Source organism: uncultured Treponema sp. (genome assembly GCF_934725225.1).
In the GTDB taxonomy this organism is placed as follows: domain Bacteria; phylum Spirochaetota; class Spirochaetia; order Treponematales; family Treponemataceae; genus Treponema_D.
Genome location: NZ_CAKVAM010000004.1, coordinates 284,386 through 326,207, shown reverse-complemented (window position 1 = coordinate 326,207; position 41,822 = coordinate 284,386). Strand labels below are relative to the sequence as shown.

Sequence of the window (41,822 nt, the reverse complement as noted above, 5' to 3'; positions counted from 1 at the left end):
CAAAAGAATCAGCCGGGAGCTCCACGACAGCGTCGCGCAGAATTTGCGGTATGTTTCTCTTCTTGCGGAAAATATTTCTGACAGAGGCACGGCGGCTAAGATTATTGAAACGCAAAACCAGAACATTGAGGAAATCAGAAGTCTCTGCTACAACCTGACTCCGCCGAGCATTACAAAAGACAATCTGCTTTCTTTGGTGAATGTCTTTGCAAAGAAGATTTTCGGAGACGCTTTCCAGTTCCGTCTGATTGCGGAAAACGGTGTTGACTTTTCCTGCTTGAATGGCGACGGGCTCTTGAATGTTTACCGGATTGTGCAGGAAGCTCTGCAGAATATAAAAAATCACGCGGGCGCGAACGAAGTCACTGTGTTTTTTAAGAGAAGCGCACCGGCCGCCGGGCCTGCCGAAAACGCCGGACAAAAAGCGGCATTGAAAAAGGCATTTCCGGCGTGGGCGATGGCCGCAAAAAATCCAGGGAGCCATTTTAAAATCATAATTTCCGACGACGGCTGCGGAATGGACGGGGAGCTTGTAAAAGAGATAAACTGTGCCGTTTTTGAGAAGTCCAAGGAATCCCATTTTGGAGTCCGCAATATCTGCGAGAGGGCAAGGCTTCTAAATGGAAAAGTGACGTTCTCTTCCGCGCCGGATTTTGGAACGCAGATAACGGTGGAGGTGTGAAAAATGGCGAAAACATTTTACATTGTTGACGACCACGAGCTTTTGCGCATCGGCACGATTTCCTACATCGAAAAAAAATCTGGCTGGGTTTGCAAAGGTAATGCCGGCGAGCCTGAACAGGCGCTTTCTGAGCTTTCGCTTTTGTCGGGCGGAAACACGCTTCCTGACCTTGTGATTTCCGACCTTAATTTTTCTGGCGACGACGCGGGCTTTGACTTTATCGCAGAGCTTCACTCGCTTTATCCGGAACTAAAAATCATAGTGTACTCAATGTTCTTTTCGGCAGGAATGGTCCAGACTGCAATTCAAAACGGAGCTTCGGGCTATGTTTCAAAAAACGCGCCGTCGGACGAGCTCATAGAATGCATGGACAACGCTTTCAGCGGAAGAACTTTTGTACAAAAAGAATTGCGGGAAAATCTTGTAGAATTCAATTCGTTTACAGACGCGCTTACGCAAAGAGAAAAGCAGGTGATGGCCTTGATTCTGCAAAATTTCTCCAACACGCAGATTGCCGAAAAACTGCAGATAAGACAGCGCGCCGTAGAGAATTATATCTCAAGCATCTACGAAAAAACCGGCATCAACGACAAAAAGGAATTTGTCAGGCGGTTTGGAAAATAACAGGAAAAATGGAAATCAAAGACGGCGTGTTCTATCTTGATATACATGATTCCCCAGCTACAGTTGACGTAAATGATGAAAATCTTGACAAATATGGAAAACAATAGTCCTGCGGTTTAATCCGGTTTATAAAGGCTTCCTGCTTTTTGCGGGAAGCTTTTTTTATGGTCTGCATAGTTGTAATGAGAGAGTGCCAGAAAATCATCTTATGCGTGGTTTTATTGCTTGACAAAATAGAATATACATTGTATATACTGAATATATGGAGGCACATTATGCAGACTGTAGTTCAGAAATGGGGGAATAGCCTCGGTTTTAGAATTCCTTCCCTTTGGGCAAAAGACAACAATGTAAGAAGCGGCAGTAAAATTGAAGTGATTGTTGAAAAAGGAAAAATGGTTATTCTTCCTCAGAAAAAATCACTTGATGATATGTTGGCTATGGTAACGCCAGAGAACATTCATTCAGAAGTTTCAACAGGCAATGCTGTAGGAAAAGAAGAATGGTAAAATCAAAATATGTTCCTGAAAAGGGCGACTTGGTCTGGCTGGATTTTGATCCGCAGACTGGACACGAGCAAAAAGGTCGCCGCCCCGCAGTTTGCGTTTCCCAGAAAAAATACAATCAGAAAATAGGACTTGCCTTGTTCTGCCCTGTTACAAGCCGTATAAAAGGCTATCCCTTTGAAATCGTGCTGGAAAATCATTCTATCACCGGCTGCATTTTAAGCGACCAGGTAAAGAATCTTGACTGGACTCAGAGAAACTGTGATTTTATAGAAAAGGCAACAGAGGAAGAAATAAATTCTGTCGTTGATAATATAAAGCTGATGATTGAATAAATCCTTTTTGTGCTCTGAAAATATACCCAGTTTGTTGTAGATACTGATTTAGGGAGGAAAATTATTATGAACTATAAGCTTGAAAAGAATGAATTAGAACAAATTGAATCTTATTTAAAAAATGAAAAAATAATTGGAATAAAAGATATATTTAATAAACATACAATTTTTGCTTTAATTTTTGCTATAGCAATGATTGTTATAGCGATTTTTGTAAAGAACACTGAGTGTTTTATTGCTAAACTTATTTATCCAATAGTATTGTTGGCTGGATATGTTTATATTATTGTAGGATTTGTTAAAATTTCAAAACTTACTGCTAATGAAAACAGAAATTCATACAAAACTGTTGTTTCTTCGTTTTTTGATGAAACCTGCAGAAATGAAAAATTCTATAATGAATGTTTTAAACCTTTATATGAGAAGGATAGAAAATGTTTCAATGATTTTAATGAATTTTTTGAACAGGTTATTTCTGAAAAAAATAAAAATAACGAAAGAATTTTTAGAGGAGTCCAAGTTACCGGACCTCTTGCTTGTATATATTTACTTTTTGAAGCTTTGTCAAAATTGAAAACAAATGGATTGCACTCTGAATATGAAATTATGACTTTTTTGCTTCCGTCTGTATTCTACATATTTTCTGTTATTGAGCAAAAAAAGTTAAATAGATTGCAGATAATAAAGAAAATGATTGATGATTCTTTAAAGAAATATAATTCAGAGAATTAAAAATTAGTAGGAACATTGAAATATTCCATTCTGGTGTTTTGAAATGCCGATTGTATGGAAAAATTGATTTTATTGCAGCTTCATTTTTCAGCACACGTTCCCAGCTATCTTCTCCGTAATCGTTAGCACAATTTCCTGATCGCGCTTTGAAAGCCTTGAAAAATCCCTTATAAGAATATTGAGTTTTGCGAGATTTTCCTTGTTTTGCGTGCCTGTCGGATTCTGGTTCTGCAAGGAATTATTCTCTCCGGTAACAAGATATTCGACCGAAACATTTAGAGTCCGCGCGATTTTAACCGCAATGTCTGCGGGCGGAATCACCTGCTGTGCGCTCAGGTAGCAGTCCAGAGTGGGCTTTGGAATTCCGGTTGCAACAGCAAGTTCCTTAACCTTTATGTCCTGATAATCAAGCTCTTCCCTCAGATTTTCCCTAAAAGTTTTTGGCATGGCCTTATATTAATAACATTTTACGATTGTCATGAGAGAGTATAAACACTTGAAAAACCTCTCTTAAAATCCCCTTGACCATAATAAAAAATCTTCGTATATTAAAAATCAGTTCCGTAGTAGAACTTGCGGCTAGTGCGAAGATTTTTATCATACCATGTCAAAATATAATGACTGCCTGTGGGCATCAGGTTTATTGTTGCTGAAGGTACTAGCGAATAAACAGATACAATAAAAAGGAAGGAATTGAGCAATTTGGTGTAGAAATTGAAAAACGATGTGAAGCGGTAAAAAATAATGACCAACAACAATCACAAAATCTTCCTAACAGATAAATTCGGCAGGCATGACAGAACAGCAGAAATTGAAAGCATCTCATTTGACGAAGCGAAAAATTAAAATGATAAAATCGTGTATAAAATTGATTTTGATATGCTGAGACAGGATTTTCTGAAGCATAACTTTTTGATGTTGAAATTGATTGCTTTTGATTTCAAGAGATTTTTATTGAAAATTTAAGAAAATTATGACATCATATGTTTAATGATTAAAAGTTACAAGCAATATTATTGTCAAAATGAGTAAAGACGCAGATATTTTAATGAAGTTTGTCGTGGTTGCAATAACTAACTGTAAAGTTGCCAACAAAGCATATTAGAAAATCAATGCAATTCTGATAAATAGGAAGTGGCTTATGGAAAATTACAAACGAAATAGCAAAATGAGTAAAGAGTTTGCAAAGCCAATAGAACTCAAAAATGAACAAGTTTTATAAGTTCCTTTTGACAATTAGTTCTACTCTTTGGTTTTTGGCTATTTGGGGGATTTGTTTTTTCTTAAATCCTCTTCCTAAAAATTTTTCCAAAATAGAAATTAAAAGTTGGTGTATATGTATTCTTATTCTGATAATCCCATTTTTATTTGCTTTTTTCTTGAAGTTATTTACTAAATTTTTTTCATTGGAAGAAATTAGAAATATTCAATCTTGTACACTTGCAGACAATGAGTTTTTGCCAATTTATTTGGGATATTTTTTTGTTGCTCTTGGAATAAATAGTTGGCGAGTTTTAATTTTTGTTTACTGTTTAATACTGATATTTACATTTGTTTCAAATTCTCAGTATTTTAATCCTGCATACTTGATACTTGGATATCATACCTATCATGCAGAAACAGAGCAGGGAACACAGCTCATTCTGTTAATTAAAGGAAAGCTTATAAGAAATAAAGACGAAATAATAAATCTCTCTTTTTATAGATTAAACGATACAACATACATTTCTAGAAAATAAAGAGGTCTGAAAATGAGTAAAACTGTAATATGTAAGACAAAAGAGAATTACAAGAAACTTTTTGAAGATAAAGACTCTCTTTATCCTTTAATAAGTAATTTAAAATCAATTGAAGAAAATAGTTTTGATTTTGATAATCGAACGAATCTTGATGATTTTGAATGGTATAAATTAGAAAACTTTGCTAGTAAAGATTATGCAACTAAAGAAATAAAGGTAAAATCTTCAGGTGCAGATTATGATATGGCATCTCACTCAGATGCTGCCGGAATTGAATATATTTTTGAGTTATCAGATGATATTCTGTTCTTTCAAAAAGTAACTCGAAATGCATTTGTGAAAAAAAGAAGTTTTATTACATTGGGAGAGAGATTTAAGAAATGCCAGAATATTTCTCTATTTCAAGTAAATGCATATCCTGATGCAATTTATGACAGGAGAAAAGATATTTTGTATTTTAGAAAATTATTTTCAATAACTAAAATATTTAATGGAATAAATGAAATATACAGAGAAGCAACAGATGCAGAAGTACAGTCTTTTCTTACAGAAAAGGATTTTGTTTTATCAGATGGTTTTTCAGTTGATAAAGTAAAGATTCCTAATCGAAAAAAAATTGCTCTGGTACAAGATACTTTTTCAAAAATGTCAAAACAAGAAAAAAAGGATATGTTTGTTTATATAAAAGATTATTATCCAAATTTAAAATTAAATAATGGAAAGGCTCAGATTTCTAATGAAGATGATTTGAAGAATATATTATATGGCTTAGAAGAACGATTCTATACAACTCAAATTTCAAAAGAAAAAAGAATTGCAAATTCAATTACTGCAGCAGGAAAAAAGGACAAAAATAAAACATAGAAGCTAAAAAGAACGATGGCATAACTGTAGAAATGTAGCAATGTTCTAGTAAACAAAAATTACTAGTGGATGCAAAATACATAGATGAGTATATTCAAAAAAAGTTTTACATAAAATGATGAGTGTCAGAAATAGCTAGATGGCAATAAGTATTGAAAAGAACCTTTGGCTCGAATCCATGACATTCGTTCTTCTGAAAAAAGTGATGTGTCATTGTGTTTTTGATTTGTATGTAATGAGAGTTTTTACTATAACCCAAAAATCATCAAAATCCACCGCTTTTTTTATTATTCGGGGAATCCACTAGCTGTATCTATCTGGCGATTTGTCAAAGTTTGATAGCTCTGGGAATGTAAATAAATAAAATAATATGTCCTACTATGAAAGTCTAAATCATATGGTACTGCAATTCGTAGAATATATAAATGAATATCTGAAAATTTTATAGCAAAAAAAGTGTGAAGGAAGAAATATTACAATGAACTACCGCAAATAAAATTTTTTAGACAGTTCCCCTTTTTAATTCCCCAAAAACTCTGTCAGAATTTCTTTTACAAAGCAATAGCGTCTTGCATAACTGTTGTCAACGTGCAGCAAATCGAAGCCGTGATTTTTGCAAATCTGTTTTTTCTTTTCGTCTCTTGCGATTACATTCGGATTGTTGTGATGTTCTGGGCCGTCAAGCTCTATTGCAAGAACTGCATCTTTTCTGTTTCGGAATCCTTTTTTATAAATCACAAAATCCAGGCTTCCTTTGTAGAAAAAATCGCTGTCGCTTGGATTTTTTTCAAACAGGTGTGAAAGCTGAACTTCCCGCTCTACTGAAAATTTTCCGTCAGATTCTATCAATGTTGAAATTGCGTGATTTAATGTTGTCAGGAAGGTGTTTTCAGTTTCGGTGCTGTAAGGCTTTATTCCCAGCGCTCTAGAAGAAGATTCTCTCGGCGTGATTTTATATTCGCCGTTCTTTTTTACATATTCTGCCAGCTCGTATAAATCATCGGCATCATCATTTTTGTGAAGCCTTTTTAGTTCTTCAGTATTTGAAAAAATTACAAATTTGTCTTTTGCCCGCGAAACTGCAACGTTCAATAGCTCCCGGTTATTTTTAAGCCAGTCGTAAGTTTTTGAATAAGTGCGGTTTGTAAGCGCAAGTGAAAACAGAATCTCATCTTTTTCATCACCCTGAAACGCGTGGACTGTTCCGCAGCTTGCCTTGTTTTCCAAATGATTTTCCCTTAATTTGTAATCAATCAAATCTTTTTGATTCTTAAACGGAGTGATGATTCCTATTTTCTTATCCGGATGATTTTTTACATACTGCACAATTTTTTCAGCTTCATCCAAAGATGTGTTTTTCTCGGCGGAATAGTTTTCCCGGACTTCGCAAAAGACAAGCGGCTTTTCTTTTGCAATTTCAGATTTTATACTTAGCTGATTGTTATAATATTTTTTATTGCTGAACTCTATGATTTCCTTTGCGCATCTATAATGATTATGTAAAAGAATTTCCTGGCTCACAGAATCGCTGGCAAGATATGCTTTGTAAATTGAATTTTTTATGTAATCATAATTTTCATTCACCTTGTATTTTGCTTTCAGTTCCTCGTTGATATTTTTATCCAATGTAATTACAGGATTCAGCTGCTGAGGATCTCCAACAAGCATAAGATTTTTTCCGCGGATAATCGGAACAAGCGAAACTGCTGTATTGCACTGACTTGCCTCGTCAATGATTGTCATATCAAAATAAGTCTGCGGACCGCCAATTTTCTGCGTTGAAATGCAAGTTGAACAAAAAACTGGAAATACTTTTTGCATTTTAAAAATGTTTTCAGACACAGAAAAGTATTTGTTGAATTCTGTGGCCTGTTTTTCTTTGTTTTTGATATTCAAAATCTCAATAAAATCTTTGTAATCGTCTTCAAAAAGCCGTTTCAGAAATTTAACTGAAGTAAAATTTATAAACTGCATCAGTTTTTCGTGGTCAAAATCCAAAAGGCTGAGAGCATCTTCGTCAGTGATGTTTCCAATTTCTTCAAGGCGTTTTTTGATTTTTGAATATTGCTGCCCCTCAAGATTCATCCGAAGGTTCATATTCTCGCTTTTTGAAAGCATTTCTTCAATTAATTCTTTTCGTTCAGCCAAGTCAAGCTGTTCTTCGTGTTTCTGCAAAAGCTCTGTAAGTTTTTTCGTCCGCTCAATTTGGTTTTCTTTATTTTGCTGTAAAACTGCGTCAAATGATTTTAGGGATTTTATTTGAAAAAGCAGCCTTTTAATGTATAGACATGTTTCTTGAATCCGCTCGTTACTGCCAATTCGCAGAATCGGAAATGGAATTTTGTAATTCTTATATTTTAAGTTTGTCAATTTTTCAAAGACACCGTCAATCGGATGGTTGTTGTATGAAGAAAAAAGAACAGTTTTTGAATTAAAAAATGCTGTAATAATCGTGCTGATTATGGTTGTAGTTTTTCCTGTTCCAGGCGGTCCTTGAATGTATGCGACAGGAAAATTCATTGCAGTGTGAATTGCAAGCAGCTGGTCAAGATTTACATTTTTGTTTATCAAAGCCAGTGGATAAACTTCGTTATTCTGTTTTATCGAATGAAGCTCGCCAAAAAAAGCCTGAATCGGAACAGTAACATTGTTCTGGGAATACATATTTACGATTGCTTCGTATTCTTTTTCAAGGTCGATATTTAAATCCCGCTGCAGGCAAAGAAAATAAGGCATGTCGTCAACTGCGCAGTCTTTTTTGTTTTTTATGTTTTGCATTACAATGTCTTTTATTGTTTCTGCATTCTTTTCAAAATTCTCAAGCAAGGATAAGTCTTCATTGTCGATAAAATTTAAAATGCTCAGTTTTTTGCCGTTTTTGTCAGTGCTTTTTTCCATGCAGAATTCCGAGCAGATTTTGATTTTTTTCCCTGCAATTAAAACTCGCCTTTCAACATCAAAGCGTACTTCCCGATAAGCCAAAACATAAAGTCCTTTTTGAGTGTGAATGCTCAGCTCGTTCAGGGCAATTTGAATTGTGCTGTTAATATTTTTTTCTTCTTTTATTTCTGCGGATTTTTTAAAGCTGTTTACGAACATTTTAAATTGCTCGTCATCCAAATTGTAAATCCTGTTTTTCAGTTTTGAAGAATCAAGCCGATTTATAAGCTCGTACTTTGTGTTGAGTTTTGGAATGTCGGCAAGCTTGTTGCAGTCAGAAAGATAATTCAGAGTTTTTAAGTTTGCAATTTCAGAAAAAATCTCTTTATATTTCTGCGGATAAAGTTCAATGTCTTCTATTAAATTTTTGTTGGTTTGAAAATAAGTGCCTTCCATTATCCGAGTGCAAAGAATGTTTTCAATAAATAAAAAAAGGTTTTTTGTTGTAAAGCTGCCAAGATGAAGTCCCGTTGCTTCAAGGCTTTTTTTCCCTAGATTTATGTTTCTAATTGCAATCCAATATTTAGTGCATTCTTCACTTTTGTTTTTATATTCAATATAAATCCAGCATCCTTCATGAACAGAACGGAAAATATCTTTACAAATAGAGTCCATAAAATAATTCTAAAACTAGAATGTATTTTTGTGAAGATTCTTTTATAAGCGGATGTATTTTGTGGATTTTATCAAAGATTTTTTTTATCAATTGTATATTTTGAATAAACTGTATTATGAAAAGCAAAAGTCAAAAATTTATCAAAAATATATTTTTACAGGATTTCCGGCTTGAGGAGATTTGAACTGGAAGTAAAACAGTGAACTAGCCCTTTTCCCGGCACAACCGAAACTTTCAGTCATGCCGGATTTTTTATTCCTGCTCAGTCCAGACAAAATCGCTCAAGTCGTAGCCTGCGTTCTGGGCAGTCTGAATGTAGTTTTCCTTGACGTCGGAAGGAATTGTTTTTGTTCGGCTCAAAATCCACAAAAGCTTTTTGTTTGCTCCTGCGACAAGCGCGTAGTTGTATTCTGAATCAAGCGCGATAATTTTGTAGTCGCTGTAAAACGGCCTAAAGAACGAGACTTTAAGGCTTCCCTCGTTTTTATTCCCGGCGAATTTCGCCTTTCCCACGGACTGCTTTTCTTTTTGTGCGGCGTAATCATAACCTGAATTTACGACCTTGACCGTGCCGTTTTTGTTCATCGAGTATTCGGCCGTAACGTTTTTCAGATTCTTTTCCCACTTGAAGTCAAAACGCCCGATTTCATACCATTTTCCAAGATACCGATCGAGCTCAAAATTCCGGACAGGCTCAAGGTTTGCATTGCTTTTTTCGGAGACTGACTGGGCTGAAAGACCTGCAATGCAGCTAAAAACGGCGGCCAAAGAAAAAATCTTTCTGATTCTGCTTTTCATACAAACCTCCATAAAAAATCAAAGAAAAAAATGCATGCAACCTACAAAGAAAATAATCATAAAAGAGGAGGATGGCAAGGAAAGAAGCGGAATGTTCAAGGATTTTTTTTGACCGCTTTGTTAAAACTTATGCAATTTGAGCAGCCAAGTATACAAATTACATAAGTTTTGATGTGTTTTCCCTAATCCAGATACTTGTCTAAATCCTGATATTTGATTACTGGCTTTACATTTCCTTCTTTCAATTCTCCCCAGCAGAAATCAAGGTAGCCTTTCTTTTTTAGCTCGCATAAATCCATTCCGTTGTATATAACGACCCAATTTCCTTTGTATTTTCCAATGATTGGATAGGAAGTTCATTTTTTCAGGATTGCTGTTAAAGTTGTTTATTCCCATTTCTGAGCTGTCTGAAACTTTTGTCCAGCCGGTGTCTTTTTGAAGATCGTTTACAAAAAAATCCAATCCGATAAGGTAAGACGGAATCTCGCCTTTTACATCTAGTTTGAATAAGGCAGCATTATTTTGTGTGAATCTGATGTACCAGTTTCCGCTTCCATTTGCTGTAGCCTTTGAATATTCCCATTTTCCAACCTTTCCAGACGAGCCTGTCCCAAAAATCATAAAAACTAAAATAAGTGCAACAAAGCCTATTCCAAGAATGCTTGCGATTTTTGTCTTAGCTGATTTTCCGTTGTCTGAAATCATGGCTTTTGTTTCTGATATGTTTGAGTCCTCGGAATTTTCAGAGCTGCTTTTTTCTGATGAGCTGACTGGCTTTAATATAATTGAATGGATTATTGCTATTATTCCCAATAAAAGACCGTATGCATACCAAGTCCAGAATTCCTTGCCTTTTTTTATTTATTAAAAGTCAAACTATATTTATTTGTTTTATCACTAAATTTATTAAAAAATAACTTTATGGATATAGAAGAGCAAGAAAGATATATATGCAGTCAATTGAAAAAGGAGAGGGAAAGAAATGGATTTTCTCAGCTGGAGCTATCCTATGAATCTGGCGTTTCCCAGAATATGATTACATATATTGAAACAGGAAAAAGGACTCCCACATTAAATACAATTTTAAAGCTTTGCAACGCTATGAATATAAGTCCTGCGGTTCTGTTTCCTCAAAGAATCGACAAAAATTCTGCGAAATCTACAATAATCAATCTTATTGAACAATTTATGTAAGAAGATCTTTTTAATATGCAGAAAATTGAAAAATCCGAAGAGTTTCTGTTTTAGAGTGTTTGAAAAAATGTTTTGACTGCGATTGGTTAATGTTTTTCGCTCGCAACTCCTTTTACCCTTCCAAATCTTTCATCAAAAGAAAATCCTTCAGCCTGATATGCTGCACTGTGCTTGTGGAAAAATCGTTCTCGTCGTTTGTAATCAGGATTTTTTTCCGGCTGTTGTCTGCGGCGGCGAACGGAGCGAATTCCCGCTCGTAGGTTGAATCTTCCGCAACGCTGTAGGCGACCTGCACAAGATATTCTTTGTTGTTTTTTGATGCCAGGAAGTCAATTTCTTTTCCGTCTATATTTAGAACATTCAGCGAGTAGCCCATAAAGACCAGCTCATTGTAGACGGTATTTTCAAGATTGTGTGTAAGGTCGAACCTTCCGTTTGTCTGCCTGATTGAGTTGAAAGCGACATCCTCATCGTAGAGTTTCGTGTAAAAGTCGAGGCGTTTTTTTGCCTTTGTGGAATACTGCGGAATTTTCCGGATGACGTAGGCTTCCTCCAGATAGTCAAGATATTTCATCACGGTGTTCACGGAACATTCGATTTTCTGCGACTTAAGATAATTGTGCACGGAGTTTGAACTGAAAATCCGGGCATTCGAGACAAGCACAAAGTCAACGAGCTTTGTGAAAATCTCTTCCTTGCGGATTTTATAGCGGTTTATTATGTCGTTAAGGACAATCGTCTGATCAAGGTCGTTCAGATAGCGCAGCATGGACTCTCTGTCTGGAAATTCAAAGCGTTTTGGAAAACCTCCGTAAATAAGATAGTCGTTTATGGAAACTTCTTTGCCAAGCTCCGCCGCATATTCCTGAATTTCCTTATAGACAAAAGGGCGGATTGTGAACGAGACATAGCGGCCGCTAAGCTCCTTTGTGAATTCCTTTGAGAGAAGCTTGGAATTTGAGCCGGTTATGAAAATCGACGTGTTTCCAAGTCGGAGCGACTTGCAGGCGAGATTCCAGTTTTTTACGGACTGAACTTCATCCAGAAAAATGTACCATTTCCCATCTGGTCTTGCTTTGATTTTTTCTTCTATATAATTAATCAATTCTTCATCATCCGTAATTTTTGAGGAGACAGAACGAAGCTCGAAGTTCAGATGGATTATCTTCTTTCCATGTGCCGCAAGCTCGTTTTTCACCTGCTCAAGGACAACCGACTTTCCGCACCGCCTGATTCCCGTGATTACCTTTATCAGGTCGCTTTCATAAAACGGCCTGATTTTTTCTATGTACCGCTCTCTGTTTATCATGCTTAAATCCTACTGAAAACTTTTACAAAAATCAATAAAGTTTTCACTGCTACTGAAAACTTTTGCGGAATTTGAAATAGTTTTCAGTAGGAAAATGGGATTGTCGGGAAAATCTTCGCATAAACTCGCCGAAGAAACAATAAGTTTTTAAGTCTAAAACTGAAAAACTTATTGTTTTTCTAAACTTTTTCAGTTAAAATCTGAAAATATGAAAGATGAAGTGGAACTTTTTAGACCGGTATTTATAGAAAATCTCAAGAAATTCAAGGATGAAAGCATTATAAAGATTCTTTGCGGTGTGCGCCGCTGCGGAAAGTCTACAATCCTGAGCACTTATAAAAAAGAGCTTTTGTCTATGGGTGTGAATCCGTGCAACGTAATCGAGAGGCTTTATTCTTCCATGGAATTTGATGAAAGTTATGACGCTTCTCAGATGAACGCGGACTTGCTTGCTGCAATTGAAAATGCTGATAAAAGTCAGAAAGTTTATCTTCTTTTGGATGAGGTTCAGGAAGTTGAAAACTGGGAAAAGTGCGTCAATTCTCTTTTTGAAAATCGGAACGTGGACATTTACGTTACCGGCTCGAACTCAAAACTGCTGTCCTCTGAAATTTCAACATTTCTTACCGGCCGTTTTGTTCTGATTCCAGTTTACACGCTTTCTTTTCTTGAATTTATGGAATTCAAGAAGACGTATTTTCCTGAATCAGCGGAAAGGACAAAGGATGAATATTTTGACATGTATTTAAAATCAGGCGGTTTTCCTTTTATTGCAAAAACGAATCACAGTCAGGAAGAAAACTATCAGATTATTGACGGAATTTATTCGACGGTTGTAACGCGCGATATTTCAAGACGGCACAATATCTCGAACTTGGAGATGTTCAACCGGGTTGTCAGATTTGTTCTTGAAAATCTGGGAAAGAATTTCAGCGCAAAGACAATTTTCGACTTTTTCAAAAGCCAGCACCGCTCAGTTTCAATTGAGACAATCTACAATTATATTGCCTGGCTTGAGGAAGCGTTCATAATCTACCGCTGCAACCGCTACGATATTCAAGGCAAGGAAATTTTGAAAACCCAGGAAAAATATTATCTTTCCGACATCGGATTCAAATACAGCCAGTTCGGTTATTCTCCAAAATCCGTGGCTTCGGTTCTTGAAAATATAGTTTATCTGGAGCTTTGCCGACGGGGTTTTTCAGTTTACATCGGAAAACTTTATGACAAGGAAATTGATTTTGTGGCAGTCAGGCATGGGCAAAAAATCTACGTTCAGGTGTGCAGAACTCTGCCGGAAGATTCGGACAGGGAAATCGGAAACCTCAAAGCAATAAAGGACAGCTTCCCGAAATACGTCGTTACAATGGATTCCTCCGTCTGCGGAATTGAGGACGGAATAAAAATTGTGCACATCAAGGATTTTTTGAGCGGAGAGTGGTGAAGGGGAAAAGACTTGAATTGAAAATTATCCTGCTGATTTTATAAGAAAAACTCCATAAATCATGCTATAATAATCTTGTAATCAGAAACTATGAAAAATCTTTTCTCCATAATTCCGGCAGATTTTTTTAAGCCTCTCGTCAGTAAATATAAAGACCAGTATGCTGACTGTCTTTTGGCGGTTTATAATTCGTACAAACTTGAATTGAGATTTCACCTGTTTTAAGAGATTTAATAACTGTTATATCTTGTTATTAAGTTCTCCGCAAACCCTTGAAAATACTGAATTTGTCGCAGGTGAGCTTTCCCTTATTGTTTCCCTTGTTTTATATCGTCCCACCAGTGTTTACGAACTCTGATAAGGGCAAATACAAGGGCAAAAAAATCTGATAACACATTATAACACAAAATGAAAATGACATGGTGAACTGATTGAAATGCTTCTGATTTTTGTAACTGATAATTGATTGAATGATAAGGAGATAGGATACGATGAGAACAATATTTGCAGAATACAATCCACAACGCAATAGTATTGATGTTTACACCTCTGCTGGCTATATGCTCCGCATTGACTGCTGGGAAGCAGAAAAAAAATTAAAGACTACACCCGGATCAGACTGTGCATTAAATGCACTTGCCATTGATGAACCGCTTGAATATGCACAATTATATTTGGATGGCACTATGCAGATGTGGGTTGATGCAGAAGATTCCCTTTATTTATAGTACTAAACTATCCCTCCGAGCCTGTCATAAAAACTGTGTAAATGGTATTCCTTAATTAAAGACAGGCACACGCCCCTCCAAAACTCAATCTGCTATAGATTGGAGCTTGGAGGGAATTTCTTTATTTAGAACATTTTTTAACCCACTGCAATATTTCAGCTTTATCAGGTATATGACGGAACAATTTTCCATTTTTCCAATTACATTCTTTTGAACATAACTTGTGCAAATGCAATCCTACACTTCCACGGATACTGCCACCCGAAGTAGAGAAAGGAATGATTGTTTTTCCTGAAAAATCATAGCTTTCAAGAAATGTTGCTATAATATTAGGTGCTTTCTCCCACCATATTGGATAACCTAAAAATATTACTGTATAATCCTGCATATTTTCTACAGGAAGTGCAATTTGTGGTCTGCTTGACTTGTCTTTCCATTCTTTATAGCATCTGCTGTTTTTATCATTCCAGTTAAGGTCGGCATCAGAATATGGTATAGCAGCCTCAATTTCATACAAGTCTGAATCCATAGACTTTGCAAGACTTTCAGCTACACGTTTTGTTGTTCCTGTAGCTGAAAAATATGCCACCAGACATTTTTCCATGCTGTTACGTCCTCCTTTTATTTTTCAATCTCAAGTTTTTCAATCCAATCATTTACATCATCGGAAGAAGTTCCTGCTGTAAAACGTTTTCCTTCTTTCCAGTTTCCTGTATCATTCTGGCTTTTAAGGAATTTCTCACTATCACCTATTCCAGATGATGCGGACGTACAAAATGGTATTACTGTCTTTCCCTCAAAATTATTCAGCTGGACAAAACTGTTTACTACCCAAGATGCATTTCCCCACCATATCGGATAACCAATGAATACAGTATCATAGGTGTCCCAATCATCTACGGTATTGTATTCCAGTTCCACATCCTGTAATTCTTTGGTATTGTATTCCTCATATATACGGCTTTTTTTGTTATTATAATTGAGATCATCATCCTCGTATGGATTCACAGGTTTTAGTTCAAACAAATCTCCTTCTGTACCCTTTGCAATTTTTTCAGCTACCGATTGAGTAGTCCCAGTAGATGAATAGTAAACAACAGTGTCTTCGTATTATCACCCTCATCTGTCCGCACAAAAGTTAATTTTAATGGCTGTAAAGTTTTTTTGAAATGACATATCCACCTGTGAGCCACAGCCAGTAAGCAACATAGTCACTACGTTAATGTCCAACTCAGTTTTTTCTTCTTTTCATATCATATTTTCCTTATCATTCATGTATTTTCCACTGGTTAGCACCGATTGCAGTTTCCAATACAGTAGGATCTTCTGCCTCTGTATAACCAAGATCAAGTCCGGCTATTTTTTCCATATCCTCATCGGTCAGTACAAAATCCCATACATTAAAGTTTTCTATGATACGCTCTTTTTTTACAGACTTTGGAATGACAGCAACACCTCTCTGGATATTCCAGCGGATTACCACCTGACTGACACTCTTTCCGTATTTTTCACCAATGGATTTTAATACTTCGTTGGAAAAGATATTGTATCTTCCATGAGCAAGCGGACTCCATGCTTCCGGCTGTACTTCAAAGTTATGCATATTTTCAATGGCTTCTTTCTGCTGATAAAATGGATGCATTTCCACCTGACATACCGCAGGCTTTATATTTACATTCATGCAAAGATCAGCAAGTCTTGCAGGATAAAAGTTACATACTCCGATTGCCCTGATTTTCCCCTGTGCATATAGTTCCTCCATAGCCCTCCATGAACCGTAATAATCACCGAATGGTACATGAACCAGATACATATCCAGATAATCAAGTCCAAGTCTTTTAAGGGAAAGTTCAAATGCCTTTTTCGTATTTTCATACCCTGCATCCTGTGCCCAGAACTTTGATGTCACAAAAATTTCTTCTCTCGGAACGCTACTTTTCCTTATCGCATTTCCAACAGCTTCTTCGTTAAAATAAACCGTTGCAGTATCGATCATCCGATATCCGGCTTCCAGTGCATTTAAGATAACCTGTTCTCCTGCAGCTCCATTTTCAATCTCCATAACTCCAAGTCCTAACTGCGGCATTTTTACGCCATTGTTCAAAGTAATATATTCCATAATAAAATGCTCCTTTATCTGATGAAATTAGTTTCTACCTGTTCTTCACGTTCCGGAAGCTGTACTCCATTTTTTCTTCCCGCTTCCTGACATTTCAGCATATATGCCATATTGTGTCCTAATGTACGCATTATTTGTAAACCTTCAATATCCTGCTTTACCTCATCCGGTGTATTTCCATGTACCATATTCCAGTACTGAGATGATACAACCGGCATCTGTGACATAGTAAAATACTTATTGAGCTGATCAAATGTAGCAGTTGTGCCGGCACGTCTTGCTGATACCACAGCCGCAGCTGGCTTCAGATAAAACGCATTTTTTCCTGTGCAAAGCTCTGTTATAAAAAGTCGGTCCATAAATGCACTCATAGCACCATTGGCAGAGGCATAATATACCGGTGAACCAAATACAAATCCATCAAACTGATCTATTTTTTTCAGACATTCATTTACAACATCATCAAATACACATTTACCAAGCTCCATACATTTCTGACAGCCCAGACAGCCTGCAATCGGCTTCTTGCCAATATGAAAAATCTCCGTTTCAATCCCGTCTGCATTTAATGCTGCTGCCACCTCGCTTAATGCTGTGTATGTGCATCCTTTTTCATTTGGACTTCCATTCACTAATAATACTTTCATATAATTCCTTTTCTAGTCCGATTATCGGACTATATGTTTATTTTTTTCTCCCACATTTCTGTGGGAGATGATTACCGTTTCATTTCTTTGGAAAATGTAGCTACATACTTATTCATAAGCTTTAGAAATTCAGCTCTTTCTTCCTCGTCAAACTGTGCCATACTGTTTTGCTCTGCAGCTTCAACCTGTGGAAATATCTGTCTGGCAAATTCTTTTCCTTCCTCTGTCAGATGTAATGTTTTGTGGCGTTTATCCTCTGCCATTTCTCTCAACTCAATCAGTCCCTGCCTGTGAAAAGCTGTAATGATTGAATTGATCGTCTGCTTCGGTAAAAACATCTGCTCCGCTATAAACTTTTGTGTGCAGTTTTCCGTAAGTGCAATCATATGCAAAGTATACAGGCTTGTGTAGGATAAACCTACCGACTTGGCATATTCCTCATAAATACTGTTTATCTGTTTTGTTAAATCGCAGAAAAAATCTGCCTGCTGTTTAATCTTATTCATTTGCTCACCTATGTTAGTATGCCTTTCGGACTAATATTACATAAAACTTTTTTTATTGTCAAGCGTTATTTTGTTAAAAATATCCTCTGGCTTCCCGCCATCCCTTTACATACCACCTGATTCCAACATACACCAGTTGTACAACCAACAAGAGAAATAGCAGATTGATTGGCAATACTGCCTTTATCCAATCCCCGAAATAGATTGCTATTGCCATGCTTATAAGTATCACCATTATAGTAATCATATCCCAACAGCACTTCTTATATAGCTCTGCAATCTTTATTCCGATGAACGCTAAAAGTATTCCCGCACCCACCAGACATCCACCGCAGATCAGTATTCTTATCAGCCAGTATATAATTCCGGCAATGACAGGATTAGATATTCCATCACTAATCTGTGCCACATTCTTTCCTGTCAGTACAATCCAGCCAGCAATGGTCTGTATAAAAGTTGCGATTGTATCAAAGAATCTTCCATAATCAGAAATAAATACCTTTGACCGTATCATCTGAAAAAGAGTAGTTGATGCGGAATACCATATCAGCAGAAACATCAATGCTTCATACAGGACTGTTTTTGCTTTATATCTGCCTGAAAGTTTTTCTCTCTGCATATCATACTTTTCCTTAGCTCTCAGATAAGCTGTCTGGTTACAATTCCCACACTTTTGATAGAGTACCGGCTTTTCAACCGGTATCTCTACTTTTTTCTGATGGGAGAGTGCATGATCCCGTTCCTGTTCTGCCTGTCTCTGCTTATCTCGACATTCCCTTATCATGGTTTTGGCGGTGTGCATTTTCTCTTTCTCGCTCTGCAATAATTCTTTTGTTTTCCTCAAGTCGTTCTTTAAGGCTTGAATGTTCTCTGTTTTGTTCTCGCTGTTTAACTTCTGTGCTAATTCCTGCCATTGCTGATTTTCGTCTGTGAGTTTCTGTATCTGGTCTGTCTTTTCTTCCAGAAGTATCAGCAGTTCTTCTGTACCCGGTAAGATTTGTAGCAGCTCTGATAATTCTTTCTCTAATTGCTGCAATCGTTCTTCCTGCTCCCGAAAGCACGTCAGCTTCTCGTCCTTTTTCTGTATCTCCTGAAGCATCCCTGCCATGATATTCTGCTGTTCCTCTATCTATGTAATCATTGCTTCCATCATGGGAATTACTTCTTTGCTTTCTTCTAATGTCATTCAACCACTCCCTCCACATTGACAATGCACCGGATACCTTGCCAAAGGTTGCAATTACCTTTTGTAACAGTGCATTTTGTTTTTTAATGAAACCCTTGAAAAAAAACAAAGCTCATTGGATAACACTTACAGCGAATGACAAAAAACGGCTTTGCAATTTGGCAGAAAAATTTCCAGATTACAAAAAAACTGCTGACTATATGCTTGAAAATAATTGCAAACTTGAACAGGAAGGGGAAGCGTAAATATAAGATTTGTGAGTTTGTTTTTTGAAAGTTGCTGAAAAAAAACGATTCATAGACTATAAACTTTTCTTGAAAAAACTACTCCTATAAGAGTATTATATAGCTGTGAAAAAGAAGATTTATCATGGTTCAAATAAAATTATAGAAAAACCCATTTTTGGCTTTGAAAAGGCAATAAACGACTACGGATTAGGATTTTATTGCGCGGAAGAGCTTGATATGGCTAAGGAATGGGGCGTTTCAAAAAATTTAAACGGATATGCAAATATTTATGAGCTTGAACCCGGCGGATTGACTGTCTTGGACTTGAATTCTGAAAAATACACAATTCTTCATTGGCTTGCAATTCTTCTTGAAAACAGAATTTTTGACATTGGCTCGGCGCTTGCCGAAGAGGCAAAAAATTATCTTCTGAAAAATTTTTCTGTTCCTTACAAGGATTACGATATTGTTACTGGCTATAGGGCAGATGACAGCTATTTTTCATTTGCCGAGGATTTTATAAACGGAACAATCTCAGTCCGCCAGCTTGGAAACGCCATGAAACTTGGAAAGCTAGGTATTCAAGTTGTCCTGAAAAGCAAAAAAGCCTTTGACGCAATAAGATTTATTGGAGCTGAAACTGCCGATTATTCAGAATGGTTTTCAAAAAAAGAATTGAGGGATACAAGCATGCGACGTGAATATTTTGATGTTGAGCGGAATAAAAGACAGCGCGGTGATTTGTATATTGTCCAGATTCTTGACGAGGAGATAAAAGCCGATGATTCACGCCTACGATAAAACCTATCTTTCAAAGGCTCAGGTCAATCTTGGCTCAATGCTCGATTTTGCTGTCTACGACTTGAAAGAGAAGTTGCGCGGATTTTATAAAAAGTTTCTTTTGTCTGAAATTTCAGCCAGATTTGAAAGAGGCGAGTCATCTGTGATTGCAGGAAAGTCCGGTGTTGAGCTTGCTCTTGAAGTTTCCGGTGATTTTTCGCTTGCAAAAAAATACCGGCCGGCCGCGAACAAAAGTCCTGAATACTGGGCTGGCTGGGCGTTGGCATATTTTCAATGGCAGACCAATTTGACATTCAAGAAAATAGATTCTCTGATACCGATAGAAGAGATTCTTGGAATGTACAGTCCTTATCATGAGATGGATATTTCTCATTTCTGCGGAAAAATGGCGGAGCTTTATAATTCAAGGAAGCAAAGCACGAATCTAAAATTGCAGAGGCAAACGGCGGGATTTTCGCAGAAAGAACTTTCAGAAATTTCTGGTGTGCCGCTGCGCACAATTCAGCAGTACGAGCAGGGCCAGAAAAATATAAATTCAGCAAAGGCAGAAACTGTGCTGAAGCTTGCAAAAGTCCTTGAATGTTCCGCAGAAGATTTGATGGAAATAGACTGATAAATCAAGCTGTTTTTTCCGCTTCAAAATCCAGTAAAAAATAAAGTAACTAAGTTGAGCGAATAAAGTAACTATATTTCCAAATATAGTTACTTTATTTTAAAATATAGTGACTATATTTGCCCAACATAGTGGGAATATTTTTATAAGAATTCCCCCTGCAAATCCGCTAAAAATATGTTATAATTTTCTTATAAAATAAAAAACATTCGGGGGAGTCTGCGGATTTGTATAACGATGAAAGTCAGCTTTATTTTGATTTTGATGATTATTCTGACGGCGAGAGCGTCTGCCAGGAGAATTTGAATTTTTGCGCGGTTCAGGCAATTAAAAATGCGGATTCTATTCTTGACCGCTTTGAAAACCTTGAGCTTTTGAATGTGCTTGAGCATGAGAGCAAGATTAAGAAGATTGACGGCCATTCTTCTTTTGTGTTCCGCGCGGTGGACAGCGTTACAGACAAGAAGGTTGTCCTAAAATGCCTTGACCCGCTTTTTTCCCAGCGTATTGCAGGAATTTCTGACATAGACACCGATATAGACTACGAAAAGCTTTTTGAGTGGGAAGACAAAATCCTTTCTGAGCTGAAAAACAACCGCCATACGCCGGATGTTATAGGCCGTCTTTCGCGCGCTCCGGTTCTGATTGAAGCCGGCGGAAAAACTTTTTCGCACACGCTAAGCTATATTGCAATCGAAAACCTTAATATCGAGCTTAAAAAGGCTTTTTTTGACAACAGCAGTCCCTCGCTTTTAAAATATGCAAAAAGGCTTAGGCTGTTCTGCCAGATTCTTAACGCTGTATGCTCTGTGCATGGCGGCGGAGTTTTTCACCGTGATCTAAAGCCTTCAAATCTTATGGCAAAATCCGGCAGGCAAAAGGACGGCGTTGTGCTGATTGACTTTGCCTCAAGCTGCGCAGAAAAGAATGTCCGCGAGAAAATCCGCCTCTATCCTGAAAAATGGCACGGAACAGAAGGCTATGCCTCGCCTGAAATTCTCTGCGGTCTTCCGCCTGAAAAAGAGCTTGCCCGTGCGCAGGATATGTATTCATTGGGCTGCATGCTTTACGAGCTTTTTGGCTGCCGCACATTCAAGCAGAAATTATACGAGACGAACCCGGGCTATATAGAAACTCTTGAAAACTGCCGCGTTTATCCAAATGACGGAAACAGCTTTGCAGAAAGGCTTGAAGTGTTCAATTCCTATCTTGATGAATTTTCGCGCTCGGTTCGTCTTGTAGCTTTAGGGGATGAGGCTGACATTCCGTCTTTTATAAAGCAGGAAATTGACCTGGTTATCCAGCGGTTCACTTCGTTTGACTGGAGAAAGCGTCCTTGCAAAGAAGATTTTCCTGAAATCCGCAGGAAGCTTTTTTGCCTTTCAAAGATTATGGAGAACACTCATCTTCGCTCAGAGTTCAAAAGGCGGAAGTCTTTGCATAAAAAACGCCTTATTGAAAAGTCAGCGGCGCAGCTTGTTTCTGCAATGCCAAAAACGGAGGCTTAAAAATGACAACGACCGAAACATGCACAGAACTCTCTCTTGCCCAAAAAAACGTTTCCAACATAAAAATTGACACTCTTATTCCTGAAATTACACTTACGCTTAGTCTTGAGGATTTTACCGATTTTTCAAAGGCCGCAAAGCTTGAGGTAAGAAAGTCCACAGCCGTAATATTCAAGGAAAAAATTGAAAACCAGATTGCAGAATTTGAAAACGACAATTCTTCGTTTGCCAAGAATGAACGCTATTCTGACACTTATTATTATCGTCTTTCTGTCTACTACAAGCTTTTGGGCGACTTTGAGAATGAAAGAAAATGCCTTGAAAAAATCCAGTCAAAGGCAAACGCTTTTTTTGAGGAGCAAAAGACGAAAAGTCTGCTTGTTGCGGAAGCTTTAAAAAATCTCTCCAGGACAGAAAATGCTTCTCAAAGCATTCTTAAGAGTGAGACTGCGGAAACCGTCAGAAGCCTTTCCTGCGTTCTGCTTGCCGCTGGGGACTACAGCGGCGCAAACAAGATGATAGAGTCGTTTCTTGAAAAACAGGACGATGATGCGGAAGAAAACTATGAGCTTTTGTGCCAGTACGGCCTTACTTTTGTTCTTTTGAACGACTTGCGCAAGGCTGTTCACACATTCCGCTATGTTTTTTACAATATTGAAAGCACAAGCGATGTTGCCCTTATGCTTGCTTACCTTTACCGCGCCTTGCTGAATCAGGAAAAGCCTAAAAAAAGAAAATGCGCGCTTTATAAAAAGACTGTCTTTTGGCTTAAAAACGCCGCCTGCCTTAATCCTTCATCAAAGCAGGTTGCGGACTTTTTCTATAAAACTGCGTTCAAGACAGAAACAGAATACTTTACGCGCTTTATGGAAAGATTTGTGAAATTTCCTTCCACAAAAAAAGACAGGGAATATTTTATTGACTCTATGAATATTCTTGGCAACTGCTATTTTGAGCAGGAACGCTTTGCCGACTGCCTTGAAGTTCTGCAGGAAATCTGCGCCCAGGATTATTTTTCCGCCGGAATATGGAGCAACATTGCGCTTTGCAATATCAGAATGAACAAGAATGAGCGCGCCTTAAAAAATGCCGAAAAGTCATATCTAAAGCTAAAGGAAACAGACGGAAAACGGCTAAAGCGCAATGTTTCTTCTATATATATGGATTTATTGTGCAAGGCGAAAAAGTATGACGCTGCTTTAAAGGTGTTTGAGGAAAGATTCGGAGCGGTTTTTGTTCCTTCAAACAAAAAAGAATTTCTTGATGTGTGCGACCTGTTTATGCGGATTCTGATTGAAAAAAAGGAATTTGCGCGCGCCGCAGAGTATGCTGATTTTTTATGGCAATGCACGAAGAGCTCCCAGACTGAAGAGATGGCGGAAGTAAAAGTCTGCATACTGAACACAAAAATCAGGCTTTTTGCGGATATTTCATATAATCCTGAGATTCTTATGGAGTGCTCATTCGAGCTTGAAAAGCTTTTTTATGAATACAGAAAGACGCACGACGGCCTGCCTTTGTTCTTCAACAATCTTGTGTATTCAAGGCTTGAAGCCGGCGGGAACATTGACGGCAAAATCCTTGACATTTTTTTGAGCAACGTAACGGCAAACTGCTATATGTGCGCCACATTCGGCCTTTATCAGGCGCGCATAAAAAACAATGCGGAAAAATGCGCCCGCTACTACGACAAGTCGGTTGAGCTTGCAACGGCAGACGACTTTGAAGACCGCTCAAACCTTGCCGAAGAGCTGCGCCTAAAACGCGACCTTGAGCTGTTCCGCCTTTATGAAAAGTCTGGAAACCAGCGCGAGGCTGAGCGGATAAAAGCGCGCATAATAAAAAAATGCCCGGAAGAGCTGTGGTTCTACAGGGAAGCTGTGAGAAGGGTGTAGACGGCTGGTTTCTTTATACAGAAGAAAAAAAATCAAAATTATGCTAAATTAAAAGAAGCTTACAAATTGAATCTTATAATAAACCTATGCCAGAAAAAAACTGTATTGACATAAAAGAAAATAACCTCCTCAAAATAGACAATGAGCTTCTTGAGCTTCTCCTGCAGGACAAGACAACCGGCAGAAACATAATCTGGGCGACTGACAACTACACAAAGCACGGCGCGCAGTACGCTTTTGAAAAGCCGATTCTTGTTGAGCTTATAACTTCAAGAAACGGAAGCATAATAAAGCCGCGCACGCAAAAGTCAAAGGCAGAGCAGCAGAAGCGCGTAAGGCAGAAAGCCGAGGTTTTTACGCCAAGCTGGGTTTGCAACTTGCAGAACAACCTTGTTGATGAAGTATGGTTCGGGTGGAAAAATGCGTTTAATATAGAAGAAAAATGCTCCTGGAAAACAATAAAAGAGAAAATCTCATTCCCGGAAGCGGAAAACAAGAGCTGGAAAGACTACGTTTGTTCAACAAGGCTTGAAATCACCTGCGGAGAAGCTCCTTACATCACAAGCCGGTACGACGCTGTAACAGGGGAGTATATAGAAGTTCCTGAACGTGTGGGATTTTTGGACAGAAAGCTCCGCGTTGTAAATGAGAATACCGAAAGCCGCGGGGACTGGCTGAAATGGGCTTTTTCGGCGGTTCAAAGCTCCTACGGTTTTGAATGGCAGGGCGACAACGTTTTAATCGCAAGGGAGAACGTCCTTTTTACGGTCGCCGAGCATTATCAGCATAAATTCAACGAGAATCTTTCGGCACAGGATTTAGCCGGCTTTGCAAAAATAATTGTCTGGAATATCTGGCAGATGGACGGGCTTAAATTTGTTGTTCCGAACAGCTGCACGGAAAAAGAAGTCTTAGAGCAGGATTTGTTTGAGACAAGAATAGTCTCAAAGGCGTGCGAGGGCTGCAAGAAAAACAATCCGCTAAAGCACAACGGAATCTACTGCAAGATAAAGGACTGGAAAAAGAATGAGATAGTAAGGTTCGTGGACTGCGTTGAAGGAGATGAGTAAAATGGATTTTTCTGAAGTTGACAAGATTGTTTTTGGAAGAATTGAGCCTTATATTTATGCTTTCAATACAAATTCAATTCCGAACTATCTGAAAGTTGGAGACACATACCGTCCTGTAAAAGTGCGTCTGGCGGAGTGGAGAAAATATTTTCCGAATCTTACCCAGCAGTTTGAGGACAAGGCGGCAGTAACAGAAGATGTGTATTTTCGGGACTATTCAATTCATCAATATTTGGAAACAGAAAAAAGAAAGCACAGGCTTACTCAAAAAGATTTGGCTGGAATCAGTGCGGAAAGCAATTATTATTCAAATGAATTTTTCCGGGAGACTTCAAAAGAAGAAATTTCCGAGGCGATAAATGACATAAAGCTTGATTTTGCTGGCAAAACAGGAAAATACCACTTTTACAGTAAAAGCGACAAGTCGGCAAATTCATTTGTCTATGAGAGAAGCGGCGAAGTTTGGACTTTGCGCCCGAATCAGCAGGAAGCGGTAGAAAATTATCTGAACGCTGTAAAAAACGGACACAGAAATCTTCTTATGTATGCTGTAATGCGCTTTGGAAAATCGTTCACTTCTATGTGCTGCGCAAAAGTGTCCGGCGCGAAATTTGTGGTTGTTGTAAGCGCAAAGGCAGATGTTAAAGATGAATGGAAAAAGACTGTAGAAATCCCAAAGAATTTTGAGGATTATGATTTTCTTGAATCAAAAGACCTGATTGCGGATGAAAATATTCTGAAAGAGAAATTTGAGGCAAAAAGACGGATTGTCCTGTTTCTTACATTGCAGGATCTGCAGGGAGAAAAAATCAAGGAAAAGCACAAAACTGTCTTTACAGAAACTGTAGATCTGCTGATTGTCGATGAAACTCATTTTGGAGCGCGCGCCGAAAGCTACGGAAAAGTTCTGAGAAATCTGGATTTTCAGGAAGATGAAGGCTTAAAGAAAGTCAAATTTGATGACGAATTTGTTGACAGCGAAAAAGCCGAAAAGCAGATAAAATCGTTCAAGGCAAAAGTAAAGCTTCATCTTTCGGGAACTCCATACCGCATTCTGATGGGAAGCGAGTTTCAAAAAGACGACATAATCTGTTTCTGCCAGTTCGCGGACATTGTGAAAGAGCAGGAAGCGTGGGATAAAGATAACATCTTAAAAGATGATGTAAAGGAGTGGGACAATCCTTATTACGGCTTTCCGCAGATGATTAGGTTTGCCTTTAATCTGAACACTTCTGCCAGAAAGAAACTTGAAGAGCTTAAAAAAAACGGCGTGTCTTATGCTTTCAGCGCATTGTTCAAGCCAAAATCAATAAGAAAAGATGAAGATAATGAATATAAAAAATTTGTCTATGAAAAGGAAATCCTTGAGCTTCTTGAAGCAATAGACGGCTCAAAGGCTGATGACGAGCTTATGCCGTTCCTTGATTATGACAAATTCAAGAAAGGCAAAATGTGCCGCCATATTGTCGCGGTTCTTCCGTATTGCGCAAGCTGCGATGCTCTTGAAAATCTTATTACAAGCAACAAGGCAAAATTCAAGAATTTGAACTTGTATAAAATAATAAATATTTCTGGGCTTGATAACGTCTATAAGAAAGTTTCTGATGTAAAAAATGAAATAAGAAAGGCTGAAAAAGAGAAAGTAAAGACGCTTACCCTGACTGTAAACCGGATGCTGACCGGAAGCACAGTTGAGCAGTGGGACACAATGCTTTATTTTAAGGATACAAGCTCGCCACAGGAATACGATCAGGCTGTTTTCAGGCTTCAGAACCAGTATATAAAAATTCTTGAGGACAAAGACGGAAACAAGATAAAATTCAATATGAAGCCGCAGACTCTGCTCGTTGATTTTGACCCGTTGCGCCTCTTTCAGATGCAGGAGAAAAAATCCCTTATTTACAATGTGAACACAGACGAGAGCGGAAACAACAAGCTTGAAGAGCGTCTTAGGGAAGAACTTAGAATAAGCCCTGTTATCGCCGCAAATGCAGAAAGGCTTGTCCAGATAACGCCCGCCGACATCATGAAAGCCGTGAGCGAATACTCAAGAAACAAGGGCGTTGCCGAGGAAACTGTTGAAATTCCTGTTGACATGAACCTGATGAAAATTTCAGATATTTACGCGGAAATCGAAAAGCAAGGAAAACTTGGCTCGAAAGAAGGCTTTGCAATAAAATCTGCGGACGGAGATGGCAACGGCCTTGATATTGAAAATCCTGATGATTCTGAAAATACCAATAAAGCGGCTTCTCAGGACGAGTCCAAGACTAAAAGTCCTGATGAAAATTCAGACGGAAATGAAACAAAAGATTTGATTCAAAAATGGCGCACGTATTATGCCAGAATTCTTTTCTTTGCCTTTCTGACAAAAGACAGGGTAAAATCCTTGCGGGATATTATAGATTGCGCCTCAACTGGTGAAAATCCTAGAATATTAACAAACCTTTCGCTAAAAACATCCGTTCTTGAGCTTATCCGCCAGAATATGGACAAGTTCGGATTAAGCCAGCTGGATTACAAAATCGATCATTTGAATGAGCTTTCCGCAGACGATAAAGTTCCGCCGCTGCAAAGAGCCAAGACAGCCCTTACAAAATTCGGGCGGCTAAGCGAAAGCGAGGTTGTAACTCCAGAAAAAACTTGCGACGAGATGGTAAGCCTCTTGCCGACTTCGTGCTTTGAATCCGCGCTGAGCAAAAACAGGGCGATTCTTGACATAAACAGCAAAATGGCGGAATTCGCGATTTCAATCTATAAAAAATACGAGTCTTTGGGAAAGAATTTATCAGAGTTCAAAGACCGTATTTATTCTATTCCGTCCTCCGCTTACACTTACGAGTTCACAAGAAAAATCTATGAAATTCTTGGACTGAACACAGAATGTATCGCAAAAAACTTTGTGAGCTACGACCTGCTGAAAATAAGAAACAAGGACGGAATCGATTGCGAGAAAATCAGAGAGCTGCTCAGCCAGAACAAGCCGTTTGAGCAGATAAGACTTGATGATGAAATAGACAAAACAAAAGAAGGAAACGAAGAAATGAAATTTGAAGCTGTCATAGGAAATCCGCCGTATCAGGTTACAGCTACAGGAGATGCAAACGGCTCTGACCCGATTTATCATTTGTTCATAGATGTTTCATGCAAATTTGCTGACAATGTTATAATGATTCATCCTGCAAGATTTTTGTTTAATGCAGGAAAGACACCTAAAGACTGGAATCAGAAAATCCTGAATAACGAGCATTTTAAAGTCGTAAAATACTGGGCAAAGAGCGATGAAGTTTTTCCTACGGTCGATATAAAAGGCGGTGTTGCCGTTACTTATTGGGACAAAAATAAAAATTTTGGAAAGATAGGAACTTTTGTTGCGTTTGAGGAATTGCAGTCTGCATTGAGAAAAGTCAAAAATTCGGATTTTAAGACTTTTTCTGATTTAATTTATGGAAGAGACTTATACAAGGTTACAGAAAAACTCTATGAGGAAAATCCATGGGCTGAAAATCGTCAAAGCAAAGGACACAGATATGATTGTGGCTCAAACATTTTTTCAATTTTCCCTGAACTTTTCTTTGATGAAAAGCCGAATGACGGAATAGAATACGTGCGGATTTACGGACGGGAAAACAACAACCGTATTTTGAAATGGATAAAAAAATCTTACATCAGAATTCCAGATAATTTTGATTTCTATAAAATTTTTATTCCTAAAGCAAACGGATCGGGGGCGATAGGCGAAGTACTATCGACCCCGATAGTCGGCGAGCCGATAGTCGGCGAGCCGATAGTCGGCTCTACAACGACTTTTTTAAGCATTGGAAAATTTACGACAAAAGAAGAAGCCGAAAACTGCATGAAATACATAAAGACAAAATTTGCCCGCGCAATGTTGGGAACATTAAAAGTAACGCAGGATAATCCTCGTGAAACCTGGGCAAACGTTCCTCTCCAAGACTTCACCCCAAACAGCGACATCGACTGGACTGCCTCCATCCAAGAAATTGACCAGCAACTCTACAAAAAATACAACCTAGACAAAGCCGAAATCGACTTCATCGAAAAAAACGTCAAGGCAATGGAGTAAGGGAAAAATAAAATGAATCAAAATAATATAGTTTTTTATCAGTCTGAAAATAAAAATATAGTTATCAATGTAATTTATAAAGATGAAACTTTTTGGCTTACTCAAAAGGCTATGGCTGAACTGTTCGATGTAAACACGCAGGCAATTACAAAGCATCTGCAAAATATTTATGAGGAGCAGGAACTTTCTGAAAAGGCAACTTGTTCCAAAATGGAACAAGTTCAACAGGAAGGAAATCGCTCTGTAAAACGCAATTTGGTTTTTTACAATCTCGACGCAATCATTGCGGTTGGCTACAGGATAAATTCCAAGAAAGCTACAAAATTCCGCCAGTGGGCGACAAAAACATTAAAAGAATACATCACAAAGGGCTTTGTCTTGAATGAGGAGCTTTTGAAAAACGGCAAACCGTTTGGAAAAGATTATTTTGATGAGCTGCTTGAGAAAATCAGAGAGATTCGTGCGAGTGAACGGCGCGCTTATCAAAAAATCACAGATATTTTTGAGCAGTGCAGCTGCGATTATGACAAGAACAGCGAGACAACTAAAAACTTTTATGCGTTTGTTCAAAATAAACTGCATTACGCTGTTTCTGGAAATACTGCGGCGGAAATTGTCTACAACCGTGCTGACTCTTCAAAAGAGCACATGGGGCTTACAAACTGGAAAAATTCGCCAGACGGAAAGATCTATAAGTCCGATGTTGTGATTGCAAAAAACTATTTGAATGAAAAAGAAATTTCTCGCCTGAATCGGCTTGTTACAATGTTCATTGATTATGCGGAGCTTCAGGCAGAGGACGGAATTCTTATGAAAATGCAGGATTGTGTGGATGCTGTAAATTCATTTTTGCAGGGTAACCGCCAGAAAATCCTTGAAACAAAAGGAAAAATCAGTCATGGACAGGCGATTGAAAAAGCACACAAAGAATATGAGATTTTCCGGGTGATTCAGGACAAGGAATATATTTCAGAGTTCGACAGGCAGACAAAAATGATTGATAAATAATAATTAGAAAATATTAGTTTCTGAAACGCTTTCCGAAAATTGTGTGGTTGGAATAGAATTTTTTTTTGTTGAAACACAAATCAAATAATTTTTCAACATTTTTTTAAATTTTCTACTTGCAATTTTATTTCACAAGGTGTATATTATTATCAGGTAGGAGAGAATAAGGGGGTTGGAATATGCCGGCGACTGAATACGGAAAATATCTGAAGAAGCTCAGGATTGACAAGGACAAGACGCTTGCGGCAATGGCTAAGGATATGGGGATTGCGCCTTCTTATCTTTCGGCGATTGAAAGCGGAGAGCGCGTTATTCCAGTTGATTTTACGGAAAAGGTTTCTGAAAAGTATTCGTTGGATGATACGGCAAAAGACGAGCTTAGGGAGCTTGAGCTTAAAACTCCGCGCAATGCGGTTCAGCTTGACTTTAAGAAGTCTGGAAGCACGGAGGAGCAGAAAAATCTTGCGATTCTGTTTGCCCAGAAATATGCGGGCTTGAGCACTAAGCAGATTGAAAAAATCCGCGCGGTGCTTGAAGAAAAATAGAAGAACTGGTCTGATGGCTAGAAAAGGAGGTGTGCCTATGATTGTGCAAGGCGTAAAAGGCAAAAAAATAACCGCTTAAAAGAAACGGCAATTTCTTAAAGCGGCTTGGTCAAAGAAGCAAGAAGAATCTTGTTCAATGAATGTGTACTATCGATTATAGGTTCTTCTCTTCTTTTAGTCAACAGTTCGGAAACGGCTCTGAAAAAAATGTAATCAGCGCGTATGTTCCGGCCTTGCGGGATTCAAAACTGAATTTTCGCATGAATAATTATGCGCCGCAAAAAGTTTATGCGGCTGACTAAAAACGCAGCTCTATTTTAGGCTGCAAGGAGACAAAATGAACTTTAAAATAACAAAACGTCCGAATCCGCGTGTAAAGGGTTCTTATCTGTTTCATGCTTCGCCTTTTTATTCAGACGAGCTTACAATCCTTGACCTTGCGAAAGATATTAGCGACGGCTGTACGCTGAACGTTACCGATGTGGAGGCGGTTCTTTCTTCGCTGGTAAGAAAATTGCCGTTGTTCCTTAAAAAGGGCTTTATTGTTCAGCTTGGCTCGTTCGGAAGAATCCGGCTTTCATTTAGCGCAAAGGGCAAGGAAAAGGCTTCTGATGTTGAGGCGGCGGACATTTTGCGCAAGCGGATTGTCCTTGTTCCATGCTCGGAAATCAGAAAAGAGATTGAGTCAACGGCTTTTTCAAAAGTCAATGTGGTTACAGAAAGTTCTTTGGAATCTTCCTCTGAAGAAACTGACGAAAATGAAGTTTCCGCATAGAACATTCTAGTTTTTGCCGCCGGCGGAAGATGCTGTTTATAGGCCGCTTCTGCTGGCGGTGATTTTTTTTAATATTTTCCTCTCCGACACTCCATGTCGCTCTTGCGTTTTATACTAAAGAAAAATAAAGCGAAAGGGCGATTTTTTTTATTTGCGCCACGTGTTTTGGAGGTTGCTATGTCGGAAAAGCAGATTCTTATCAATTTCGGGAAAAACTGGTTTGAGTTTTCAAAAAGCTGGACGGGGCAGCTTGACTACTGCGGAAAAGTTGAAAATCCGTCGCATCTGAATGTTGAAAATTATCAGAAACTTGCATCAAGCGCATATTTTACGCCGAGCTACTACGTGTTCTTGCGGGACGGACTGAACTGCACGCCAAGAATTTACGTTTCGCCGGAAACCGATGTCTCGGACAAGGACACTTTTGATTTTCTTCTTCATGTCGGCTCGTTGCTCTGCGCGGTTGAGGCTAAGGATTCTCTTCTTGCAGGCGAGCTTTATCTGCGTCGGAAAAAATCGTTCGAGAAATTCGCGCGGCTCACTCAGTTTATAATCGAGCCAGTTTCTGCGGAAATTCTTTTCTCTCTTTTGTTCGGCAGGCTTTATGATATGGAAGAAAACGAGATTCCGCTTGTTCTGGATGCGGCAAAAAAGAAATTGTCTTACCGCTGTGAATCTGAGACTTTGGAGCAGGCGTTCGTGCGCTATTTTAAGGAAAATGAAGCTTGCCTTACGCTTCCGGTTGTCGGAATGAACTATCACAGCTGGTCGCCGTATTCTGACTTTCTTGACGGACTTGCGGAAAATCTAAAGCCGGAAGATTTGCTTGTTCAGTCGGAAAAAATCAGAAAGGCAAAGCACGATTTTTATTCCTCTCTTGAAATTGCGGTTCAGGCAGAACCGTACAATCATGCCGATGAAAATGCGGTTGCGGTGATGGCGGAAAGCTTAGACGCGAAAATCGCCGGAAACCCGGGACTTGAAAAAGCAGGGTATATCCGCGCAACCGCTGCAAAAATAATCCGCGCCGCAAAACCTGAAAAAATGTCTTTTAAGGCGGAGCTTGTGCGGATTGGCGGCCGGGATGTCGTTTTAAAGATTGAAGTGTAACGGAAAGGGGAGAAATTATGGAAAACGCGGTTCTTTTTATGATGATTATATTCTTGGTTGTGGCGGAATCTCTGATTGTTTTTTTGCTTAAACGGAAGGTGAAAAAGATTTTGAGAGAGTAGGAATGCTTTCTATTTTTCTGACTGTGATTTTTTAGATTAAGATAAAAGTTGTGGTATAATTATATTGGAGGAAAATAAGAATGCGTATTATTACAAATTCCAACAAGCCTAATGATAGAATGTTTAAACTGCTTTCTGAACAAGGGAAAAACACACAAGTTCTGATTGCCTCTGCCTTTTTTAACGAAGCTAAAATGGCATTGGAAATGGTAAATAACAACTGCACAATAATGTTAATTGTTCGTCTTGATTATGGAACTTCTCCAGAAGCTCTTTGGAAAATTTTAGGTAATAAAAATATTGATATACGCTTCTTTACTGGGCCGCATTTTCATCCAAAATTCTATATTTTTGGTAATAATACGGCTTATTTAGGTTCTTCTAACTTTACAACTCCCGGACTGACAACAAACAATGAAGTAAATATTGAATTTGATTCAGAAGAACCTGTCTTTGAAGAGTTGAAATCAGCATTTTGGGATTATTGGAATCAAGCGGAAGTTTTGACAAAGGAAAAACTTGATAAATTTGCAGATATTGTTGCAAATTGTAAAAATCCGGAACCTTTTCGCTCTATTATGGCCTCTGTGGGAACGTATGAATATAACAATGTAGGCAGAACAGAAATATCTGAAAACCAAAGAGAAAAATATGTTTCGAATTTCAGAAAATCATATCAGCGTTATATAAGTCGTTTTAATATCTTGAAAGATATATATGAAAGCACAAAAGTTCGCCGTTATCCGAATGTTCCATTGAGAATAGAAGTGGATAGGTTTTTATGGTGGATTAGAGAAGTTTATGCGGCTGGAGAAAATTATAGAGGAATTCCTGAAAAAGACACTGCTAGCATAAAAAAAGAAATAATTCCATATATAAAAGAATTTGAAAACGTTAAAAATGGCTATCTTGATACATCAGCCTCAACAAGATTCTTCTCAGTTTCAAATGGATTCAAATCAAAAGAAATGATTGGAAAAATGAATTTTGATGAAATATTCGATATTCTCGCTGAGGTTTATGCTTTTCATGATAGTTTAAGATTTTATGCTGGTGGACTTGCTACGTTGAAAGAAACTTTTAAGAATGAAAATGAATTGGATAAAATAAAGAAAACAATCATATATCTGCTTTTTGGTAAAAACGAATATGAGGAAAGAATTTTTGACTGTCTTTATGATGAGCATTATAAATTAAAAGGTTTTGGAGAACATTGTCTAAAAGAGCTTTATGGTCTTGTGAATTCAGATGAAATTCCTATTTGCAATGGTCGGACATTGAAAAGTATGGAATGGCTTGGATTCGGAAAACTGTAATAAGGAAAAATAAAACATGGCTTCTGACAAAAAACGCGACGACATCCGCCGCACTGCACGCATTATTCAGATTGACGAGATGCTCCGCGGCGGGGCTTTTGTGGGAATGGACGAGCTGGTTTTTAAGTTCGGCGTGAACAAGCGGACTGTTGAGCGTGATTTTGAGCGGCTCCGGGACGAAATGAACGCGCCTCTTGAATACGACAAGACTAAAAAAATGTACCATTACACCGACCCGACTTTCTCCGTGCCGAACGTCGTGCTTACGGAAGGCGAGCTTTTTACGGTTTCCACTTTAATGCCGCTTTTGGAGCAGTACAAGAATACGCCTTTGGAACGCTCGTTCAAGAATGTCATGGCGAAAATCGCGTCTTTTCTGCCGGACACGGTTACTGTTGATTCCTCGTTCTTGAATACGGACATAAGCTTTATTTCTGACCCGCTTCCAAAAATCGATGCGGAGGTTTTCAACCAGATTTTCAAGGCGATAAAGAGCCGCTCGGTTGTTTCGTTCGGTTACAAAAGCTCAGGGAGCAAGGCTTTTAAGGAAAAGATTTTTGACTGCTATCACGTTGTCTGCCAGAAAGGTAACTGGTATGTTCTTGGCTTTGACCACGGCGCGGCGGATTTTCGGGTTTTCGCTCTCTCGCGGATAAAAAATATCGTTCCTGCCGGCGAAACTTTTTCCGTTCCGAAAGATTTTGACATTCACAGGCACATCGACTTGAATTTTGGAATCTGGAACAATCCCGAGCCGCCTGAAGAATATGAATTCCTTTTTTCCGCAAAAATGGCGAACTACGTCCTTGAGCGCGAATGGCACAAAAATCAGCTGATTGCACAGCACGAGGACGGCACAGTTCTTCTTAAATTCAGTTCGAACCAGAAGCAGATGGTGTTCTCCTGGGCAATGGGCTTCGGCGATTCCGTTACGGTTATAAAACCTGAAAGATTAAGGGAAGAAATCCGCGCGGAATGTGAGAAGATGTCGGGGAAGTATGGCACGCAAGAGAAATGAAAATCTATAAAACCCGCTTATTTCATGCTATAATTGCAATGTCTATTTTACTTAGGGGAATAAAAAATGCATTCAAAATTTTTGGAAAGCTTGTCAAAAGATGAATATGAAAAATTGAAAAAAGATTTGGCAGATATTCAGTCAAACAAATGTTATATTTGTCAAAAAGAAATTGATTTGCAGCTTCAGGAAACGGATATAGATCATATAGTGCCATTGGCTAATAGAGGAAAGGATGACAAGTCAAATTTTGCTATAACTCATGCAAGTTGTAATAGAAGCAAAAAAGATGCGAATCTGAATATTGCAAGAATTCTATATCGATTAAAGACATTACAAGATGATGTCCTCTCAAAAGAAAATCGTTCAGCTTCCTTGAAAGACTTGTTGGAACAAGAAAAAGGTTCTAAGTTTGAATTCAAATATAAGATTGAAAATGATGAAATCATTTATTCTTTTTCTGAAATCAGTGATACCAATATTTACAAATCTAAGATTTATGAAGATAAACTTTCTAAAGAAAAATCTTGTTTTATAGAAGTTCCACTAGAATATATTTTTCATGATGATTTGATAAATCCACGTGGTATAAATTCGAGTATTTCGTTGCTCGTAAAAGAATTTTCAAAAGGAAATCCACAGCTTCATTTATCACTGGCAAGAATAAATAATGGAAAAATACAAATTTTCGATGGACAACATAAAGCTGTTGCTCAGATACTTTTGGGAAATAGGAATTTATTGCTTCGCTTGTTCATAAATCCGAATGTGGACAGATTGATTGAGACGAATACAAATGCTGGAAGTTCATTACGTAAGATTGCTTTTGATAAAAGTATAATGAGGCAGCTGAACAATACTTTATATTATGAAACGATAACAAAGTATCAAAATGACCATAATTTGAGCAATGACTGTTTTGATTTTTCAGAAGAGCAGCTTGTTGAATATTTTAAGGGTGAGAACGCCAATATAAGAAAATATATTGTAGACAGCATAAAACATACAATAACACATTCTCCCGATAATTTGCTGAAGGCTTATATAGATTTTGAAGGAAAAGCAAAAGAATTGCCAATTTCATATAGTGCATTTGAAAAGACTTTTCTTTCAACTTTTATAGATTCAAAACTGATTTTAAAGACAAATTTAAGCTATAAAACAGATGAGGGAGAAAATCCAAGAGAGCTAGAAATAAATCAGCTTATTCAAGTGTTGAATATTATTGCAGAAGAAATTTATATAAATAAATTTAATCCAGAAGTCGGGGTGTCCCGAATTGAACAGAAAATAATTGACAAAAGAGATTCTGATATTACAGATGCCCATTTAATCGCATACAGAATGAGCAAAGAAGAAGTTCTTTATAATTGGCTTCAATATTTAAAGAAAGTGATTGAAAGTTATTTTGCAACTACAGGAAAATTATATGATCCTAGGAAATTGTTTCAGGAGAGCTTTTCAGATGTGCTATGGGCAAATATTAGAAAATTTGTGAAAAACTTAGCTGCCTTACCATTATGGAAAGACAAGAGTATGGCAAGCACACATTTTTCAGGAAAGAAAAACTATGATTTTTGGCGAGAAGTTTTTGAAACTGGAAAAACTCCTGACGGTGCATTAGTTCTTGCAAAACCATTGAATTATATGGAGTTGATTAGAGAATAGGTATTTTTTATGAAAAACGCATTCGCTCCGCAAAAATAACTTTCGTACTCACTACGATTTAAAAATTCATCTCTGCAAATCGTACTCATGCCGAATTGCCGCAGGATATTTTGAGAAAATTGTGGTATAATGTTGGTGGAGACAAAATGCCATACGAACCGCCGTTCAAGATTACTGATGAAATTATAAATATCGTTGCGCAGATTGCGGAAAAAATCGGGGAGCTGAAAAGCTTCGAGAAAAGCCCACTTCATGTGGAACTGCGGAAGGAAAACCGCATAAAAACCATTCACTCTTCGCTTGCTATTGAAAACAATTCGCTTAGCATTGAGCAGATTACAGCGATTATCGAGGGAAAGCGTGTTCTTGGCTCTCCTAACGAAATTCAGGAAGTGAAAAATGCTGTTCAGGCTTACGACCTTTTGCTTGAGCTGAATCCTTATGAGGAAAAAGATTTGCTGCGTGCCCATCAGCTTATGATGTCTGAGCTTGTGGAACATAGCGGAAAGTACAGAAGTGGCGGTGTAGGAATTTTTGACGGAAAGGAAGTTGTTCACCTTGCGCCTCCTGCGGACAGAGTTCCTTTTTTAATGGCGGATTTGTTTGAATGGCTTCGGGAAAGCTCTGTTCATCCGCTTATAAAAAGCTGTGTTTTTCATTATGAGTTTGAATTCATTCATCCTTTTGAGGACGGAAACGGAAGAATGGGGCGGCTTTGGCAGACTGTTATTTTAAAGGAATGGAAAAGCATTTTCGCCTGGATTCCTGTTGAAAGCCTTGTTAAGGAAAATCAGGCTGAATATTACAATGCGTTGAATTCCAGCGATACGGCTGCTGACAGCACAGAATTCATCGAGTTTATGCTGAATCTGATTTTAAGAACGGTTGATGAGATTATTTCCACCGAAAATGCCGCAAAAAAGATTACTGCAAAGATTACCATAAAGATTACTGCAAACCAAAGAAAGATTCTTGACGAAATCAGGAAAAATCCGTTTATAACACAGGAAGAGCTTTCCTCTAAACTTGGAATTGCAAGGCTCAACATCATAAAAAACATGAAGAAATTGCAGGAAAACAATATAATCCGCCGTGTCGGTGCGGCAAAAAACGGACATTGGGAAATCGTTGAAGAAAAAGATGAATCCTGATGATAAGATAGAATAAAATGTATAAACTGGTGATTGCTTGCGTGCCTTCGGACGGCAGGCTCAATCACTGCATAACAGGAGCAAAAGTAAGATGTCATCCTTCCATAATCCATCTTATTTATCGGTGTTTTACTCACTGCACTTTTATGATAACCGTTCAGAAAGTTCTTTCATTAAGTAGTATTCAGCGACTCTTGTGTTGATATATAGAAAAATTAAGAAAAGCGTGATATACTATATTTATAAAGGGTACATGGAAATGTCTAATAAAAATACAAATTTACATAGGGCAAAACGTTCAAAAGACGATGAGTTTTATACTACTTATGAAACGATAGAAAAAGAACTTGCTCATTATGTTGAACAGTTTAAGAATAAAACAGTTCTCTGCAATTGTGATAATCCATTTACTTCTAATTTTTCTAAATATTTTATATGTAATTTCAATGTTCTTGGTTTAAAAAGACTTATCTGTACATCATTTTCTCAATCGGATTATGAACAACCAAGTTTATTTGATAATCTAAATCCTATTTCACAAAAAGGATTTGTTTTTGATATAAGTAATATTTCAGAGTTTTATGATGGACAAAAAACATTATCGGACTTTTTAGTATCTTCAAATTCCGTAAAAGAATTAAAAGGCAATGGCGATTTTAGAAGTGAGGAATGTATTAATTATTTAAAACAATGTGATATTGTTGTTACAAATCCTCCTTTTTCTTTATTTAAAGAAATGGTTTCTGAAATTATGAAATATGACAAAAAGTTTCTGATAATAGGAAATCAGAATGCACTTACATACAAAGAAATTTTCCCATTGGTTCAAAATAACATTGTTTGGACAGGCTATCAGTTTGGAGAAATGAAGTTCAGAGTTCCTGCTGATTCGGAGCCTCGTTCAACCCGTTATTGGGTTGATGAAACTGGACAGAAATGGAGAAGTCTTGGAAATGCTATGTGGCTTACAAATTTGGATAATAAAAGACGACATGAAAATTTGAAACTAACACAACGTTTTAATCCTGTTATTCATCAAAAATACGATAATTTCAATGCTATTCATGTAAGGAATATTACAGAAATCCCATTTGACTATAGCGGTATAATGGGGGTTCCTATAACAATTATAAATCGCTATAACAGTGAGCAATTTGAAATCATTGGAGAAGCCAATCATGGCTCTGACAGTAAATATGATATTTTTAAGCCTATATTAAATGGTAGAGAAATATTCAAGAGAATCTTGATTAGAAACAAGACTGTATGAATGATAGTGTGGTGAATTTTCGAATATTAGATTTATTCAGCGGAGCAGGTGGATTTTCTTATGGAATAGAAAAAAATCCACATTTTAAAACTTTACTTGCACTGGATTTTAATGAAAATGCCTTAAAAACTTTTAAGTATAATCTACCAGATTCAGAAGTTGTTGTTGGAGATATAACAGATTCAGCAATAAAAAAATCAATAGTAGAAAAAGCAAAAAAATACAATATAAATATGATTATTGGTGGACCGCCTTGTCAGGGTTTTTCATTGAAAGGAAAAAAACTTGGACTAGAAGATGCCCGTAATTATTTATTTAAGGAATATTTGACTATTGTAGAGAAAATACAGCCTGAAGTTTTTATTATTGAAAATGTAAAGGCTCTTCTTTCTACATCTGCGGGTTGGTTTAAAAATCAGATTTTAGATAAAATACAACAACTAGGATATTTTGTTGATTATGGAGTATTGACAGCTTCTGATTTTGGAGTTCCTCAGGTAAGACAAAGAGCCGTTTTTATTTGTTGCAAAACAAAGCAAATTTCATTACCCAAACCAATTACAAAAAAAGTTATTACCGTTCGAGAAGCAATATCAGATTTAGCTTATCTAAATTCAGGCGAGGGATATGTAGAACAAGAATATACAACTAAAGCAGAATCTACCTACCAGAGAATAATGCGGCAGAATTCTAAAAAACTGTATAACCATAAAGCTTCAAATCATGCAATGATAGCAGTTGAGAAACTTAAGATGATACCTCCTGAATGTGGAAAAGAACATTTGCCAAAAGAACTCTTGGGAAATCAGAAATTCTCTGGAACATGGGGAAGATTAAAATGGGATTTTCCATCTCCAACGATAGATACTCGTTTTGATGCCTGTTCAAATGGAAGAAACAATCACCCATTCTTAAATCGTTCAATTACACCAAGAGAAGCTGCAAGATTGCAATCGTTTGATGATAAATTTGTTTTTATTGGTTCAAAAGTTCAAGTAAGGCAACAAATAGGGAATGCAGTTCCCCCGCTAATGGCTAAAGCGATTGCCGATAAAATATACAGTGAAATATTCGAGGAGAAATAATATGAATATAGAAATGGCGTATTTACTTGGTATGATTCTTGGGAATGGAGAGGTTCAACAAAATTCTTCAGAAACAAAAATTACAATTGATATACCTCATAAAAATTTGTATACGGACGACATGAAAAATATTGCAATATATGTAAAGGCAAGTTTGTTTGATATTCAGGCAATTTTAGAACCTTTGATTGGTCAGCATTTTATTCAGTCAGAAACAAAACGCTCTACAAAAATTACATTTTCAAAACCTAATAGTGAATATGTAATGCGTGAAATTTTACGTTTAATTGGTTCTGGAACTCATCATTCTACAATGAAAATGAATGAAGAACTTTTTGCAATTACCACAGATGAAAAAAAAGCACTGTTGCGTGGAATTGCAGATGTAACTGGATATATTCGAAAAAGTAATATTGCGTTTGGTCAAGAAGGCGCACATCGTGTTTATATAGAAATTCCTGGTAATTGGTATATGGTCATTGATATTGCAAATATGCTTAAGACCGTTGATATTCCCGTACAAACTATAGATTTTGGACATCCAAATTTCCGCGATAGTAACTTGGATAAATACAATGAAGGTAAACCAAATTATTGGAAAAAGGAACATCAAATAAAAATCTTCGCAAATGAATTTTTACCGATAGGATTTAACATCAAGCATAAGCAAGAGGCTTTGGAAAAATATGCTGAAGAATTACTCGAATTTATTGATCCTGAAAAAACGCATAAATTTTATTGGGATAAAACTATTAGAAGAAAAAACAAACCGTCTCATCCATCAGAAAATGATAGCTCTCTTCCAGTAGAAATTCGCGGAAAACATTTTGATTCATGGCAAGATTTAGCAGGGGTATTAGGATATGGCAGGTAATGTAAAGAAGGAATCTGAATTATATGAGCCTATGAAACTTTGGCTTCAAAAATATCTTGAAGAAAAGTATAAAGGCTGGAAAATAACAACAATAGATTCTCATGCTAGAACTTTGGACTCTTTTCTTGAAGAAAATAATGTAATTGTAAATTATCCTCAATCTGTAGGATTGGATATTCAGATTGATGTTTTAGGAATCCTAGAAAAAGGTTCAAAAACTAATATCGTATTTATTGAAGCAAAAAAAACATCATTAAATCTCCATGATTTAGGACAGTTATGGGCTTATTGTAAGTTGTGTAATCCACTTGAAGCATTTTTGCTTTCTTCCAAAGACTTGGGCAGTCTGAATAAAATTCTAAACAATCTAAATCGAATAGATTTACTTGATTTTGGAGATGGCAAAACAATAAAGAAAATGCAGGTTGGAAAATGGGATATATCTAAAAATTCGATAGAGTATACAACATTGATTCCAAAAGTCTAATATATCAAGGAAAAACTTTATGAATAGTAACCTCACCCCGCTTCTAAAATCAATCTTTGACTACGACCCTGACGGCTCTAACATTCATCACCTGATGGCGGTGCATGGCTACAGTCGGCTCATTGCGCAGATGGAGAACGTTGACGAGCATACGCTTTTTATAACTGAAGTTGCGGCGTATCTTCACGACATCGGTGTTAAGGCGAGCAAGGAAAAATACGGA

41 protein-coding genes and 2 pseudogenes (1 of these 43 running past the window's edge) are annotated in these 41,822 nt (G+C 37.5%); 31 read left to right on the top strand and 12 right to left on the bottom strand.

The features are described 5' to 3' along the window. The 5 genes from Q0H92_RS08395 to Q0H92_RS08375 form a co-directional block, all read left to right on the top strand. On the top strand, window positions 1-682 hold a 682-nt coding region (locus Q0H92_RS08395), incomplete at its 5' end, for an ATP-binding protein (RefSeq protein ID WP_296013769.1). 3 nt (window positions 683-685) lie between these two features. Then, entirely contained in the window at window positions 686-1,306 is a 621-nt protein-coding gene (locus tag Q0H92_RS08390) for a response regulator transcription factor (protein WP_296013768.1), read from the top strand. Between the two features lie 275 nt (window positions 1,307-1,581). Further along, complete coding sequence (locus Q0H92_RS08385) at window positions 1,582-1,815, top strand: AbrB/MazE/SpoVT family DNA-binding domain-containing protein (RefSeq protein WP_296013767.1); 234 nt, start codon at window positions 1,582-1,584, stop codon at window positions 1,813-1,815. Then, window positions 1,809-2,147, top strand: coding sequence for an endoribonuclease MazF (gene mazF / locus Q0H92_RS08380; protein WP_296013766.1), 339 nt, complete (start codon window positions 1,809-1,811; stop codon window positions 2,145-2,147). Before Q0H92_RS08385 ends, mazF begins: the two co-directional genes overlap by 7 nt. Before the next feature lie 66 nt (window positions 2,148-2,213). Further along, window positions 2,214-2,879, top strand: coding sequence for a hypothetical protein (locus Q0H92_RS08375; RefSeq protein ID WP_296013765.1), 666 nt, complete (start codon window positions 2,214-2,216; stop codon window positions 2,877-2,879). 87 nt (window positions 2,880-2,966) lie between these two features. Here the strand turns inward: Q0H92_RS08375 and Q0H92_RS08370 are convergent, their stop codons facing one another. Then, a complete protein-coding gene (locus Q0H92_RS08370; protein WP_296013763.1) occupies window positions 2,967-3,326 on the bottom strand; it encodes a helix-turn-helix transcriptional regulator in 360 nt (119 codons plus the stop codon). Between the two features lie 782 nt (window positions 3,327-4,108). Between Q0H92_RS08370 and Q0H92_RS08365 the strand changes: the two genes are divergently transcribed. Beyond that, entirely contained in the window at window positions 4,109-4,618 is a 510-nt protein-coding gene (locus Q0H92_RS08365; protein WP_296013762.1) for a hypothetical protein, read from the top strand. 12 nt (window positions 4,619-4,630) lie between these two features. After that, complete coding sequence (locus tag Q0H92_RS08360) at window positions 4,631-5,482, top strand: hypothetical protein (RefSeq protein ID WP_296013761.1); 852 nt, start codon at window positions 4,631-4,633, stop codon at window positions 5,480-5,482. Window positions 5,483-6,001: 519 nt separating this feature from the next. On the opposite strand, the gene Q0H92_RS08355 is transcribed toward Q0H92_RS08360, so the two are convergent. From Q0H92_RS08355 to Q0H92_RS08345, 3 genes are all read right to left on the bottom strand, one after another. Next, on the bottom strand, window positions 6,002-9,037 hold the full coding sequence (locus Q0H92_RS08355) for an AAA domain-containing protein (protein WP_296013760.1): 3,036 nt from the start codon (window positions 9,035-9,037) through the stop codon (window positions 6,002-6,004). 253 nt (window positions 9,038-9,290) lie between these two features. Beyond that, the gene (locus tag Q0H92_RS08350) at window positions 9,291-9,836 is read right to left on the bottom strand and encodes a lipocalin family protein (RefSeq protein WP_296013759.1); all 546 of its coding nucleotides are present in this window, start codon (window positions 9,834-9,836) and stop codon (window positions 9,291-9,293) included. 261 nt (window positions 9,837-10,097) lie between these two features. After that, window positions 10,098-10,649, bottom strand: coding sequence for a hypothetical protein (locus tag Q0H92_RS08345; protein ID WP_296013758.1), 552 nt, complete (start codon window positions 10,647-10,649; stop codon window positions 10,098-10,100). A gap of 108 nt (window positions 10,650-10,757) precedes the next feature. On the opposite strand from Q0H92_RS08345, the gene Q0H92_RS08340 reads away from it, so the two are divergent. After that, entirely contained in the window at window positions 10,758-11,030 is a 273-nt protein-coding gene (locus tag Q0H92_RS08340; protein WP_296013757.1) for a helix-turn-helix transcriptional regulator, read from the top strand. A 112-nt stretch (window positions 11,031-11,142) separates the two neighbouring features. Here the strand turns inward: Q0H92_RS08340 and Q0H92_RS08335 are convergent, their stop codons facing one another. Then, window positions 11,143-12,339, bottom strand: a complete 1,197-nt coding sequence (locus tag Q0H92_RS08335) for an ATP-binding protein (RefSeq protein WP_296013756.1) — start codon at window positions 12,337-12,339, stop codon at window positions 11,143-11,145. 208 nt (window positions 12,340-12,547) lie between these two features. Between Q0H92_RS08335 and Q0H92_RS08330 the strand changes: the two genes are divergently transcribed. Next, window positions 12,548-13,783, top strand: coding sequence for an ATP-binding protein (locus Q0H92_RS08330; RefSeq protein ID WP_296013755.1), 1,236 nt, complete (start codon window positions 12,548-12,550; stop codon window positions 13,781-13,783). 491 nt (window positions 13,784-14,274) lie between these two features. Then, window positions 14,275-14,511 carry a DUF6061 family protein gene (locus Q0H92_RS08325; RefSeq protein WP_296013754.1) on the top strand — a complete coding sequence of 79 codons (237 nt, stop codon included), beginning with the start codon at window positions 14,275-14,277 and terminating at the stop codon, window positions 14,509-14,511. Window positions 14,512-14,632: 121 nt separating this feature from the next. Here the strand turns inward: Q0H92_RS08325 and Q0H92_RS08320 are convergent, their stop codons facing one another. The 7 genes and pseudogenes from Q0H92_RS08320 to Q0H92_RS11330 form a co-directional block, all read right to left on the bottom strand. After that, window positions 14,633-15,115 carry a flavodoxin gene (locus Q0H92_RS08320; RefSeq protein ID WP_296013752.1) on the bottom strand — a complete coding sequence of 161 codons (483 nt, stop codon included), beginning with the start codon at window positions 15,113-15,115 and terminating at the stop codon, window positions 14,633-14,635. A gap of 17 nt (window positions 15,116-15,132) precedes the next feature. Continuing rightward, window positions 15,133-15,597, bottom strand: a pseudogene (locus Q0H92_RS08315) (flavodoxin); the annotation flags it as partial. 181 nt (window positions 15,598-15,778) lie between these two features. Further along, window positions 15,779-16,630 carry an aldo/keto reductase gene (locus Q0H92_RS08310; RefSeq protein ID WP_296013751.1) on the bottom strand — a complete coding sequence of 284 codons (852 nt, stop codon included), beginning with the start codon at window positions 16,628-16,630 and terminating at the stop codon, window positions 15,779-15,781. A 14-nt stretch (window positions 16,631-16,644) separates the two neighbouring features. Further along, window positions 16,645-17,277 carry a flavodoxin family protein gene (locus tag Q0H92_RS08305; RefSeq protein ID WP_296013750.1) on the bottom strand — a complete coding sequence of 211 codons (633 nt, stop codon included), beginning with the start codon at window positions 17,275-17,277 and terminating at the stop codon, window positions 16,645-16,647. A gap of 71 nt (window positions 17,278-17,348) precedes the next feature. After that, a complete protein-coding gene (locus tag Q0H92_RS08300) occupies window positions 17,349-17,783 on the bottom strand; it encodes a MarR family transcriptional regulator (protein WP_296013749.1) in 435 nt (144 codons plus the stop codon). Between the two features lie 73 nt (window positions 17,784-17,856). Continuing rightward, window positions 17,857-18,567, bottom strand: a complete 711-nt coding sequence (locus Q0H92_RS08295; RefSeq protein WP_365920976.1) for a DUF6040 family protein — start codon at window positions 18,565-18,567, stop codon at window positions 17,857-17,859. Further along, window positions 18,545-19,057: pseudogene (locus tag Q0H92_RS11330) on the bottom strand (conjugal transfer protein); the annotation flags it as partial. The pseudogene Q0H92_RS11330 and the gene Q0H92_RS08295, both read right to left, overlap by 23 nt. A 7-nt stretch (window positions 19,058-19,064) precedes the next feature. On the opposite strand from Q0H92_RS11330, the gene Q0H92_RS08290 reads away from it, so the two are divergent. The 21 genes from Q0H92_RS08290 to Q0H92_RS08190 form a co-directional block, all read left to right on the top strand. Next, complete coding sequence (locus Q0H92_RS08290) at window positions 19,065-19,214, top strand: hypothetical protein (protein ID WP_296013746.1); 150 nt, start codon at window positions 19,065-19,067, stop codon at window positions 19,212-19,214. 105 nt (window positions 19,215-19,319) lie between these two features. Continuing rightward, window positions 19,320-19,997: a DUF3990 domain-containing protein gene (locus Q0H92_RS08285; RefSeq protein WP_296013745.1), complete on the top strand. Its 678-nt coding sequence runs from the start codon at window positions 19,320-19,322 to the stop codon at window positions 19,995-19,997. Continuing rightward, a complete protein-coding gene (locus Q0H92_RS08280) occupies window positions 19,978-20,610 on the top strand; it encodes a helix-turn-helix transcriptional regulator (protein WP_296013744.1) in 633 nt (210 codons plus the stop codon). Before Q0H92_RS08285 ends, Q0H92_RS08280 begins: the two co-directional genes overlap by 20 nt. A gap of 227 nt (window positions 20,611-20,837) precedes the next feature. Continuing rightward, window positions 20,838-22,118 carry a hypothetical protein gene (locus Q0H92_RS08275; RefSeq protein WP_296013743.1) on the top strand — a complete coding sequence of 427 codons (1,281 nt, stop codon included), beginning with the start codon at window positions 20,838-20,840 and terminating at the stop codon, window positions 22,116-22,118. A gap of 2 nt (window positions 22,119-22,120) precedes the next feature. Continuing rightward, window positions 22,121-24,013 (top strand): hypothetical protein, encoded by a 1,893-nt coding sequence (locus tag Q0H92_RS08270; RefSeq protein ID WP_296013742.1) that lies wholly within the window; start codon window positions 22,121-22,123, stop codon window positions 24,011-24,013. A gap of 86 nt (window positions 24,014-24,099) precedes the next feature. After that, window positions 24,100-25,083 (top strand): restriction endonuclease subunit M, encoded by a 984-nt coding sequence (locus Q0H92_RS08265; protein WP_296013740.1) that lies wholly within the window; start codon window positions 24,100-24,102, stop codon window positions 25,081-25,083. Between the two features lies 1 nt (window position 25,084). Next, window positions 25,085-29,170, top strand: coding sequence for an Eco57I restriction-modification methylase domain-containing protein (locus tag Q0H92_RS08260; RefSeq protein WP_296013739.1), 4,086 nt, complete (start codon window positions 25,085-25,087; stop codon window positions 29,168-29,170). 12 nt (window positions 29,171-29,182) lie between these two features. Then, entirely contained in the window at window positions 29,183-30,178 is a 996-nt protein-coding gene (locus Q0H92_RS08255) for a virulence RhuM family protein (protein ID WP_296013737.1), read from the top strand. 179 nt (window positions 30,179-30,357) lie between these two features. Further along, window positions 30,358-30,723 (top strand): helix-turn-helix transcriptional regulator, encoded by a 366-nt coding sequence (locus tag Q0H92_RS08250; RefSeq protein WP_296013736.1) that lies wholly within the window; start codon window positions 30,358-30,360, stop codon window positions 30,721-30,723. Between the two features lie 140 nt (window positions 30,724-30,863). After that, a complete protein-coding gene (locus Q0H92_RS08245) occupies window positions 30,864-31,025 on the top strand; it encodes a hypothetical protein (protein ID WP_296013735.1) in 162 nt (53 codons plus the stop codon). 35 nt (window positions 31,026-31,060) lie between these two features. Then, window positions 31,061-31,498 (top strand): DNA-binding protein, encoded by a 438-nt coding sequence (locus Q0H92_RS08240; protein WP_296013734.1) that lies wholly within the window; start codon window positions 31,061-31,063, stop codon window positions 31,496-31,498. A 177-nt stretch (window positions 31,499-31,675) separates the two neighbouring features. Beyond that, the gene (locus tag Q0H92_RS08235; RefSeq protein ID WP_296013733.1) at window positions 31,676-32,608 is read left to right on the top strand and encodes a hypothetical protein; all 933 of its coding nucleotides are present in this window, start codon (window positions 31,676-31,678) and stop codon (window positions 32,606-32,608) included. A gap of 202 nt (window positions 32,609-32,810) precedes the next feature. Beyond that, window positions 32,811-34,046: a phospholipase D-like domain-containing protein gene (locus tag Q0H92_RS08230; protein WP_296013732.1), complete on the top strand. Its 1,236-nt coding sequence runs from the start codon at window positions 32,811-32,813 to the stop codon at window positions 34,044-34,046. A 16-nt stretch (window positions 34,047-34,062) separates the two neighbouring features. Next, a complete protein-coding gene (locus tag Q0H92_RS08225; RefSeq protein ID WP_296013731.1) occupies window positions 34,063-35,064 on the top strand; it encodes a YafY family protein in 1,002 nt (333 codons plus the stop codon). 66 nt (window positions 35,065-35,130) lie between these two features. After that, the gene (locus Q0H92_RS08220) at window positions 35,131-36,732 is read left to right on the top strand and encodes an HNH endonuclease signature motif containing protein (protein ID WP_296013730.1); all 1,602 of its coding nucleotides are present in this window, start codon (window positions 35,131-35,133) and stop codon (window positions 36,730-36,732) included. Between the two features lie 146 nt (window positions 36,733-36,878). Then, window positions 36,879-37,883 (top strand): Fic family protein, encoded by a 1,005-nt coding sequence (locus Q0H92_RS08215; RefSeq protein WP_296013728.1) that lies wholly within the window; start codon window positions 36,879-36,881, stop codon window positions 37,881-37,883. 253 nt (window positions 37,884-38,136) lie between these two features. Next, window positions 38,137-39,153 carry an adenine-specific methyltransferase EcoRI family protein gene (locus tag Q0H92_RS08210; RefSeq protein WP_296013727.1) on the top strand — a complete coding sequence of 339 codons (1,017 nt, stop codon included), beginning with the start codon at window positions 38,137-38,139 and terminating at the stop codon, window positions 39,151-39,153. Continuing rightward, window positions 39,150-40,238: a DNA cytosine methyltransferase gene (locus Q0H92_RS08205; protein WP_296013726.1), complete on the top strand. Its 1,089-nt coding sequence runs from the start codon at window positions 39,150-39,152 to the stop codon at window positions 40,236-40,238. Before Q0H92_RS08210 ends, Q0H92_RS08205 begins: the two co-directional genes overlap by 4 nt. Before the next feature lies 1 nt (window position 40,239). After that, window positions 40,240-41,112, top strand: coding sequence for a hypothetical protein (locus Q0H92_RS08200; protein WP_296013725.1), 873 nt, complete (start codon window positions 40,240-40,242; stop codon window positions 41,110-41,112). Further along, on the top strand, window positions 41,102-41,599 hold the full coding sequence (locus Q0H92_RS08195; RefSeq protein WP_296013723.1) for a hypothetical protein: 498 nt from the start codon (window positions 41,102-41,104) through the stop codon (window positions 41,597-41,599). The genes Q0H92_RS08200 and Q0H92_RS08195 overlap by 11 nt, the downstream gene beginning before the upstream one ends. 19 nt (window positions 41,600-41,618) lie before the next feature. Beyond that, window positions 41,619-41,822, top strand: partial view of an HD domain-containing protein gene (locus Q0H92_RS08190; protein ID WP_296013722.1) — the 5' portion only. Its footprint extends 297 nt past the window's final position; the window shows 204 of its 501 coding nt (coding positions 1-204); it begins with the start codon at window positions 41,619-41,621; its stop codon lies off the right edge, out of view.

Coding starts and splice junctions, on each gene's coding strand:
- Q0H92_RS08390 (WP_296013768.1), top strand. CDS start 686: ATGGCGAAAACATTTTACATTGTTGACGACCACGAGCTTTTGCGCATC.
- Q0H92_RS08385 (WP_296013767.1), top strand. CDS start 1,582: ATGCAGACTGTAGTTCAGAAATGGGGGAATAGCCTCGGTTTTAGAATT.
- mazF (WP_296013766.1), top strand. CDS start 1,809: ATGGTAAAATCAAAATATGTTCCTGAAAAGGGCGACTTGGTCTGGCTG.
- Q0H92_RS08375 (WP_296013765.1), top strand. CDS start 2,214: ATGAACTATAAGCTTGAAAAGAATGAATTAGAACAAATTGAATCTTAT.
- Q0H92_RS08370 (WP_296013763.1), bottom strand. CDS start 3,326: ATGCCAAAAACTTTTAGGGAAAATCTGAGGGAAGAGCTTGATTATCAG.
- Q0H92_RS08360 (WP_296013761.1), top strand. CDS start 4,631: ATGAGTAAAACTGTAATATGTAAGACAAAAGAGAATTACAAGAAACTT.
- Q0H92_RS08355 (WP_296013760.1), bottom strand. CDS start 9,037: ATGGACTCTATTTGTAAAGATATTTTCCGTTCTGTTCATGAAGGATGC.
- Q0H92_RS08350 (WP_296013759.1), bottom strand. CDS start 9,836: ATGAAAAGCAGAATCAGAAAGATTTTTTCTTTGGCCGCCGTTTTTAGC.
- Q0H92_RS08340 (WP_296013757.1), top strand. CDS start 10,758: ATGGATATAGAAGAGCAAGAAAGATATATATGCAGTCAATTGAAAAAG.
- Q0H92_RS08335 (WP_296013756.1), bottom strand. CDS start 12,339: ATGATAAACAGAGAGCGGTACATAGAAAAAATCAGGCCGTTTTATGAA.
- Q0H92_RS08330 (WP_296013755.1), top strand. CDS start 12,548: ATGAAAGATGAAGTGGAACTTTTTAGACCGGTATTTATAGAAAATCTC.
- Q0H92_RS08325 (WP_296013754.1), top strand. CDS start 14,275: ATGAGAACAATATTTGCAGAATACAATCCACAACGCAATAGTATTGAT.
- Q0H92_RS08320 (WP_296013752.1), bottom strand. CDS start 15,115: ATGGAAAAATGTCTGGTGGCATATTTTTCAGCTACAGGAACAACAAAA.
- Q0H92_RS08310 (WP_296013751.1), bottom strand. CDS start 16,630: ATGGAATATATTACTTTGAACAATGGCGTAAAAATGCCGCAGTTAGGA.
- Q0H92_RS08305 (WP_296013750.1), bottom strand. CDS start 17,277: ATGAAAGTATTATTAGTGAATGGAAGTCCAAATGAAAAAGGATGCACA.
- Q0H92_RS08300 (WP_296013749.1), bottom strand. CDS start 17,783: ATGAATAAGATTAAACAGCAGGCAGATTTTTTCTGCGATTTAACAAAA.
- Q0H92_RS08295 (WP_365920976.1), bottom strand. CDS start 18,567: ATGATAAGGGAATGTCGAGATAAGCAGAGACAGGCAGAACAGGAACGG.
- Q0H92_RS08280 (WP_296013744.1), top strand. CDS start 19,978: ATGATTCACGCCTACGATAAAACCTATCTTTCAAAGGCTCAGGTCAAT.
- Q0H92_RS08270 (WP_296013742.1), top strand. CDS start 22,121: ATGACAACGACCGAAACATGCACAGAACTCTCTCTTGCCCAAAAAAAC.
- Q0H92_RS08265 (WP_296013740.1), top strand. CDS start 24,100: ATGCCAGAAAAAAACTGTATTGACATAAAAGAAAATAACCTCCTCAAA.
- Q0H92_RS08260 (WP_296013739.1), top strand. CDS start 25,085: ATGGATTTTTCTGAAGTTGACAAGATTGTTTTTGGAAGAATTGAGCCT.
- Q0H92_RS08255 (WP_296013737.1), top strand. CDS start 29,183: ATGAATCAAAATAATATAGTTTTTTATCAGTCTGAAAATAAAAATATA.
- Q0H92_RS08250 (WP_296013736.1), top strand. CDS start 30,358: ATGCCGGCGACTGAATACGGAAAATATCTGAAGAAGCTCAGGATTGAC.
- Q0H92_RS08245 (WP_296013735.1), top strand. CDS start 30,864: ATGTGTACTATCGATTATAGGTTCTTCTCTTCTTTTAGTCAACAGTTC.
- Q0H92_RS08240 (WP_296013734.1), top strand. CDS start 31,061: ATGAACTTTAAAATAACAAAACGTCCGAATCCGCGTGTAAAGGGTTCT.
- Q0H92_RS08235 (WP_296013733.1), top strand. CDS start 31,676: ATGTCGGAAAAGCAGATTCTTATCAATTTCGGGAAAAACTGGTTTGAG.
- Q0H92_RS08230 (WP_296013732.1), top strand. CDS start 32,811: ATGCGTATTATTACAAATTCCAACAAGCCTAATGATAGAATGTTTAAA.
- Q0H92_RS08225 (WP_296013731.1), top strand. CDS start 34,063: ATGGCTTCTGACAAAAAACGCGACGACATCCGCCGCACTGCACGCATT.
- Q0H92_RS08220 (WP_296013730.1), top strand. CDS start 35,131: ATGCATTCAAAATTTTTGGAAAGCTTGTCAAAAGATGAATATGAAAAA.
- Q0H92_RS08215 (WP_296013728.1), top strand. CDS start 36,879: ATGCCATACGAACCGCCGTTCAAGATTACTGATGAAATTATAAATATC.
- Q0H92_RS08210 (WP_296013727.1), top strand. CDS start 38,137: ATGGAAATGTCTAATAAAAATACAAATTTACATAGGGCAAAACGTTCA.
- Q0H92_RS08205 (WP_296013726.1), top strand. CDS start 39,150: ATGAATGATAGTGTGGTGAATTTTCGAATATTAGATTTATTCAGCGGA.
- Q0H92_RS08200 (WP_296013725.1), top strand. CDS start 40,240: ATGAATATAGAAATGGCGTATTTACTTGGTATGATTCTTGGGAATGGA.
- Q0H92_RS08195 (WP_296013723.1), top strand. CDS start 41,102: ATGGCAGGTAATGTAAAGAAGGAATCTGAATTATATGAGCCTATGAAA.